The sequence below is a fragment of the Aureimonas pseudogalii genome, from assembly GCF_014196835.1.
Taxonomy (GTDB): domain Bacteria; phylum Pseudomonadota; class Alphaproteobacteria; order Rhizobiales; family Rhizobiaceae; genus Aureimonas; species Aureimonas pseudogalii.
The window spans coordinates 1-55,074 of the sequence record NZ_JACIEK010000016.1; the positions used below are offsets into that span (position 1 = coordinate 1).

Annotated in this window: 57 protein-coding genes (1 of these 57 only partly in view); 26 read left to right on the plus strand and 31 right to left on the minus strand. The window is 68.7% G+C overall.

Annotation, left to right across the window (positions count from 1 at the left end):
- Positions 1-216: 216 nt before the first annotated feature.
- A complete protein-coding gene (locus tag GGR04_RS24620) occupies positions 217-477 on the minus strand; it encodes an EAL domain-containing protein (protein ID WP_376769880.1) in 261 nt (86 codons plus the stop codon).
- A gap of 9 nt (positions 478-486) precedes the next feature.
- On the opposite strand from GGR04_RS24620, the gene GGR04_RS24080 reads away from it, so the two are divergent.
- Positions 487-669 (plus strand): hypothetical protein, encoded by a 183-nt coding sequence (locus tag GGR04_RS24080; RefSeq protein WP_246393440.1) that lies wholly within the window; start codon positions 487-489, stop codon positions 667-669.
- 21 nt (positions 670-690) lie between these two features.
- Here the strand turns inward: GGR04_RS24080 and GGR04_RS19915 are convergent, their stop codons facing one another.
- Positions 691-2,376 (minus strand): FAD-binding protein, encoded by a 1,686-nt coding sequence (locus GGR04_RS19915; RefSeq protein WP_183201795.1) that lies wholly within the window; start codon positions 2,374-2,376, stop codon positions 691-693.
- 387 nt (positions 2,377-2,763) lie between these two features.
- Between GGR04_RS19915 and GGR04_RS19920 the strand changes: the two genes are divergently transcribed.
- Positions 2,764-3,123 (plus strand): hypothetical protein, encoded by a 360-nt coding sequence (locus GGR04_RS19920; RefSeq protein WP_183201798.1) that lies wholly within the window; start codon positions 2,764-2,766, stop codon positions 3,121-3,123.
- Entirely contained in the window at positions 3,120-3,950 is an 831-nt protein-coding gene (locus GGR04_RS19925; RefSeq protein WP_183201799.1) for an IclR family transcriptional regulator, read from the plus strand. Before GGR04_RS19920 ends, GGR04_RS19925 begins: the two co-directional genes overlap by 4 nt.
- Before the next feature lie 57 nt (positions 3,951-4,007).
- Here the strand turns inward: GGR04_RS19925 and GGR04_RS19930 are convergent, their stop codons facing one another.
- From GGR04_RS19930 to GGR04_RS19950, 5 genes are all read right to left on the minus strand, one after another.
- Positions 4,008-5,900 (minus strand): bifunctional sugar phosphate isomerase/epimerase/4-hydroxyphenylpyruvate dioxygenase family protein, encoded by a 1,893-nt coding sequence (locus tag GGR04_RS19930; RefSeq protein WP_183201801.1) that lies wholly within the window; start codon positions 5,898-5,900, stop codon positions 4,008-4,010.
- A gap of 64 nt (positions 5,901-5,964) precedes the next feature.
- On the minus strand, positions 5,965-6,978 hold the full coding sequence (locus GGR04_RS19935) for a zinc-dependent alcohol dehydrogenase (RefSeq protein WP_183201803.1): 1,014 nt from the start codon (positions 6,976-6,978) through the stop codon (positions 5,965-5,967).
- 97 nt (positions 6,979-7,075) lie between these two features.
- Positions 7,076-7,783, minus strand: a complete 708-nt coding sequence (locus GGR04_RS19940; RefSeq protein WP_183201805.1) for a GntR family transcriptional regulator — start codon at positions 7,781-7,783, stop codon at positions 7,076-7,078.
- A gap of 122 nt (positions 7,784-7,905) precedes the next feature.
- Entirely contained in the window at positions 7,906-8,754 is an 849-nt protein-coding gene (locus GGR04_RS19945; RefSeq protein WP_183201807.1) for a sugar phosphate isomerase/epimerase family protein, read from the minus strand.
- A gap of 7 nt (positions 8,755-8,761) precedes the next feature.
- On the minus strand, positions 8,762-9,502 hold the full coding sequence (locus tag GGR04_RS19950; RefSeq protein WP_183201809.1) for an SDR family NAD(P)-dependent oxidoreductase: 741 nt from the start codon (positions 9,500-9,502) through the stop codon (positions 8,762-8,764).
- Positions 9,503-9,654: 152 nt separating this feature from the next.
- On the opposite strand from GGR04_RS19950, the gene GGR04_RS19955 reads away from it, so the two are divergent.
- Together GGR04_RS19955 and GGR04_RS19960 are read left to right on the plus strand one after the other, a co-directional pair.
- Positions 9,655-10,383 (plus strand): hypothetical protein, encoded by a 729-nt coding sequence (locus GGR04_RS19955; protein ID WP_183201813.1) that lies wholly within the window; start codon positions 9,655-9,657, stop codon positions 10,381-10,383.
- Complete coding sequence (locus GGR04_RS19960) at positions 10,380-11,285, plus strand: NAD-dependent epimerase/dehydratase family protein (RefSeq protein ID WP_183201815.1); 906 nt, start codon at positions 10,380-10,382, stop codon at positions 11,283-11,285. The genes GGR04_RS19955 and GGR04_RS19960 overlap by 4 nt, the downstream gene beginning before the upstream one ends.
- A 60-nt stretch (positions 11,286-11,345) precedes the next feature.
- Here GGR04_RS19960 and GGR04_RS19965 read toward each other — a convergent pair whose 3' ends face one another.
- Positions 11,346-12,008 carry a TetR/AcrR family transcriptional regulator gene (locus tag GGR04_RS19965; RefSeq protein WP_183201818.1) on the minus strand — a complete coding sequence of 221 codons (663 nt, stop codon included), beginning with the start codon at positions 12,006-12,008 and terminating at the stop codon, positions 11,346-11,348.
- Positions 12,009-12,215: 207 nt separating this feature from the next.
- Here GGR04_RS19965 and GGR04_RS19970 point away from each other — a divergent pair, with 207 nt between their 5' ends.
- The 8 genes from GGR04_RS19970 to GGR04_RS20005 all read left to right on the plus strand — a co-directional run bounded on the left by GGR04_RS19970 (position 12,216) and on the right by GGR04_RS20005 (position 18,836).
- Positions 12,216-13,046 carry a transporter substrate-binding domain-containing protein gene (locus GGR04_RS19970; protein WP_183201820.1) on the plus strand — a complete coding sequence of 277 codons (831 nt, stop codon included), beginning with the start codon at positions 12,216-12,218 and terminating at the stop codon, positions 13,044-13,046.
- Positions 13,047-13,383: 337 nt separating this feature from the next.
- Positions 13,384-13,818 carry a type II 3-dehydroquinate dehydratase gene (gene aroQ, locus GGR04_RS19975; protein WP_183201823.1) on the plus strand — a complete coding sequence of 145 codons (435 nt, stop codon included), beginning with the start codon at positions 13,384-13,386 and terminating at the stop codon, positions 13,816-13,818.
- Positions 13,815-14,876 carry a Gfo/Idh/MocA family protein gene (locus GGR04_RS19980; RefSeq protein ID WP_210291895.1) on the plus strand — a complete coding sequence of 354 codons (1,062 nt, stop codon included), beginning with the start codon at positions 13,815-13,817 and terminating at the stop codon, positions 14,874-14,876. The genes aroQ and GGR04_RS19980 overlap by 4 nt, the downstream gene beginning before the upstream one ends.
- Positions 14,873-15,700, plus strand: coding sequence for a sugar phosphate isomerase/epimerase family protein (locus GGR04_RS19985; protein ID WP_183201824.1), 828 nt, complete (start codon positions 14,873-14,875; stop codon positions 15,698-15,700). The genes GGR04_RS19980 and GGR04_RS19985 overlap by 4 nt, the downstream gene beginning before the upstream one ends.
- On the plus strand, positions 15,697-16,524 hold the full coding sequence (locus GGR04_RS19990) for an aldo/keto reductase (protein ID WP_183201825.1): 828 nt from the start codon (positions 15,697-15,699) through the stop codon (positions 16,522-16,524). The genes GGR04_RS19985 and GGR04_RS19990 overlap by 4 nt, the downstream gene beginning before the upstream one ends.
- A gap of 76 nt (positions 16,525-16,600) precedes the next feature.
- Positions 16,601-17,263, plus strand: coding sequence for an amino acid ABC transporter permease (locus GGR04_RS19995; RefSeq protein ID WP_183201826.1), 663 nt, complete (start codon positions 16,601-16,603; stop codon positions 17,261-17,263).
- A gap of 10 nt (positions 17,264-17,273) precedes the next feature.
- Positions 17,274-17,918, plus strand: coding sequence for an amino acid ABC transporter permease (locus GGR04_RS20000; RefSeq protein WP_183201828.1), 645 nt, complete (start codon positions 17,274-17,276; stop codon positions 17,916-17,918).
- Positions 17,919-18,065: 147 nt separating this feature from the next.
- A complete protein-coding gene (locus GGR04_RS20005) occupies positions 18,066-18,836 on the plus strand; it encodes an amino acid ABC transporter ATP-binding protein (protein WP_281383141.1) in 771 nt (256 codons plus the stop codon).
- 116 nt (positions 18,837-18,952) lie between these two features.
- Here the strand turns inward: GGR04_RS20005 and GGR04_RS20010 are convergent, their stop codons facing one another.
- The 7 genes from GGR04_RS20010 to pcaDC are packed head-to-tail and all read right to left on the minus strand — an operon-like array spanning position 18,953 to position 25,127.
- On the minus strand, positions 18,953-19,987 hold the full coding sequence (locus GGR04_RS20010) for a 3-carboxy-cis,cis-muconate cycloisomerase (RefSeq protein WP_183201830.1): 1,035 nt from the start codon (positions 19,985-19,987) through the stop codon (positions 18,953-18,955).
- Between the two features lie 5 nt (positions 19,988-19,992).
- Complete coding sequence (pcaF, locus tag GGR04_RS20015) at positions 19,993-21,195, minus strand: 3-oxoadipyl-CoA thiolase (protein WP_183201831.1); 1,203 nt, start codon at positions 21,193-21,195, stop codon at positions 19,993-19,995.
- A gap of 1 nt (position 21,196) precedes the next feature.
- Positions 21,197-21,868, minus strand: a complete 672-nt coding sequence (locus GGR04_RS20020) for a 3-oxoacid CoA-transferase subunit B (RefSeq protein ID WP_183201832.1) — start codon at positions 21,866-21,868, stop codon at positions 21,197-21,199.
- Entirely contained in the window at positions 21,865-22,599 is a 735-nt protein-coding gene (locus GGR04_RS20025; protein ID WP_183201835.1) for a 3-oxoacid CoA-transferase subunit A, read from the minus strand. The genes GGR04_RS20020 and GGR04_RS20025 overlap by 4 nt, the downstream gene beginning before the upstream one ends.
- A 7-nt stretch (positions 22,600-22,606) precedes the next feature.
- Complete coding sequence (gene pcaG, locus GGR04_RS20030) at positions 22,607-23,230, minus strand: protocatechuate 3,4-dioxygenase subunit alpha (RefSeq protein ID WP_183201836.1); 624 nt, start codon at positions 23,228-23,230, stop codon at positions 22,607-22,609.
- Positions 23,230-23,952, minus strand: coding sequence for a protocatechuate 3,4-dioxygenase subunit beta (gene pcaH / locus GGR04_RS20035; RefSeq protein ID WP_183201839.1), 723 nt, complete (start codon positions 23,950-23,952; stop codon positions 23,230-23,232). The genes pcaG and pcaH overlap by 1 nt, the downstream gene beginning before the upstream one ends.
- Positions 23,949-25,127, minus strand: coding sequence for a bifunctional 3-oxoadipate enol-lactonase/4-carboxymuconolactone decarboxylase PcaDC (pcaDC, locus tag GGR04_RS20040; RefSeq protein ID WP_183201841.1), 1,179 nt, complete (start codon positions 25,125-25,127; stop codon positions 23,949-23,951). Before pcaDC ends, pcaH begins: the two co-directional genes overlap by 4 nt.
- A gap of 126 nt (positions 25,128-25,253) precedes the next feature.
- Between pcaDC and pcaQ the strand changes: the two genes are divergently transcribed.
- Positions 25,254-26,162 carry a pca operon transcription factor PcaQ gene (gene pcaQ / locus GGR04_RS20045; RefSeq protein WP_246393442.1) on the plus strand — a complete coding sequence of 303 codons (909 nt, stop codon included), beginning with the start codon at positions 25,254-25,256 and terminating at the stop codon, positions 26,160-26,162.
- Positions 26,163-26,213: 51 nt separating this feature from the next.
- Here the strand turns inward: pcaQ and GGR04_RS20050 are convergent, their stop codons facing one another.
- The 3 genes from GGR04_RS20050 to GGR04_RS20060 are packed head-to-tail and all read right to left on the minus strand — an operon-like array spanning position 26,214 to position 27,688.
- On the minus strand, positions 26,214-26,789 hold the full coding sequence (locus GGR04_RS20050) for a hypothetical protein (RefSeq protein ID WP_183201845.1): 576 nt from the start codon (positions 26,787-26,789) through the stop codon (positions 26,214-26,216).
- Between the two features lie 3 nt (positions 26,790-26,792).
- Positions 26,793-27,182 (minus strand): hypothetical protein, encoded by a 390-nt coding sequence (locus GGR04_RS20055; RefSeq protein ID WP_183201847.1) that lies wholly within the window; start codon positions 27,180-27,182, stop codon positions 26,793-26,795.
- Positions 27,179-27,688 carry a hypothetical protein gene (locus tag GGR04_RS20060; RefSeq protein ID WP_183201848.1) on the minus strand — a complete coding sequence of 170 codons (510 nt, stop codon included), beginning with the start codon at positions 27,686-27,688 and terminating at the stop codon, positions 27,179-27,181. Before GGR04_RS20060 ends, GGR04_RS20055 begins: the two co-directional genes overlap by 4 nt.
- 225 nt (positions 27,689-27,913) lie before the next feature.
- Between GGR04_RS20060 and GGR04_RS20065 the strand changes: the two genes are divergently transcribed.
- On the plus strand, positions 27,914-28,216 hold the full coding sequence (locus tag GGR04_RS20065; RefSeq protein ID WP_183201851.1) for a hypothetical protein: 303 nt from the start codon (positions 27,914-27,916) through the stop codon (positions 28,214-28,216).
- Complete coding sequence (locus tag GGR04_RS20070; protein ID WP_183201854.1) at positions 28,216-29,079, plus strand: hypothetical protein; 864 nt, start codon at positions 28,216-28,218, stop codon at positions 29,077-29,079. Before GGR04_RS20065 ends, GGR04_RS20070 begins: the two co-directional genes overlap by 1 nt.
- Positions 29,080-29,109: 30 nt before the next feature.
- Here GGR04_RS20070 and GGR04_RS20075 read toward each other — a convergent pair whose 3' ends face one another.
- From GGR04_RS20075 to GGR04_RS20115, 9 genes are all read right to left on the minus strand, one after another.
- Positions 29,110-29,538, minus strand: coding sequence for a hypothetical protein (locus GGR04_RS20075; protein WP_183201857.1), 429 nt, complete (start codon positions 29,536-29,538; stop codon positions 29,110-29,112).
- A 3-nt stretch (positions 29,539-29,541) separates the two neighbouring features.
- Positions 29,542-30,273, minus strand: a complete 732-nt coding sequence (locus GGR04_RS20080; RefSeq protein WP_183201859.1) for a Tsi3 family protein — start codon at positions 30,271-30,273, stop codon at positions 29,542-29,544.
- Between the two features lie 40 nt (positions 30,274-30,313).
- Positions 30,314-30,643: a hypothetical protein gene (locus GGR04_RS20085; RefSeq protein ID WP_183201861.1), complete on the minus strand. Its 330-nt coding sequence runs from the start codon at positions 30,641-30,643 to the stop codon at positions 30,314-30,316.
- Between the two features lie 136 nt (positions 30,644-30,779).
- Positions 30,780-31,340, minus strand: coding sequence for a hypothetical protein (locus GGR04_RS20090; RefSeq protein WP_183201863.1), 561 nt, complete (start codon positions 31,338-31,340; stop codon positions 30,780-30,782).
- An 83-nt stretch (positions 31,341-31,423) separates the two neighbouring features.
- On the minus strand, positions 31,424-33,577 hold the full coding sequence (locus tag GGR04_RS20095; RefSeq protein WP_246393445.1) for a M48 family metallopeptidase: 2,154 nt from the start codon (positions 33,575-33,577) through the stop codon (positions 31,424-31,426).
- A gap of 129 nt (positions 33,578-33,706) precedes the next feature.
- On the minus strand, positions 33,707-34,762 hold the full coding sequence (locus GGR04_RS20100; protein ID WP_183201865.1) for an acyltransferase family protein: 1,056 nt from the start codon (positions 34,760-34,762) through the stop codon (positions 33,707-33,709).
- 171 nt (positions 34,763-34,933) lie between these two features.
- Positions 34,934-35,710 carry a carbohydrate ABC transporter permease gene (locus GGR04_RS20105; protein ID WP_246393461.1) on the minus strand — a complete coding sequence of 259 codons (777 nt, stop codon included), beginning with the start codon at positions 35,708-35,710 and terminating at the stop codon, positions 34,934-34,936.
- Positions 35,711-35,792: 82 nt separating this feature from the next.
- The gene (locus GGR04_RS20110) at positions 35,793-36,746 is read right to left on the minus strand and encodes a carbohydrate ABC transporter permease (RefSeq protein ID WP_183201868.1); all 954 of its coding nucleotides are present in this window, start codon (positions 36,744-36,746) and stop codon (positions 35,793-35,795) included.
- A gap of 112 nt (positions 36,747-36,858) precedes the next feature.
- Positions 36,859-38,154 (minus strand): extracellular solute-binding protein, encoded by a 1,296-nt coding sequence (locus GGR04_RS20115; RefSeq protein WP_183201870.1) that lies wholly within the window; start codon positions 38,152-38,154, stop codon positions 36,859-36,861.
- A 198-nt stretch (positions 38,155-38,352) separates the two neighbouring features.
- On the opposite strand from GGR04_RS20115, the gene GGR04_RS20120 reads away from it, so the two are divergent.
- The 8 genes from GGR04_RS20120 to GGR04_RS20155 all read left to right on the plus strand — a co-directional run bounded on the left by GGR04_RS20120 (position 38,353) and on the right by GGR04_RS20155 (position 47,070).
- On the plus strand, positions 38,353-39,561 hold the full coding sequence (locus tag GGR04_RS20120) for an ROK family transcriptional regulator (RefSeq protein ID WP_183201871.1): 1,209 nt from the start codon (positions 38,353-38,355) through the stop codon (positions 39,559-39,561).
- Positions 39,562-39,589: 28 nt separating this feature from the next.
- The gene (locus GGR04_RS20125; protein ID WP_183201879.1) at positions 39,590-40,687 is read left to right on the plus strand and encodes a Gfo/Idh/MocA family protein; all 1,098 of its coding nucleotides are present in this window, start codon (positions 39,590-39,592) and stop codon (positions 40,685-40,687) included.
- A gap of 26 nt (positions 40,688-40,713) precedes the next feature.
- Positions 40,714-41,355, plus strand: coding sequence for a ThuA domain-containing protein (locus GGR04_RS20130; RefSeq protein WP_183201881.1), 642 nt, complete (start codon positions 40,714-40,716; stop codon positions 41,353-41,355).
- A gap of 1,013 nt (positions 41,356-42,368) precedes the next feature.
- On the plus strand, positions 42,369-43,040 hold the full coding sequence (locus tag GGR04_RS20135; RefSeq protein WP_183201883.1) for a hypothetical protein: 672 nt from the start codon (positions 42,369-42,371) through the stop codon (positions 43,038-43,040).
- A gap of 92 nt (positions 43,041-43,132) precedes the next feature.
- On the plus strand, positions 43,133-43,660 hold the full coding sequence (locus tag GGR04_RS20140) for a hypothetical protein (RefSeq protein WP_183201885.1): 528 nt from the start codon (positions 43,133-43,135) through the stop codon (positions 43,658-43,660).
- A 40-nt stretch (positions 43,661-43,700) separates the two neighbouring features.
- Positions 43,701-44,120 (plus strand): curli assembly protein CsgF, encoded by a 420-nt coding sequence (locus GGR04_RS20145; RefSeq protein WP_183201887.1) that lies wholly within the window; start codon positions 43,701-43,703, stop codon positions 44,118-44,120.
- 183 nt (positions 44,121-44,303) lie between these two features.
- Positions 44,304-45,287, plus strand: coding sequence for a CsgG/HfaB family protein (locus GGR04_RS20150; protein WP_312857495.1), 984 nt, complete (start codon positions 44,304-44,306; stop codon positions 45,285-45,287).
- Positions 45,288-46,509: 1,222 nt separating this feature from the next.
- Positions 46,510-47,070, plus strand: a complete 561-nt coding sequence (locus GGR04_RS20155; protein ID WP_183201893.1) for a hypothetical protein — start codon at positions 46,510-46,512, stop codon at positions 47,068-47,070.
- Between the two features lie 447 nt (positions 47,071-47,517).
- Here the strand turns inward: GGR04_RS20155 and GGR04_RS20160 are convergent, their stop codons facing one another.
- The 3 genes from GGR04_RS20160 to GGR04_RS20170 all read right to left on the minus strand — a co-directional run bounded on the left by GGR04_RS20160 (position 47,518) and on the right by GGR04_RS20170 (position 49,239).
- Positions 47,518-48,117: a TetR/AcrR family transcriptional regulator gene (locus GGR04_RS20160; RefSeq protein WP_183201928.1), complete on the minus strand. Its 600-nt coding sequence runs from the start codon at positions 48,115-48,117 to the stop codon at positions 47,518-47,520.
- A complete protein-coding gene (locus GGR04_RS20165) occupies positions 48,114-48,578 on the minus strand; it encodes a nuclear transport factor 2 family protein (protein WP_183201895.1) in 465 nt (154 codons plus the stop codon). Before GGR04_RS20165 ends, GGR04_RS20160 begins: the two co-directional genes overlap by 4 nt.
- Positions 48,579-48,783: 205 nt before the next feature.
- Positions 48,784-49,239, minus strand: a complete 456-nt coding sequence (locus GGR04_RS20170; RefSeq protein ID WP_183201897.1) for a hypothetical protein — start codon at positions 49,237-49,239, stop codon at positions 48,784-48,786.
- Here GGR04_RS20170 and GGR04_RS20175 point away from each other — a divergent pair.
- On the plus strand, positions 49,238-49,756 hold the full coding sequence (locus GGR04_RS20175; RefSeq protein ID WP_183201899.1) for a hypothetical protein: 519 nt from the start codon (positions 49,238-49,240) through the stop codon (positions 49,754-49,756). The two genes, GGR04_RS20170 and GGR04_RS20175, sit on opposite strands and share 2 nt — an antisense overlap.
- Positions 49,757-49,943: 187 nt before the next feature.
- Complete coding sequence (locus tag GGR04_RS20180) at positions 49,944-52,034, plus strand: putative bifunctional diguanylate cyclase/phosphodiesterase (RefSeq protein ID WP_183201901.1); 2,091 nt, start codon at positions 49,944-49,946, stop codon at positions 52,032-52,034.
- A gap of 173 nt (positions 52,035-52,207) precedes the next feature.
- Here the strand turns inward: GGR04_RS20180 and GGR04_RS20185 are convergent, their stop codons facing one another.
- A protein-coding gene (locus GGR04_RS20185; RefSeq protein ID WP_183201903.1) for an acyl-[ACP]--phospholipid O-acyltransferase crosses the window boundary here: on the minus strand, positions 52,208-55,074 show its 3' portion. Its footprint extends 505 nt past the window's final position; the window shows 2,867 of its 3,372 coding nt (coding positions 506-3,372); its start codon lies beyond the right edge, outside the window; it ends in the stop codon at positions 52,208-52,210.

Below are 55,074 nucleotides of genomic sequence, written 5' to 3' on the forward strand. Positions count from 1 at the left end.
AGCCAGTCCATCAAGGTCGTGGCCGGTCGTTGGGGGTTCGTTCACATGAGCGACTTCACCAAGCGGTTTCGCCAGCGCTTCGGGCATGTTCCCAGCGAAACGCAGTGGAAGTCGAAGATCGCCGCCAGCCGCCCGCAGTGAGCGCGTCGCGGGCGCCGGAGCCGACATCAGCCGAGGATGGCGGGCGCGGGGCGCCCCGGCAGTTATCCCTGTAGATCATGGCAGCCGAGGTCGAGCCGGACCTTGCGCTGCTGCTCGGTCTCCACGCCCTCGCCCGTCATCGCAAGACCGTAGCCCCCGCAGAGCGCCACCACGGCCTCGACCACGGCAGTCGATGCGCTTCTCCGTCGACGTCGCCGACGAAGCCCGCTCGATCTCGATGCGGGTCAGCGGCAGCCGCCGCACCGGCGACAGCGAGGAGAACCCGGTTCCGAAATCGTCGAGCGCGATGCCGACGCCGAGCTCGCGCAGCCGCACGAGCGAGCGATGCGTGCCGTCGAGATCCGAGAGGACGGCGGTTTCGGTGATCTCGAACTCAGCCGCGCGGCCGGTAGCCTCGGCTTCCGCGCCGCCGTCCACTTCTCGGTGCAGGTCAAGCGCCCGTGCGGCTGCTCGCCGGCGCATCGGCGGGAGGCCCGGCATCGCTTGCTGATCCCCGGCAAGGCCTGACGCCTCGGCGCCGGCGGCACCTCAACCGAGGGGAAGGCCGGCCGCGCGGCGCGCGATGCGCCAGCCCATGACGATGGCCGGGCCGATCGTCGTCCCGGGGCCGGGATAGGTGCCGCGGAACATCGAGGCGGCGTCGTTGCCGCAGGCGTAGAGGCCGGGAATGGGACGGGCGTCGGCGGTGAGGACTTCGCCGTGCTCGCCGGTCTTCAACCCGCCGCTGCCCGCCAGATCGACGGGCACCACGCGCAGCGCGTAGAAGGGCGGACGCTCCATCGTGCCGAGGCAGGGATTGCCGCCCCGGCTCGCATCGCCGTTGAAGCGGTTGACCACCGAGCCGCCGCGGCCGTAGTCGCGATCCTCGCCGTTCAGCGCGAAGCGGTTGTTCGCGGCGATGCTGGCTTCGAGCCCGGCGGCGTCGATGCCCACGGCCCGCGCCAGTTCGGCGGGCGTGTCGGCGCGGGTCAGGTAGTTCCGTCGCAGGAGGCGCCGCAGGCCGCGGCCGCCGGGCATCACCAGTCCGAGGCCGTAGCGACGGATGAAGGGGTCGTCGACGATCAGCCAGGCTTCCGACAGGCCTGCCTCGATCATGCCCCGGCAGAAGTCGTGATAGCTGCCGGCTTCGTTGACGAAACGCCGGCCATCCCGGCCCACCGCGATCAGGCCGGGTTTGGCGCGGTCGAGGATGATGTGAGGCCAGACGGCGGCGGTCCCGTCCGCCTGTTTCAGAAGGGAGCAGGGCATCCACAGTCCGGCGCTGTCGCCGCCATCGTCCACGCTCGCATCGAGGCGCGCGGTGGCGGCCGCGATGCCGTCTCCGGTGTTGGCGGCGGGGGCCTGGCTGAGATCGGCGATCTCCGGCGGGAAAAGGCGCGCCCGCAGCTCCCTGTTCCAGCCGATGCCGCCCGTCGCCAGCACGACGCCGCGTCTGGCACGGACCCGTCGCTCGCCCCCCGGCGTGCGAACCACGGCCCCGACGACCTCGTGTCCTTCCAGGATGAAATCGGCGAGCGGGCTTTCGAACCAGACGGGCACTTGGCGTTGGCGCAGGCTGTAGAAGAGCTGCGCCACCAGCGCGTTGCCCATCAGCAGCCGCGTTCCGCGCTTGTGGGTGAGCCGGTCGCGAAGATAGGGCAGCACCACCTTCAGCGTGCCGCGAAGGTTGGCAAGGCTCGCGAGCGGCGACAGAAGCATGCCGAGTTCGGCCCGGCCGACCATCATGCCGCCGAGGCCCATGAACACGGCGCCGGGCGGGCGGATGCGGCGGAAGTCGCCGCCGAGCCGGCGTCCGTCGAACGGGACCGGCGCCAGCGCCCGGCCACCATAGGCTGCGCCCGGTGCGTCCAGATAGTCGGGATGGGCGGTCGCGGCGACGAAGCGCACGTCGGAATGGGCTTCGAGATCGCCGATCGCCGCATCGCCGGAGGCCAGGAAGGCGCAGCGAAGATCGTCGCCGCCGCGATTGCCCACCACGTGCCGCAGGAACGCGGCGGCCTCCTCGACGCGGTCGGGCACGCCGGCCCGGACCGACAAGGCGGTGCCGGGCACCCAGGCGGTTCCCCCGGACGTCGACGTGGTGCCGCCGACCATCTCCGTCTTCTCGCAAAGCAGCACCGACAGCCCGTTGATCGCGCCCGAAAGCGCCGCGCTCATGCCGCCGGCGCCGGCCCCGAACACCAAGAGATCGACCTCTTCGTCAAAAACGTCCATCGCCGGCCCGTCCGTTTCCATGCCACCGGAAAATGCCACAGACGTCTCCAAATGGAAGAGGTTTCCATTGTAGAATGATGTTCCATTCAACCGTGTATGGTGTTGACGTCTTGGATCTCGACGGTGGACACAGTTTGGACGATCGGTTGCCTCCATCCGGCCGAGCCGGACGTCGAGACCGCCGATGGAAGACGCGCCGGTCCGGGCGAACGGTCGTGAGCGAGATCGATTTGGGGCTGGAGCCAAGTCGGGGTCGCCGACCAGGAGCTCGACGGATCGAAGACCGCGCGCGACCGTTCGCGGCGAAGCGGAGCAGAGCATTCGGTTGCGGCGCGGTGGCGGCGGTGCCGACCATGGGATGGAAGCGGAAGGGGCGTGGGGCCAGTCATGAGGCGTGAGAAGGGATCTGCGAGCCGGGATGGCGCGGCGGCCGTCGCGATCGTCGACGCCGGCGTGATCGGCCGCCCGCATGTCGAGGTCCTCGCGCACCGGCCCGGCCTGCGCCTCGCTGCCATGGTGGACCCGAAGCCCGCGGCCGGGCGCCTCGCCAAGGCCGAGAGCCCCGCATCGACGCCCGAACGCGTCGGGTTGGCCGGTGAGACCGGCGTTCCCACTGCGGGCGGGCCGCTCCGCATCGACCTCGCTCGCGAGATCGATCGTCTGCGCCATGTCGTCGGCGAGATCGCCCGCGTGCCGACCACGATCGCCCAGACGCGCCGCGGATCGCCCGCACAGGCCACCGCGTGAGCAGCGTTCTCGAAAAGGCCCTCGCTCTCGTCGAACGGCTCGCGGAGCAACCCGGCGGACTGTCGATCTCGGCGCTCGCGGCGGCCACCGACCAGCCCGCCAGCGGCGTGCATCGCACGTTGCAGGAACTCGCCCGGCTCGGCTACGTGCGCCAGCACCAGACCGGCGGCGACTACGGCCTGACCATCAAGCTGCCGGCGATGGGACTGACGTTCCTCGGCCGCTCCGGCATCACCGACGTCGCCCAGCCGGTGCTCGCCGCGCTCGCCGCCGAATGCCGCGAGCTCGTGCGGCTCTCGGTGATCGACGGCGAGGATCTCGTCTGGGTGGCGGTGGCGCAGGGCGCGACCGGCGGTCTGCGCTACGATCCCGGCCAGGAACAGGGCGTCGTCGTCCATCTGGCGAGCTCTGCCGGCGGCAGAGCCTGGCTTTCCACCCTGAGCGACGAGGACGCGCTGCTCAAGGTCGGCGTGCAGGGGCTCGTGCGGCAGGCCGAGGGACAGGGATACAACGCGTCGCAAAGCCTTCCTCTGCTGCTGAAGCAACTGACGGAGGCCCGGTCGCGAGGCTACGCCACCGCCGTCGACAGCTACATCGCCGGCATGGCCGCGATGGCGGTGCCGGTGCGCGGCCCATTCGGCGGACCGGTCCTCGGCTGCCTCTCGATCGCCGGTCCCGCCGTGCGGATGACCGCGGAGAGGATGGACGAACTCGCGCCCCGCCTGCGGCAGGCCGCGGAAGATCTCGGCGCGGCGGCGGCGGGGTCGAGGATGCTGCGCGCGAACGCCCGGACGCCGGACGAGACGGCGCGGCGCGCGCGCCGATGAACGGGATCGGCCGAAACCGGCGCCATGCGGGAACGCCGCGCCGCGCCGGGGGCGAGCTCAATGGGCGGGAATGCCCGCCGGCGTCTGCCGGGTCTGCGTCGCCAGCCGGATCGGCGCGTTCGCCGCGCCGAGGCCTCGGTAGCCGCGGCGCTCCACGATCTCGATGAAGAAGCCCCCGTCGAGCGCCTTCAGATAGATCTGGAAATACTCGCCGCCCTCGTCCCGGTCGTAGAGAATGCCGGTCTGGCGCATGATCTCCAGCGTCTCGGGCGCGATGTCGAACCGGGCGTCGAGGTCGTCGTAGTAGTTCTGCGGAATGGGCAGCAGCGCCACCCCGTTCGAGGCCAGGGTGCGGACGGTCGCGAAGATGTCGAGACTGCGAAAGGCGACGTGCTGGACGCCGGGACCGACGAACTGCGAGACGAAGCGCGCCGAAAGAGTGCGCGTCGATTGCGAGCCGTTGAGAACGATGCGCAGGCTGGCATCCTCGTTCTCCAGCACCTGGCTGAGCACGAGGCCGCCGGGATCGGGCACCTCCAGCGGCGGCAGCGGCGTGAGGTCGAAGATCGAGCGGTAGAACAGCGTCCACGACAAGATGTCCTCGAAGCGCACGGTCTGCGCGACGTGGTCGACGGCCACCAGCCCCGCACTCCCGCTCTCGCCCCCGTTCGCCGTCAGCTCGAAATCCGCTGCCCATTGCGGGCCGAGCGCGTCTTCCTCCGGCACGAGATAAAGGAGGCTCCCGCCAACGCCGCGGATCGTGGCGAACTCACGCTCGCCCGGTCCCACCGGCTGGCGGAAGGGCGAGGCCAGCAACCCTTGCGAACGCGCGAAGGCCTCGTCGGCATCGGCCATGCGCAGGCCGAGTGCGCAGACATTCGTGCCGTGGACCACGTAGGACGAATGCGCGAACCCCTCCGTCTCCGTGTTGATCACGACGCGCAGATCCCCTTGCGCGTAGAGTTCGACGTCCTTGGTGCGGTGGCGGCCGGCATGGTGGAAGCCGATCGCCTCCAGAAGGGTGGCGAGGGACGGGCCGGACGCGGCGTCGGTCGCGAACTCGACGAAGGAGACGCCGCTCGTGCGGGCGGGCGGGGGCAGGGGGGTCGCCTCGGACGGCCCCTTCATCGCCCGGCCCTCGGCCTTGAGGCGGTCCATGACGTAGATCAGCGACCGGCGACCGTCCACGGCGGTCTGACGCGGCGAGCCGGCGCGGAACTGGTCGTTGAAGATCTCCAGCGAATAGTAGCCGTCGTAGCCCGTCGCCTCGACGGCGGCCATGAAGTCCGACACCGGCAGGTCGCCCTGGCCGGGCATGTTGCGGTAGTGCCGGCTCCAGGACAGGAGATCGAGGTCGAGCCGGGGCGCGTCCGCGATCTGGACGATGAAGATCTTCTCGCGCGGGATGGAGCGGATCGACTGCGAATCGATGCCGCGCGACAACGAATGGAAGCTGTCGAGGATCAGGCCGATGCGGGGATGATCGGCGCGCCGCACGATCTCCCAGGCGTCGCGGTGGTCGTTGACGAAGCGGCCCCAGGCCAGCGCCTCGTAGCCGACGCGCACGTTCGCCGCTGCTGCGATCTCGCCGAGTTCGGCCAGATCCTCGGCCGCCCGGTCGATGCCGCCGAGCGCCAGCGGCGAGAGCGAAGAGCAGATGAGGATGAGATCGGTGCCGAGCTCGTTCATCGTTTCGAACTTGCGCTTCGCCCGGTCGAACGCCCGGGTGCGCTGCGGCTCCGGCAGGCCCTCGAAATCGCGGAACGGCTGGAAGAGGGAAATCTCGAGCCCGGCGTCGCGCACCATGCGCCCGACGTCCCGCGCGCTCCGGTCGGAGGCCAGGAAGTCGTTCTCGAAGATTTCCACCGCGCCGAAGCCCGCCGCGGCGATGGCCGCGAGCTTCTCGGCGAGGTCGCCCGAGATCGAGACGGTGGCGATCGAGGTCTTCATGGGCAAACTCCATCGACGAGGAGGGGTGTGATGCGGCGTGTCGCGGCGAAAGAGGCGCGCCCGCTCACGCGACGGCGTCCGGGTTCTTGAGGATCAGCTTGGCCTTGGCGAACCGCCCCCGGTCGATGTCCTCGAAGGCGGCGGCGCCGTCCTCCAGCGGCCGTTCCTCGATCCAGTTCAGCGGCCCCAGGCGGTTCGACGCCAGAAGCGCGACGGTCTCGCGGAAGTCCGGCATGGAATAGCAGTAGGATCCGGCGAAGGCGATCTCGGCCAGCGTCAGGCGGCGCATGTCGACGCCCTCCGATCCCGGCATCAGGCCCATATGGACGATCGCGCCGCCGCGGCGCACCATTCGAAACGCGGCCTCGCGCGTCGCCCTCGCGCCGACGGCGTCGAAGACGAGATCGATCGATCCCGGCGCCGGGCCGTCCGGTCCGCCGGGATCGTAGGCGCGGATCGCGGCGTTCGCGGCTCGGGCGGTGTCGCGGCGTCCGGCGTGAACCTCGCCGAGGTGAACCACCCCCGCGCCCTGCAGCGCTGCGATCAGGGCCGTCGCGAGGCCGATCGCCCCGCCGCCCAGCACCGCGACCGCGAGGGCCGAGAGCGGGCGATGCGACAGCCGGGTTCCGATCCGCACGGCGTGATAGGCGACGGCGACCGGCTCGGCGAGGCAGGCCGCGGCGAAATCCAGCCCGTCTGGAATGGGCACGAGACTGCCGTCGGGCACCCGCACCTTGCGCGCGAAGCCGCCGCGATGGGGCGGCAGGCCGATGACGCCCTGTTCCTCGCAGAGTTGCGGCCGGCCGGAGAGACACGCGTCGCAGGTGCCGCAGGTGACGAGCGGGTTGACGGCGACGCGGGCGCCCGCCAGCGGCCCGGTCTCCACGACGCCGGCGATCTCGTGGCCCATGACGAGCGGCGGCACGCGGCGCGGATCGTCGCCGTGATAGCCGTGCAGGTCGGACCCGCAGATGCCGCAGGCGGCGACCCGGACGATCGACGAACCGGGCTCGGCGCGGGGCTCGTCGACGTCTCGCAGCTCCAGGTGGCGCTTGCCGAGATAGACCAGTGCCTTCATCCCGCCGACCTCTCTGCCAATCCCTCGACGCGCGCCGGCAAACTCGATCGGCGCACCGTCCGATCTCGGCTCCCGCGCCCTGCGAGCCCGGCGTCGGCTATTCCGGGAGCGGCCCGATATGGTCGAAGCGCAGGCCGCGGGTCGTTCGTCCGGGCGCGGGTGGAGCGAGGGCGAAGCCGTAACGCTCGGCCATCTTCACGATATGGGTTCCCAGCTCTTCCATCGCGCCGGCGAGATCCCCCGTCTCCAGCCGGCCGATGATGACGTAATGCTCCTCGTTCGCCTGCTCGCGCGTCGGCAGGGCCGAGCGATGGGCGCGCAGCGCGGCGACCTTGCCGCTGATCAGCCGGTAGGCGTTGACGAGGTAGGGGTTGCCGCAATGGTCGATCGCCGCCTCGTGAAATTCCGTATCGGCGCTGGCGCTGCGCATCATGTCGCCCGAGGCCAGCGCGTCGCGGATGCTGTCGGCGGCCAGACGCATCGCGGCGATGGTCTGCGCGCCGCTGCGCTCCATCGCGAGGCGCAGGGCGTCGAGTTCGATCATGCGGCGAAACTCGCAGATGTTCTCGGTGTCCTCGGGGGTCGGCAGGAACACGAAACTGCCGCGCTGCGGGCGGATGTCGATCAGCCCCTGCTGTTCCAGCGCCGCGAAGGCCTCGCGCACCGGGCTTCGGCTGACGCCCAGCGTGCTCGCCAGCTTGTCTTCCGACAGCGCGTCCCCGAGTTCGAATTCGCCGTCGAGGATCGCGCGGCGCAGACGCTCGGCCACCCGCAGCCCCAGGGAACCCCGTTGTCTCGAACTCAAAGCGCCGCGCCTCCTTCACATCGAGCCGCCCGCTCGCGGGTCGAACGGTTTTCCGGCCTGGAGCCGGGCGGTCATCCCGCGGATGCCGGCCGGTGCCAGACTATCGCCTCGGCCGGCCCCGCTCAACATCGACCGCTCGCGGCGCCGCCGCCGCCTGACCTCGGCGCATCGAGAAACCGCCGCGTCGCCGCCATGGCCTTTTCGGCGCGCGCCCCGAAGCTCAGCGCGGCGTCGCCCGCATGGGGCGTTTCCACGCTGATCGTGATGTCGGGCCCAAGAACCGACATCAGCTCATCGAGCCACAGCCCGCCTTCGCCCGGCATCAGGCGCCCGCCGCGCGCTTCCGCGATGCAGGCGGCGTCGCTTGCCGGCGGCTCGGCCGGCGCGTCGCAGAGCTGGAGATAGAGCACCCGGTCGCGGTCCAGCGTCCGGACGTCGTCCGGCCGGCCGCCGGAACGCGACAGGTGCAGCGCATCGATGAGGATGCCGACATTCGAGCGGCCGGCGGCCTCCACGAGCCGCTTGGCGTCGGCGAGCGTCGACATGGCGCGCCAGCGCGTCAGCTCGATGGCCAGGGTGACGGCATAGCCGGCGGCGACGTCGGCGATGCCGGCGAGCCGGTCCGCCGCGCGGGCGAGGTCCGCGTCGTCGCTGGTGATCTGCATCATCGGCATGCCGAGTTCGGCCGCCGTCTCGATCGCCGGCGCCCAGTGCCGGACGTCGGTGTCCGGCAGAAGGGTCAGAAGCTCGGCGTCGAACAGCGAGATGCCCTCGTTCGCGGTGGCGGCCTTGATCCGGCGGATCAGCGCGGCGTCGCCGAGGATGGGATGCGCGAGATCCACCCCGTTGGGCGCCACGAGGCGAAGGCTCGTGGCGTCGTATCCGGCGGCGGCGGCGACGCGGATCTGTTCCTCGGGCGGGCAGCCCTGGACGGTCAGGTAGGCGAGCGACAGGCGATGGGCGCGGTGCATCCGGGCCTCAATAGGTCGCGCGTCCGCCGGACACGTCGAACACGGCCCCGGTCGAGAACGAGCATTCCTCCGACGCCAGCCAGGCGACGAGCGAGGCGACCTCCGAGGCCTTGCCGAGGCGACCGACCGGGATCTTGGCGGTGACGAAGGCGCGGAACTCGGGCGTCAGCTGGTTCAGCATCTCCGTCTCGATCGCGGCGGGCGCGACGCAGTTCACCCGGATCTCGGTGTTCGCCAGCTCCCGGCCGACCGATTTCGTCAGGCCGATCACCCCGGCCTTCGACGCCGAATAGGCGACGGCATTGGGGTTGCCCTCCTTGCCGGCGATCGAGGCGATGTTGACGATGCGCCCGTAGCCCGTCTTCAGCATCTCGCGCACGCCGGCCTGGCAGCAGTGGAAGACCGCGTCGAGATTGAGCGCCATCACGAAGCGCCAGCCCTCGAAGGGATAGCTGGCGAAGGCTTCCACCGGCCCGTTGTGGCCGGCGCTGTTGACGAGGATGCCGAGCGGGCCGAACTCCTGGACGACCTCCGTCATCGCCGCGTCGACCGAGGCGCGGTCGGTGACGTCGACGCCGTAGCCGCGGGCCCGCGGCAGTCGGGCGGCGGCGTCGCGCGCGCGCGCGGCGTCGAGATCCCAGATCGCCACGGTGTGGCCCTGCGCCGCCAGTCGCTCGGCGATGGGGAACCCCAGACCACCGGCGCCTCCCGTGACGATGGCCACGCGCGCCTGTTCCGGTGTCGTCATGGTCTGCTTCCTCCCGCTTCGTCGGCGCTCGAGGGCGGACTTGACAACCGCTCGAACTAACATTCTAGTATTCTACGGTAAGGGTCGCCTTCGATCCTTGTCAAGCGACCGCCGGCCGCAAGGCGCCCCTCGCAACATTCGGAGAGTCGGGTTTGGGACTGAAGGGATCCGCGTTTCTGGCCATCTGGCACGACATCGCTGCAGGGGCGCATGGCGACTATGTCGAATGGCACACGCGCGAGCACATGCCCGAACGGCTCTCCATTCCCGGCTTTCGAACCGGCAAGCGCCTGCATGCGCCCGGCTCCGCGCGCCATGTGTTCGGCACGATCTATGCCGGCGACGGCGTCGATGTCTTCCAGTCCCCCGCCTATCTCGCACGCCTGAACGACCCCACCGCCTGGACCACCGCGGTCGCGCCGAGCTTCCGGAACTTCCTGCGCGTCGCCTGCGAGCGCATCGCCTTTGCCGGGCGAGGGGACGGCGGCAGCATGGCGACCCTTCGCTTCGACTTTTCCGGCGCCGAGCCGGAGGCGAGACTGCGGGCCGCGGCGTCCACGCTGGTTCGCGACGTGCTGGCGTTCCCTTCCGTCTGCTCGGTGCATCTGGGCGTCGCCCGCGCCAAGGTCTCCGGCGTCCGCACGCGCGAGACGGAGCTGCGCGAGGCCATGTCCGAGCGGGGCTTCGACGTGGTGCTTCTCGTGGAGGGCAGCGCCCGTCCCGGTCTGGAGGCGGCGATGCCGGGCATCTTCGAGCTCTGCGCGGCGACGGGCGCCCTCGGTGTTCCCGTCGCCGCGATCTACGAGACCGCCTACACGCTGACGGCGCAGGACATGGAAGCGCCCGACACGGCAGCATCCGGCATGGGGGCGCAGGGATGACGCGCATCCTCGTCACCGGCGGCGGCGGTTTTCTCGGCGGCTGGATCTCCAAGCTGCTCATCGAGGGCGGGCACGAGGTCCGCATCTTCGACCGCGGAAGCGAGCGCCGCGTGGTGCGGGAGGTCGTGGGCGGGGCGGCGGACGATCTGGACTGGGTCGAGGGCGACGTCATGGACGGCGCGGCTGTGACGCACGCGGCGGAGGGATGCGCTGCGATCGTCCATCTGGCCGCGCTTCTGACGCCGGCCTGCGCCGCCGACCCGGTGCGGGGCGCCGAGGTCAACCTGATCGGCACGCTGAACGTCTTCGAGGCCGCGAAGGCGCGGGGCATCCGGCGCATCGCCTATGCGAGCAGCGCCGCCGTGTTCGGTCCCGACGACGGCGAGCATCCCCGGCCGGTGACGATGTACGGCGCCTTCAAGCTCGCAGGCGAGGGCTGCGCGCGTGCCTACTGGCACGATGCGGGGATCGCCAGCGTCGGGCTGCGCCCCACGGTGGTCTACGGGCCGGGCCGCGAGATCGGGTTGACGGCCGGGCCGACGCTGGCCTGCCGCGAGGCGGTGGCGGGGCGCCCCTACGTCATCGGCTATACAGGGCGTCAGGATCTCGTCTTCGCCGGCGACGTCGCCGCCGCCTTCGCGGCCGCCGCTACGCGGAACCTGGAGGGCGCGCATGCCGTGTCGCTCGGCGGAAGCGTCGTGGACGTGCCCGACATCGTCGCCGCGATCGAGGCCGAGGTGCCGGGCGCCGTCATCGGCTTCGAGGGCCCGGCCGTTCCCATGGCGTCGAACATCGCAGGGGCGGGCGATGCGACGATCCTCGGCCTCGCGCCGCGAACCACGCTGCGCGATGGCATCGCGCGGACGGTGGCGCATTATCGCCGCGTGGCGGGGGAGGCCTGAATGTCGCGCCGTCATTCCATCGGCGTCGCTGCCGGCGACAGTCCTGCCATCCGGAGAAAGCTAGGGCGCGAGGTAGCGCAGGATCATTTCCGTCATCGTTTCCAGACGTTTCTCGACGGCCGCGTCGGCGAGGAGGTCTCGCCCGAAGAGGATCTTCAGCGTGTGGCGGTTGGACACGTAGGTGAAGCCGAGCGCGGAGATCGAGATGTAGAGGTCGAGCGCATCGACGTCGGCGCGAAATGTGCCGGAGGCGACGCCCCGAGCCAGGATGGCCTCGACCTTGGCGAGCACGGGGCGGTTCAGCCCGGACATGTCGCCGGCGGTGCGCAGATGCGAGGCGCCGTGCAGGTTCTCGGTGTTGATCATCCGCACGAAGGCGGGATGGTCGATGTAGTAGCGGAAGGTGAAGGCGACGAGGGTGGCGATCGCGCCGCAGGGGTCGTCGAGGTCGAGGTCCAGCCGGTCCTCGGCGTCGCGGATGCCGGCGTAGATGTCCTGCAGAGCGGCGCGGTAGAGATCCTCCTTGCTGTCGAAATAGTGGTAGACCATCGCCTTGTTGCTGCTCGCCCGGGCCGCGATCCGGTCCACCCGCGCGCCGCCGATGCCGTAGGTGGAGAATTCGAGAATGGCGGAGTCGAGCAGCGCCCGGCGACGTCGCAGCGGCGCACGCTCGCCCGCGTCGGGCCCGATGCCGATCCGGTTCTCGTCGTCGACCCGCGCCATGCTCGTTCCCTCGATGCCCGTCCCGTCGGCGGTCCGTCTTCGCCGGTCATGACGTTTTCGACAAGGCGTCACGGTGTCGTTGACTTCAACCAACCGGTTGGTTAGCTTTTTTACCAGCATCGCATGAGGATCGGCAAGGGAGGACTTGCCGCTCTTTCGACAACCGCCCCGTCGGGGGTGCATCGGTCACAGTCTGGGAGGACAAGCATGTTCAAGGTTTCATTGTCGCGCGTCGCGGCGCTCGCGCTCGTCGCAGGTCTCGGCTTCGCCGGCACCGTCTCGAACGCGGCGGCGCAGACGCTGGAGAAGATCAAGGAAGCCGGCGTCATGCGCGTCGGCGTCATGGGCGAGCAGGCGCCCTGGGGCTCGATCGACGCGAGCGGGCAGAACATCGGCTACGACGTTGACGTCGCCCAGCTGATGGCCAAGGAGCTCGGCGTGAAGGTCGAGTTCGTGGCGAACGCCGTCGCCGCCCGCATCCCGAACCTTCTGACCAACAAGGTCGACGTTCAGATGGCGGTGATGGGCATGTATCCCGACCGCGCCAAGGTCGTGCAGTTCTCCAAGCCCTATGCCGGCCTGAAGATCATTCTCCTGTCCAGCGCCAAGAACAAGATCGAGACGATCGAGGACGCGCGAAACCTGCGCATCGGCGTGCCGCGCGGCGCCGCGCAGGACAAGGCGATCACCGCGCTTCTCGGCGACTCCCCGAACATCCGGCGCTTCGACGACGACAGCTCCAACATCCAGGCGCTGGTCTCCGGCCAGGTCGACGCGATCGGCGGAAATACGACCTACAAGATCAATCTCGACCGCGCCGCGCCCGGCAACGACTTCGAGCAGAAGCTGGTCTTCAACGAGCAGTGGATGGGCGCCACGACCCGGCCGGGCGATGCCGAGATGAACGGCTGGCTCAACGCCTTCATCGACAAGATCAAGGCGAACGGCGAACTGCAGAAGATCAGCGAGAAGTGGCTGGACGCGCCGCTCCCGACCTTCCCCGAGAGCCTCGAAGGCGTGCCGTTCGCCGCCAAGTGATCTCGGCTCGGTCCCGCCGGCCGACCTAGCCGGCGGGACCGATGCCTTGAGACCCTCGGAAAAGCCGTCAGGGGTGCGGGATCGCCTCCGTCGATCGTGATCCTGCCGGTCGAAGACGGGGTGACCGGAAGTGCGGCGACGCTCGATGCGATCCCGCTGCCGGCTTCCGTCCATCAAGACTCCACCAAGAGACCGTCAGTGGAGAAGCGGCGCCGGCTCCCGGTCGATCGTCACTGCGCAGGCCGCGGTTGCCGCGTCCCCCCTGCCGGAACGGGCGGCCGCCGTCCGGCGCCGTCGTGCGATCGCCTTTCCCGCCTCCCGTCCTTCGAGAAGAGACATGCGCACCATCTTCGTTCTGAACGGCCCCAACCTCAATCTTCTGGGCGAGCGCGAGCCGGACATCTACGGCCACACGACGCTCGCCGACATTCGCCGGTGGTGCGAGAGCGACGCCGAGGAGCTGGGGCTCGCGATCGACTTCCGGCAGTCGAATTTCGAGGGTGAGATCATCGAGGCGATCCACGCGGCTCGCAAGGACGCGGCGGGGATCATCATCAACCCGGCCGCCTACACCTTCACCTCGATCGCCATTCTCGATGCTTTGAAGACCTTCAACGGACCCAAGATCGAGCTGCACATCTCCAACGTCCACCAGCGCGAGGAGATTTACCACAAGTCCCTCGTCTCGAAGACCGCCACCGCTGTCATGGCGGGCTTCGGCGCCTACGGCTACCGGCTGGCGCTGCGGGCCATGGCGGAGATGACCCGTTGACCGCGATCGCCGTTCTCGGCGCCGGGCTCATCGGCCGCGAACATGCCGAACTGGTAGCCTCGCACGCCTCCGCCTCGCTCGCGGCCATCGCCGATCCGTCGCCGCAGGCACAGGCTTTGGCGGCCCGCCTCTGCGTGCCCCACTATCGCGACTACGAGACGATGCTGGACGAGGTGCGCCCCGCGGGCGCGATCATCGCCCTGCCGAACCATCTTCATGCGCCGGCGGCGCTGGCCTGCATCGCGCGCGGCATCGCCTGCCTCGTCGAGAAGCCGGTGGCCGACGATCTCGCCGCGGCCCGGCGCCTGGCGGAGGCTGCCGAGAGAGCCGACGTCCCGGTCCTCGTCGGTCATCACCGCCGGCACAGTCCCGACATCCACGCCGCCAAGCGCGCGATCGAGGCGGGCGAGCTCGGCGCGGTCGTTGCGGTGAGCGGCATGACGCTGTTCGACAAGCCCGACGGCTATTTCGACGTCGAATGGCGTCGCTCGGTCGGCGGCGGCGTCCTTCTCATCAATCTCATCCACGACATCGACGTGCTGCGCCATCTCGTCGGCGAGATCGAATCCGTGCGCGCCTTCACATCCAACGCCCACCGGGGCCTCGCGGTCGAGGACACCGCGAGCATCGCGATCCGTTTCGTCAACGGGGCGCTCGGCACGTTCGTCATCTCCGACAACGCCGTCAGCCCCTGGGCCTGGGAATACACGTCGGGCCAGGCGCTCTATCACCCTTCGGAGCCCGGCCCCTATCTGTTCCTGTCCGGCCGCAAGGGCGCCCTGTCGGTCTCCGATCTCTATCTCTGGCGCCACGCCAAGGAGAGCGACCACTGGCAGGATCGTCTGGTTCGCGAGTCCCGCAGCGGCGACGGATCGCGCACCTACGTCAACCAGCTCGACCACTTCCTCGCCGTCGTGCAGCGGCAGGCCAAGCCCCTCGTCGACGCGCGCGATGGCATGGCGACGCTCGCCGTCACGCTCGCCGTCGATCGCGCCGCGCAAGAAGACCGCACCGTCACCCTCGCCGAAATGCTGGCGGAAGGCGCCGAGGCTGCATGACCCGAAAACTCGCTCTCTCCTTCCTCACCTGTCTCGGCGCCGCTCCCGAAGAGGCGGTTCGCGCCGCCGCTGCCGCGGGCTACGACCATGTGGGTCTGCGTATGCTGCCCGCCGCCCCCAACGGCCTGGCGTTCCCGCTGATGGACGATCCCGGCCGGGTGCGCGATCTCGCCGCCCTGATGAAGGACGAAGGCATCTCGGTCTTCGACATGGAGATCGTGCGCATCGGCCCGACCTTCGAAGTCGAGCCGCTCCGGCCCTTCCTCGACTGCACCGCGCGCCTCGGGGCCAAGACGATCCTCGTCGCCGGCGACGATCCGGACGAAGCCCGGCTGACCGCCTCCTACGTCGCCTTCTGCGAGGCCGCGGCCCGGTTCGGGCTCACCGCCGATCTCGAGTTCATGCCGCAGTCGGACCTGCGCGATCTCGCGGCGGCACTTCGGGTGCTGCGTGCCGCCGGGCAGCCGAACCAGGGCGTCATCGTCGATGCCCTGCACGTCTCGCGCGCCGGCGTCTCGCCCGCCGAGATCGCGGCGATCCCGCCCCAATGGCTGCATTACGCGCAGATCTGCGACGCGCCGGCGGCGGTTCCCACGGGCCGAGACGCGCTGAACTTCACGGCGCGCCACGATCGCCTGCTGCCGGGCGAGGGGGGCATCGATCTCGCCGCCATCTTCGCGGCGCTGCCGTCCGACCTCCCCGTCGCGGTGGAGATCCCGAACGACCGGCAGTCGGCGGGCCATTCGCCGGCGCAATGGGCAAAGCGGGCGCGGGATGCCAGCCTTGCCGTCTTGAGCGAGAAACGGGCGGAGCGGGTCGCATGAACATCCCCAGCAAGATCGTCCGCGGCGAAGCCATTCCCGCCCTCGGCCTCGGCACGTTCGAGCTCACGGGGCCGGACGGAGAGACCGCGATCCGCGCCGCCATCGACCTCGGATACCGCCAGATCGACACGGCCATCCGCTACGGCAACGAGCTGGAGGTCGGCCGGGCGATCCGCGCGTCCGGCGTGCCACGGGGCGACTTCTTCGTCACCACCAAGATCTGGTTCGACTCGCTCGATCCCGACGTGGTGCCGCGGCGGGTGGGCGAAAGCCTGGAGCGCCTCGCGCTCGACCAGGTGGACCTCCTTCTCGTGCACTGGCCGACGAAGGACGTGCCGCTCGGTGAGACGCTCGCCGCCTTCGAGGCGGAAAAGGCGAGGGGGCGCACGCGGCTGATCGGCGTCAGCAACTTCACCGTGGCCTTGCTCGACGAGGCGCTGGGTACGCACGGCGCCGATCTCTTCTGCAATCAGGTGGAGTACCACCCGTTCCTGTCGCAGGAGACGCTGCTGGCGCGGATGCGCCGCGCCGACATGCTGCTCAACGCCTATCAGCCGATCGCGCGCGGCAAGGTCTTCCAGTGCGAGCCGCTGAACGAGATCGGGCGCAAATACGGCAAGACGGCGGGCCAGGTGACGCTGCGCTGGCTGGTGCAGCAGGAGGGCGTCGGCGCCATTCCCCGCTCGTCGCGCCCCGAGAACATGCGTGCCAATCTCGACATCTTCGACTTCGAGCTCTTGGCGCAGGACATGGCGGCGATCCATGGGCTGGCGCGGGGCGAACGCTACTCGAGCTTCGACTGGCAGCCCGAATGGGACGACTGAGGCATTTTTTCGTGAAAGCCGTGTCGGCTTTCACGTCCGGACGACGCGGCAACCATGGTAAACCGGGAGGACGACCATGACACTCGATTTCAGCGTGGTGACCGACGCCTGGTACAGCCTGCTGATGGGCGTGCTCGGCACGTTGTTCCTCGCCGCCTCCGGCATGGTCATCGCCATGGTCGTGGGGGTGCTCGGCGTCGTCGTGCTGCGCGCGCAGATGCGCATTCCCAGCCTCTTGATCAACGCCTTCGTCGAGATCATCCGCAACACGCCGTTCCTCGTCCAGATATTCTTCATCTTCTTCGCCCTGCCGCTCGCCGGCATCCGGCTGAACCCGACGATGACGGCGGTGATCGCCCTCGGGCTGAACGGCGGCGCCTACGCGATCGAGATCATCCGCGGCGGCGTGGAGAGCGTGCCGCAGGGCCAGACCGAGGCGGGGCTGGCGCTCGGCCTGCACAAGGGCGAGGTCTTCCGCCTCATCGTGCTGACGCCGGCGCTTCGCGCGATCTATCCCTCGCTGACAAGCCAGTTCATCCTGCTGACGCTGACCACGGCGATCTGCACCTCGATCTCCGCCTACGAGCTCACCTCCGTCGGCCAGCGGATCGAGGCGGAGACGTTCCGCAGCTTCGAGGTCTACTTCACGCTGACCGGCATCTATCTCGTGATCTCCCTGATGACGATGTGGCTTCTGGCGGCCATCGGCCGCTGGGCCTTCAGCTATCCGCAGCGCTGAGGAGACGGCGATGGGCTATCTCGAGTTCTCCTATCTGTTTCAGGGCCTGCTGTGGACGGTGGTGCTGACGGCCATCGGCTTTTCCGGCGGCATCGTCTTCGGTGCGATCGTGGCGCTGATGCGCGTGTCGAAATCGCCGTGGCTGCGCATTCCCGCGATCGGCTGGATCGGCCTGTTCCAGGGCACGCCGCTGCTGATGCAGCTCTTCGTCGCCTATTTCGGCCTGCCGCTGCTCGGCTTCGACCTGCCGGCCTGGGCCGCCGTCGCCATCGCGCTGACCGCGCATGCCTCCGCCTTTCTCGGCGAGATCTGGCGCGGCGCCATCCAGGCTGTGCCGAAGGGGCAGAGCGAGGCCGCCCATGCGCTGGGTCTGCACACGCGCAGTCGGATGATCGACGTGATCGCGCCGCAGGCCTTCAAGCTGTCGCTGCCGGCCACCGTCGGCTTCCTCGTGCAGCTGCTCAAGGGAACGTCGCTTGCGGCCATCGTCGGCTTCATCGAGCTCGCCCGCGCCGGCACCATCGTCTCCAACCAGATCTACCGCCCGATCCTCGTGTTCGGCGTCGTCGGGGCGATGTATTTCGCGATGTGCTGGCCCCTGTCGTTCTACGGCCGGCGGCTGGAGCGGCGCATGTCGGCGGGCTCGGCGCGATGACGGCCGACCCTAGCGACGCGAGAGGCGTCCGGTCGCTCCTTCGGGGAACGCAAAGGGCGGCGACCCGACGGCAGGCTTCGCAGAGTTTCGGCGGGATGCCCCGGCATCCCCGGCCGATCGTATGACGGGAGAACGGACATGACGCAGATGCCAACCACGGATCGCGCGACGCCCGGCGCCGCCGGACCGATGATCGAGATGCGGCAGGTCGAGAAATACTACGGCGCCTTCCATGCGCTGAAGTCGATCGACCTCACCGTCACCAAGGGCGAGAAGATCGTGCTGTGTGGCCCGTCGGGGTCGGGCAAGTCGACGCTCATCCGCTGCATCAACCATCTCGAGACCATCAAGAGCGGCGAGATCGTCGTGGCGGGCCACCGGCTGAACGACAGCCAGAAGGCCGTGGACGCGGTGCGCCAGACGGTCGGCATGGTGTTCCAGCAGTTCAACCTGTTTCCGCACCGCACGGTTCTGGAAAACTGCATCCTGGCGCCGATGCGCGTGCGCAAGTTGTCGCGCGCGGACGCCGAGGCGACGGCGCGCAAGTACCTGGAGCGGGTGCGGATCGGCGATCAGGCGAACAAGTATCCGGCGCAGCTCTCGGGCGGCCAGCAGCAGCGCGTCGCCATCGCCCGCGCCCTGTGCATGGAGCCCAAGGCCATGCTCTTCGACGAGCCGACCTCCGCCCTCGACCCCGAGATGGTGAAGGAGGTGCTCGACACCATGGTGTCGCTCGCCCAGGACGGCATGACGATGATCTGCGTCACCCACGAGATGGGCTTCGCCCATCAGGTCGCCGATCGCGTGATCTTCATGGCCGATGGCCGCATTCTCGAAGAGAACGTTCCCTCGATCTTTTTCAAGTCGCCGCAGCACGAGCGCACTCGCGCGTTCCTCGGCGAGATCCTGCATCACTGAGGCCGGGCGAACGCATCTTGCGACGACGGGAAATGCCTCGACGTCGGCGCGCCCTGCTGGCGTCGGCGGAGAAAGGGTCTCAATCGGCCGAATGGCCGCCTGCCGAGGCGCCCATATCAGGCGGGGCAGCCGATCACCGCGCCGTCGAGAAGGGCGGCGGCGTGCCGAAGCGCCGCGCCCACCGCCTCCGCCATGGGGGGCAGCACCATCCATTCGAGCGTCCAGGCCGCCCCCGAGCGCTCGTTCTCGTGGATCATGGACTGGTGGAGCGTGCCCATCATTCCGGCGTTGAAGCGGGCGAGCGCCACGAGCACCTCGGCGCCGACCGGATTCTGCTTGTGCGCCATGGCGGACGAGCCGCCGCTTCCCGTGAGCGTCACGGTGCCGATCCCCGTCTGTGCCATCAGCGCCAGGTCCTGGCCGAGCTTGCCGAGCGTTCCCGTGACGAGCGCAAGGGCCTGCGCGACGTCGAGGATGCGCGTGCGGTCGGACTGCCAGGGTTCGGCGTCGGCAAGGCCGAGATGCCGTGCGAGCGCCGCGCGCACCGCGCCGGCCTTGCCGCCGAAGCTCGACCCGTCGCCGATCGGCCCGCCCAGCTGGATCGCGAGGCCCTCTCGCAGCGCCGCGAGCCGGGCCGCATGCCCATCGAGCGGCGACGCCCACGTCCGCAGCTTGGCGGCGACCGTGAAGGGGAGGGCGGCCTGCATGCGCGTCTGCGCCATCAGCGCATGGTCGCCTTGATCGGCCGACATCTCGTCGAGGCGCGCGCGGAGGCCCGCCAGACGCGCCTCGACGAGCGGGATCAGCGTCGCCAGTCTCAGCATCAGGGCGGTGTCGATCGCATCCTGGCTGGTGGCACCCAGATGAACCCTGGCGCGGTGCGGCTCGTCCACGGCCTCGCGCAGCTGCCGCACCAGATCGGGCACGACGACGCCGTCGCGCGCGAGACCGGCCGCGAGAGCGGCGAGATCGGGACGGAAGCTCGCCAGCGCCGTCGCGATCGCCGCCGCCGCGTCCCTCTCGATCAGGCCGGCCTCCGCCTCGGCATCTGCGAGGGCGATCTCGAAGCGCACGAGCGCCTCGATCTCGGCCTGCGGCGCGAACAGTGCGGCGATCTCGGCGTCGCCGGCGAGCGAGGACAGAAGCGGCATCCCGATCACGCGCGCTCCAACGCGATGGCGATGCCCTGGCCGACGCCGATGCACATGGTGGCGAGCGCCCGTCGCTGACCCGTCAAGGCGAGTTCCAGCGCTGCCGTGCCCGCGATGCGCGCGCCGGACATGCCGAGCGGGTGGCCGAGGGCGATGGCGCCGCCGTTCGGGTTCACGCGCGCGTCGTCGTCGGCGATGCCGAGATCGCGCAGCGTCGCGAGCCCTTGGGATGCGAAGGCCTCGTTCAGCTCGATCACGTCGAAATCGCCTTGCGTCAGCCTCAGCCGCGCCATCAACTTCTTCGAGGCCGGCGCCGGGCCGAAGCCCATGATGCGGGGCGCAACGCCTGCGGTGGCGCCGCCGAGGATGCGGGCGATCGGCGTCAGGCCGTGGCGGTGGGCGGCCGCTTCCGACGCCACGATCAGCGCCGCCGCGCCGTCGTTGACGCCCGACGCGTTGCCGGCGGTCACTGTGCCGCCCTTACGGAACGGCGTCGGGAGCTTGGCCAGCGCCTCGATCGTCGTCGCGCGCGGGTGCTCGTCCTGCGTGATCACCACCGGGTCACCCTTGCGCTGCGGGATCACCACCGGGACGATCTCCTTCGCCAGCCGGCCATTGCCTTGCGCGGCAGCTGCCTTGTTCTGCGAGCGGACCGCGAAGGCGTCCTGGTCCTCACGCGAGACGCCGAAATCCTCGGCGACGTTCTCGCCGGTCTCCGGCATGGAATCGACGCCGTATTGCGCCTTCATCAGCGGATTGACGAAGCGCCAGCCGATGGTCGTGTCGTGGATCTCGGCCTGCCGCGAGAACGCCGTTTCCGCCTTCGGCATGACGAAGGGCGCGCGCGACATGGACTCGACGCCGCCCGCGATCACCAGCTCCGCCTCGCCGGCCTTGATCGCGCGGGCCGCCGTGATGACCGCGTCCATACCGGATCCGCAGAGCCGGTTCATCGTGGTGCCCGGCACGGTCTCGGGAAGACCGGCGAGCAGCAGCGACATGCGCGCGACGTTGCGGTTGTCCTCGCCGGCCTGGTTGGCGCAGCCGAAGATCACCTCGTCCACTGCGGCGAAATCGACGGAGGGATGGCGCTCCATCAGCGCCTTCAGGGGGATCGCGCCGAGATCGTCGGCGCGCACCGACGACAGCGCGCCGCCGAAACGGCCGATGGGCGTGCGCAGGTAGGCGCAGATGTAGGCCTCAGTCATCTCAAAGCTCCGGAACGAGGAGATCGGCGACGGGACCGGGAACGAGGAGTTCGGCGCCCGTCACGGCTTGCAACTCTTCGACCGACAGGGACGGCAGCTTCTCGCGCAGCACGAAGCGACCGCCCTCGATGTCGATCACCGCAAGGCTCGTATAGACCCGGGTGACGCAGGCGACGCCCGTCAGCGGCAGCGAGCAGCGCTTCACGAGCTTGGGGCGGCCCTCCTTGGTCACGTGGTCGGTGATGACGGCGACGCGCTTGGCGCCGTGGACGAGGTCCATCGCGCCGCCCACCGCCGGAACGCCCTTCGGCCCCGTCGACCAGTTGGCGAGATCGCCGGTCTCGGCCACCTCGTAGGCGCCGAGGATCGCGACATCGAGATGGCCGCCGCGCACCATGGCGAAACTGTCGGCGTGGTGGAAGAAGGCGGTGCCGGGCTTCAGCGTGACGGCCTTCTTGCCGGCGTTGATGAGGTCCCAGTCTTCCTCGCCCAAAGCCGGTGCCTCGCCGAAGCCGAGGATGCCGTTCTCGGTGTGGAAGATCGCCTGCCGACCCGGTGGCTGGAAGCGCGCGACCATCTCGGGGAAGCCGATGCCGAGGTTCACGTAGGCGCCGTCGGCGATGTCCTGCGCGGCGCGCCAGGCGATCTGGGTGGCGGAAAGCTTGGCGCTCATGCGGCCCTCGGAGGATAGACGGCGTTGGCGCGGTTGAGGTCTTCTTCTTGAGCTGGGTTCGCCACCTCGACGAGCCCCTGCACGAAGATGCCGGGCGTGACGACCGCTTCCGGATCGAGGACGCCGGGTTCGACGATCTCGGTCACCTGGACGATCGTGGTCGCCGCGGCCATGGCCATCAGCGGATTGAAGTTGCGCGCCGCCTTGTTGAAGACGAGGTTGCCGAGGGTGTCGCCGCGATGGGCCTTGACCAGCGCGACGTCGGCCTTCAGCCAGAGTTCGCGCACGTAAGGGCGGCCGTCGAACGCCTCCACCGGCTTGCCCTTGGCGAGGTCGGTGCCGAAGCTCGTCGGCGTGTAGAAGGCCGGGATGCCGGCACCGCCGGCCCGGATGCGCTCGGCCAGCGTGCCCTGCGGCACCAGCTCCAGCTCGATCTCGCCCTTGAGATAGCGCTCGGTGAAGACGCGCGGATCGGCCGAGCGCGGGAAGGAGCAGACGAGCTTGCGCACCATGCCCTGCTCGATCAGCGCCGCGAGCCCGACATGGCCGTTGCCCGCGTTGTTGTTGACGACGGTGAGGTCCTTGGGCGAGCCGGTCGCGACGAAGCGGTCGATCAGCGCGTGGATCAGCTCGATCGGCGCGCCGGAGCCGCCGAAGCCGCCGATCATCACGGTCATGCCGTCCCGAATGCCGGATACCGCCTCGGCGAGGCTGGAGATCGTCTTGTCCATGCGGCCCTCACATATCCAGAAAGACGGTTTCGTCGTCGCCCTGCAGCCGGATGTCGAACCGGAAGACGGGGAGCCCGTCGCGCTCGCTCCGCCGGGCGATCAGCGTTCGGCGCCGGTGCGGCTCGGGAATGCGCAGGAGCAGCGGGTCCGCCTCGTTCGCCGCCTCGTCCTCGAAATAGACGCGGGTGTGGAGCCCGATATTGATGCCGCGCGCCACGATCCAGACGCTGATGTGCGGCGCCTGCATCCGGCCGTCGGGATAGGGCACTCGGCCCGGGCGGATCGTCTCGAAGCGGTACGAGCCGTCGGTCTCGGACACGGGCTGGCGGCCCCAACCGGCAAAGGCGGGGTCGGCGGCGCCGCGCGTCTCGGCCGGCGAATTGTGGAGCCCTTGGGCGTCGGCCTGCCAGATCTCGACCAGCGCGTCGCGCACCGGCGAGCCGGCGCCGTCGATCAGCGTGCCTTCCAGCAGGATCCGCTCGCCCTTCGTCTCCGGCCCGACCAGCACGAGGCCGAGATCGGCCTTCCAGACGCCGGTGATCTCGACCCAGTTGGGATTGGTGCCGATATGGACGTAAGGGCCCGCCGTCTGCGAGGCCGATTCCTTCAGGTAGTCGAGGTGCTGGACCATCAATTGCCCTCCATCCGGTTCTCGAACGGGGTCGAGCGGCGGCCGCGAAGCACGATGTCGAACTTGTAGGCGAGCGAGTCCATCGGGATCGTCGCGTTGCGGTCGAGCGCGGCGACGAGTTGCTCGATCGCCGCCCTATCGGGGATCGTCTTCACGATCGGGCACTGCCAGATCATCGGGTCGCCCTCGAAATACATCTGGGTGATCAGGCGCTGCGCGAAGGCATGGCCGAAGATCGAGAAGTGGATATGCGCCGGCCGCCAGTCGTTGACGCCGTTCGGCCAGGGGTAGGCGCCCGGCTTCACCGTGCGAAAGGCGTAGCGCCCGTCCTCGTCCGTGATGCAGCGCCCGCAGCCGCCGAAATTGGGATCGAGCGCGGCGAGATAGCTCTCCTTCTTGTGGCGGTAGCGGCCGCCGGCATTGGCCTGCCAGAACTCGACGAGGGCGCCCGGCACCGGGCGCGCCGCCTCGTCCAGCACCCGGCCGTAGACGACGATGCGCTGGCCGATCGCCTCCGTGCCGTCTTGGGAGAAGTTGCGGATGAGGTCGGCGTCGAGGGGGCCGAGAACGTCGTGCCCGAACACCGGACCGGTTTCCTCGGAGGCGGTGGTGGGAAGCGACAGGAGCGCGTTCTTCGGCGCCCGGAGGATGGAGGTCTTGTAGCTCGGCGTCAGCGCCGGCGGGTGCCATTGCCGATCGCGCTGAAAATAGGAACCGCTCATCGCGCCGCCTCCCCCTTCATCTGAGCCAAGGTCGCCTTGGCGATCTTGATGGCATGATTGGCCGCCGGCACGCCCGCATAGACCGCGACATGCATCAGCGCCTCCGCGATGTCGGCCGGGCTCGCCCCGGTTCGCACGGTCGCCCGCACGTGCATCGCCACCTCCTCGTCCTGCCCGAGCGCCGCGAGCAGCGCGATCGTGACGATCGAGCGCTCGCGCCGCGTGAAGTGATCGCCCGACCAGACCGTGCCCCAGGCGCCTTCGGTGATGAAGCGCTGGAAGGCGCGGTCGAAATCGGTGATCGCGGCGCCCGCGCGCTCGACATGGGCCTCGCCCAGAACCTCGCGGCGAACCGCCATGCCCGCGTCGTATCGCGCCGCCGGTGCCGCCATGGCGCCCGCGACATGCGCCGCGACGAGCTCGGCGACCTCAGTCGGGCGATCGATGCAGGGCAGGTGCCCCGCGCCGGCGATCTCCGCGAAACGGCCGCCGACGATGCCCTCCGCCGTTCGGCGCACGAGATCGGGCGGCGTCGACAGATCCTCCGATCCCGCGATCACCAGCGTCGGCGCGCGGATGGCCGGCAGCTCGGGCGTCAGATCGGCGTCGCGCAGGGCCGCACAGGTGCCGACATAGCCGGCGACGGAGGTGCGTTCCAGCATGGTGCGCCAGCCGGCGACGGTGGCAGGCTCGCTCGAACGGAAGGCGGCGCCGAACCAGCGCTCGACGATCGCCCCTCCGATGGCGCCGAGGCCGCCACCTTCTACCGCGGCAATGCGATCGTTCCAGCTCTCGCGGGTTCCGATCCGGGCCGCCGTGTCCATTAGGACGAGAGCCTCGACGCGCTCGGGATGGCGCGCGGCGAAGGCCTGCGCGATCAGCCCTCCGACCGAGAGCCCCACCGGCACGACGCGCGTCCAGCCGAGCGCGTCCAGAAGCCCGCAAAGATCCGCCAGATGACGCTCGATCGAGTAGGGGGCCGGCGTCGCCTCGCTCAGGCCGTGGCCGCGCAGGTCGTAGAAGAGAAGCTCGTGCGAGGCTCGCAGGCGCTCGGCAACCGCGTCCCAGATCCGCAGATCGCTGCCGAGCGAATTCAGGAACACCAGCCGCGGCCGCCCCGGCGTGCCGTGCATGCGATAGTGGAGGACGATCCCGTTGACGGAATGGAAGGGCATCGGCGCTTGCGAACTCCCAGGGTGCGGCGACGCGGAGTCTAGGAGGCTTGCCTTGCGAACGGAAATGACCGTTTATCCCGTCATCATAACCGCTGAGTTATACGAATGCTGCCCAACGGGATCCGGATGCGCCATCTCACCACGTTCGTGGAGGTGGCTCGACTGAAAAGCTTCGTGAAGGCGGCGGACCTGCTGGCGGTGACGCAGCCCGCGGTCTCCAAGACGGTACGCGAGCTCGAGGACCTCCTGGGCTCTCCCCTCATCGACCGTTCGCGCCGCGCGGTCGCGCTGACGCCCGACGGCGAGATCTTCCTGCGCCATGCCGAGGCGAGCCTCGTGTCGCTGCGGCGCGGCGTCGGCGCGCTTCTCGACGCACGGCTTCCGCAGGCGCCTCCGCTGCGGATCGGCGCGCTGCCCACCGTCTCCGCCCGCCTGCTGCCGCCCGTGCTCCGCGCCTTCATGGCGGCTAGGCTCGGCGCGGTGCCGCGCATCGTCACCGGGCCGAACGCTTACCTCCTCTCGCAGCTGCGGCGCGGCGATCTCGACATCGTCCTCGGGCGCATGGGCGACACCGCGGAGATGGCCGACTTCGCCTTCGAGCGGCTCTATTCCGAGCGGATCGCCTTCGTGGTGCGCCCGGACCACCCGTTGCGCCGCAAGACGCCGCTGGATCTCGCGGGGATCGGCGCCTACGAGGCGCTGATGCCGCCGCCGGGGTCGGCGATCCGGCCGGTGGTGGACCAACTCGTGCTCGCGCTGGGGCTGGCCCGGCCGCAGGCGGTGCTGGAAACCGTGTCGCCTTCCTTCGGCCGGGCCTATGTGCGAAGCAGCGATGCGATCTGGGTGATTTCCGAAGGCGTCGTGGAGCAGGACATCGCCGATGGCATTCTCGCGATCCTGCCGGTGGACACGTCGCTGACGCTCGGGCCCGTGGGCATCACGATGCGACCGGATCGATCGGTGGATCTCGCCAGCGAGACCTTCCTCGCAGAGCTGCGAACCGCCTCATCCCGGCTTCGCGGCGACGGCGACTGACGCGTGGCCTTCCGGGTCTGCGTGGGCAGCCGCGATGGTCCGGCGCTGACGTCAGCGACCGAGGTCGTAGATCGCCGTCGCGACCACCTGGGGACGGTCCCGCCGGGCATCGGGCGCATCGGCCCGGCTGACGAGAAGCGTCAGCTTCGGCTCCTTGCGCGAGCGAAACAGCGTCGACACGATCCCGGTCGAGCGTTCCTCCTCGACGCGGCTCCAGTTCGCCGTGAAGCTCGCCGACCCGACCACCGCCTCGGCCGCCGGCTGCAGATCCTCGCCGCCCCCGCCCGTGACGTGGCACATGGGCAGATCGACGGAGACCACGAGCGCATAGCCGGTCTCGCCGCCGGCTCCGATGCGCCAGTATCGATTGCCCCGCCGCAGGGGTTCCGGCGGCAGAAGGGCCTCGGGCAGGGCCTCGGCCTCCGACACACGCCCGCTGAGATCGATCGCGGCGAGGAACGGCGCAGGATCGTCGATCCAGCTCTGGGGGTCGAGGATCCACGTCTCGCAACCGCGCAACGCGCCTTCCATGCCGGTGCGCAACGGATCGACGGGCGTCGGCCCCTCGGCGACGGCCGGCGGGACGGCGGCAAGCAGCGCCGCGGCTGCAAAGACGAAAAGACGCATCGGTCACCCTTCGATCGGAGGAGGTGCCCGGTCGCATCTCGACACGGCAGGGGCCGTCCTCAGGAATAGGCCGCGTGCCGGCGGGGGAACCGAGGCGACGAGAAAGAGCAGGACGATGCAAAGCCGGCCGCCGAGGGAGCCGCGACGTTCGGACGTCGCATTGCCCCCGGTGAGGATTTCCAACGCCATCGGAGCGAGCGCTGCGGGAACGCGCAGATCGATGCCGCCGAGCGCCACCATCCAGGGTGACGCGACGCTCGCGAGATGCCGGGCGCTGGAATGAGCGGGAATGCCGGCGGCCCCGAGAGCCGAGAGGGCCACGGCGCCGTCCGGCAGGCCGTAGGCCCAACCGATCACGGCGAAGCGATCCGGCACCACGGCGGCTCCGTTCATCGATTGGCCAATCCGCGCGCGGCGCGCTCGGTTCGGATTGCGTCGGCCTCGCGCCCGATCTGATCGCGTAGATCCGCCAGACCCTTTCGCGTGGCGGCATGCACGGCCCCATCGAGCGAAGGATCCGGGTAGCGATCGTCCCAGTCGAGGACGGCATCGATCGTGCGCTGGAGCTCGGGAATGTTCCCAAAGGCCCAGTCGTTCACCTCGGGGCCGATCGTCTCGAAAAGCGACGAGAACAGCGCCGGCTCGCCCGTCGGGTCCTGGGTCGGATCGGCGGTCAAGCGCGAGCGCCAGCGCAGTTGCCCGGCATAGAACCAGAACGTCGCCTCCTCGCCCTTGCCGGACTGGAGAAGCGCCGGCGCTCTCATCATGAGTTCGCTCGGATGGCTCCGTCCCATCGTCTCGGCGCCGGCGGGAAAGGCATGATCCCTAGCGTGTGACGGGATCGCCACCGCGAGAAGAAGCGTTGCGAGGAGGCCGGCGAGACCGGTGCGAGGGACCATGCGAGCCAGCGACCTCTCGTTCGATGTGGAACCGGCGCGTTCCGGTGCTTCCAGAAATGGTCGCCCGGGCACAAATTCAAGCAAGTCTTGCAACCGGCAATCGGCATGGCGCTTCGCCGGCGCTTGGAACGGTGGCCGTCCCACGCTAGAGCGTGGGCGCTCGAAGGATGCGCCGCTCTTGCGGCGCGTCCCGTTCGCTCGGTTCGAGACCGGAGGTTTGCCGTCATGCCCATCCTCGTTCGCGTCGTGCTGGCGCTCGTCGCCGCCGCCATCGTGGGAGGTGGCTTCATGATGTTCGACCGCACGCGCGGGGCCGAATGGACGGTGTCGCCGACTGAGATCGCCGCGGCGCAGGCGGACGGCAAGGCCGGGGTCGAAACCGATCGCGGCTCGGTCACGGTGCTGCCGATCCGATCGGAGACCGCCGACGCGCTGCCGTTCAAATGGGCGCTCGCCGGCATCGGTGCCGGCGCCGTTTGCTTTGCCGCGACACGCCGGCGAACCTCGCGCCGAGGGAAGGCCTCGTGATGCGCTGGACCACCGCAGCCCTCGCCCTGGTCGGCGTGCTCGCCGCGATCCTGCCGGGACGGGCGATGGCCGACCCGGCGGGTGACGAACGCTATCTTCGCCTCGAAGACGCCGAGCGCGTCTACGCGGGCATGGCCGAGTTCGCGCGCATGCAGGGGCCCTTGATCGAGGTCTCGGACCGCCGCGAGCTGCCGGCACTGGCGGAGCGCGGCACGGCGCTGGCGGCGCAGACGTTCGCGGTGGCTGGTGCGCGCGATGCCATGCTCGAAAGGCTCCGCAAAACCCCCGGCGAGGTGCCGGTGGCCTTCGATGCGATCGTTGCCCGGATGCGCGCCGTGGAGGCGGAGTTCGCCTCCCGCTCGCTCGAGGCGCTGCAGGCCGGCGAGGCGGACGCGGTGGCGCATTACGAGGCGCGACCGGATCGTGCGTCCATCGATGCGGTCGGCGATGCCATGGCGGCTCCCGATCTCGCGCGCGAAACCGCGGTGACGGGCCTGCGCGTCAAGTGGATCTACGAGACCCTGCTGACGGGGAACATGGACGAGATGCGCGCCATGACGCCCGCCTTGGTCGAGACGGGGATCCGCGAGGTGCTGGATCGCACGCGCGCCCCCGACGATCCCGAATACGGGGCGCCGCCGCTTCGCAAGGAACTGGTGCGCGAGCAGGCGCGCATGGTCAAGCGCATGGTCCTCTCGCATCTGCCCGAAGCCGACGTCGCGGCGCTCGCGGCCTTCTACGCCAGCGATGTCGGCCGAGCCAAACGTCGCGCGTTGGTCGAGGCCTTCGGCGCCCGCAACGACGAGGATGGCGCCCGCTTCATCCGGCAACTCCTCGAACGGGAACGCAGCCGGACACCGTAGGGAGAGGGGAGGCGGGTCGCCGGCTCGCCGTCACCGCGCCGGCCCCTCGCGCTCGACGAGGCTTGCGCGGCGCAGCGCGAGGCTCGCGAGCGCCGCGGGAACGGCGAGGCCGAAACTGAGGAGGGGAACGAGGAGGGCGTCGCCCCGTAGGAGCGCGAAAGCCAAGCCGAGGCCGGCCCCGCCGACGCTGAGCAACAGGGCCGAGGTCCAGAGCCGCACGGCGCGGGCCGTGAAGCGCGCGAGATCGCCGACCCACCATGCCATGGGCAGCATCAGCAGCCAGGAGAGGAAGCCGGCGCTCGGGGCGTGATGGGGGCCATCGACGAGGGCGGTGATCACGCCGAGCGTGCCGAAGAGCGCCGCCACCGCCGCGAGGATCACGGCCGCGTTCGACCGTCGGTCGCGGCGCAGCCGCTGCCAGTACTCGGCGTCGGTTCGCCGGGAGGCGCTCCGTTTCATCCGCTACGTCCCGCATTCCACCGCGCCGAGGAGCGCCCACGCCTCTACAAAGTCCGGCTCGATGCCGGCTTCCGCCTCGCCGTGCCATTCGAGCGCCAGCACGCCCGACGTCGACGGGCGTTCGGCGCGCATCGTGATGGCGTCGCCCCCCGACCCGCCGCCCTCGCGGGAGACGGCGTAGCGCACGAGGTCGCCGCCGACGCGAACCTGCCGATCGAGCCCGGGCGAGGCCTCGACGCCGGGACGAAGCGAGACCGTCATCTCCCAAGGCTGTCGCAGATCTCGCCAGCCCTCGGGTCGCACGAGAAGACGGTTTTCGGTCTGCCGAACGTCGAAGCCGGCGATGTCGGCGACGAGCCGGCAGGGGCCGGGCGGCGCGATCGTGAGCCGCAGGGTCGTGTCCGGAAACACGAACTCGACGAAGGCGTCGTCCTCGCTCCACCGGATCACGCGGTGCGAGGAGCGCGAGCCGAAATAGGGACCGTCGATCGGATTGCCGCTGAGCGCGTGATGGACGCCCGGTCCCTCGACCCGGTACTCGAACCAGCGACGCGGCGCATCGGTGAGGAAGCCGCGCTCCGACCAGTCCATCACCGACGCGGTGAAGCGCCCGTCCGGCGAGGCTCGGGTCTCACCGGTTCCGACCGGCATCACATGGAGGGCACGCACGAGCGCGGCGACGATGAGAAGCACCGCGAGGCCGGCGAAACCGAGAATTCGTCGCCGGGAGTTCACGAGGAGAACGCCCTGTCGGCGGATCTGCCGTTCGCAACGGTCATCTCGGTGGCCGGTCGAGGCGCGGCACGGTCGCCGGGCCCTCGTCCCACGTCTGCGGGAAGGGGCGCACGGGAACCTCGCCGCCCCGTGGGATCGCGCCGAGATGGCGGTGGACGCAGCCGTAGTCGAGGTCTTCCGGCGCGTAGCGCAACTCGCCCTCGCCGAGCGTCGAACCATCCTCGGCTTCGGCGCGAAGCCGCAGAACCAGAGTGCCGTCGGCCTCCTCGTGCGCCGACCCGATCGAGCCGTCGTCCGCTCGAAGCGGGGTGCACGGGATCGACAGGCTGGCGAGCACGAGACCTGCGGTGGCCCACCCGACGCGGTTCACGAGCGCGTCTCGACGAAAGGCCGCGGATCCCGGGCGCGGGACCACCAACCGCGAAGACGCGGAGCCGCACGGCCCGCCCGCCCTTGCGTCACGTCCCTCGCGTCGTCGGCGAAGCCGCGATGATCCGGCATTCCCGTCATCGCGAGCGCTCCGTCAGAGCCCTCAGCATCTGCACGAATTGCGCTCGCGGGCAGGCCGCGCCGAACTCGTGCAGCACGTCGCCCCCGTCGAAGAGTGCCACGCTGCAGAGCGCATCCGTCGGCCCGGGCGCGTCGATCGGTGCCGGATCCCGCGTCGCCCAGACGGCGTTCGCGGCTGCGATGGCCGCATCTATCTCGCTTGCCGTCAGGTCTCGGCTCGCGTCGTGTTCGATGACGGTCGTCGGCTTGCCATGACGCGTCGCATCGGAAAGGCGCGTGGTCGCCCGGCGGAGGGTGCGAGCGTCCAGATCGACGATGATCCACGTCGCCGTCGGCGACAGGGCGTTTCCGGTGGCGACGAGCGCGCCTCGCCGGGGAAGGTCGCCGGGAAGGGCAAACTGCGCACCGGCGCGATCCGTGCGGAAGGGAGAGACGAGCTTGTGCGGTGCGTAGGCAATGCGCGGCTCGGCGGCGGCGACGCCCGTCCCGGTCGACGAGGCCAGCCAACCGAGGGCGAGCGCCAGCGCGAGCGGACGGACTCGCCCCTCGCGTCTCACGACGGCGGGTCTTGGCGCCGCGCCTCGAAAGGGCGGAGCAGCCCGCCCGAGGAGGCGCGAAGGAGGGGCGCGCTCGCTGGTCCTCATTCCTTCGGCGCCACAAGCTCCCGGCGCGCATAGGCCGCGTGCAGGTATCGCCCGATCAGCTCGGAGAAGGCGTCGACCTTCATGCCCTTCACGCCGAAGGCATCGATCGTCACGGTCCGTCGCCGGCGGTTGACCTTGCTGTAGAACCAGAAGCCGCGCCGCGCGGGAAGCGGAGCCTCCTCGTGCAGCACCAGCTGCAGGGCGAAACGCTGGTTGGCGTAGACCTGATACTGCTCGACGTCCGTCCAGGGAATGGGATCGAGGAACCGCGAGGTTTCCAAGTGCTCGGGCGTCAGAACAAAAAGCGGTGCGCGGCTTCGGCGATGCGAGACGATGGCGATCGCCGCGAAGCCCAGGAAGCCCGTGGCGCCGACGGCGGCGAGGATGGCCTGCGCCCACTCGTCGTGACCGAAGCCGATCTGCGCCGCGGCCGCGACGGCCCCGATCCCGATGATGGCGAAGAAACCGCTGGCGATGCCCATGACCCAGATCATCGGCTTGGCGTTGTCGTAGAGAACGAGCGCCTCGCTGCCGACCGCCGCGGCCGCCGTCTCGAGGCTCTCGCGATACTCGGCATGGGCGCCGCGCGCCCGTGTCAGGAAGTCGAGACTGAGCGCGCGGCAGATCGCGTCCCAGTCGGCGAAGGCCTTGCGCCCGAAGGAGGGCACGCCGGGCTCCGGGCGCCGCGTGGCGTGCGCCAGAACGGGCTCGTCGATGGCGACGCCGAGCGCCTCGATCCGCTGGCTGGTGGGCGGATGGCTGTCGGTCGGGTGGGGCTGCCGGTCCTCGAGATGAGCCGCGGGATCGGGAAAGCCTTCCTCCGCCGTCAGCCGGGCCGTGGCGGCGACGAGGTCGTCTTCGCCGGTCTCCGGTGCCTGGAAGGCGCGTTGCAGGACGAAGGAGACCGCCGGCTCGATGATCGAGCTGCGGATCAGCGCCGACGCGGCGCCCGCCGGCCGGCTGATCAGGCTGCCGTTGCGATCGGCCTCGAACTCGCGCAGGCGGCTCCAATGCGCCACGGCGACGTCGAACTGGCCGATCGCATGAAAGCCGAGGCGTGTGGCGGGTTGCACGACGATCGCGCCGCGGTTGGCTTGATGAAGCGCCTCGAGCGAGCGCCAGAGCGTGGCGTAGATCGGCGTGAACTTGCGGCTGTAGCGCGTGTCGTCGCCGGTGAAATGCGCCAGTTCGTGGCCGATGATGGCCGACACTTCGGCGGTGTCGAGGAGTTCGAGGGCGGGCGCGGGCAGATACAGCGTCCGGCCTTCGAGAAGGCGACCCTCCGGCTCGATGCGAACGGCCCCTTCGGTGACGTAGAACCCTTCCGTCAGACCGACGATGATCGTGTCGGGGAGCGGAGCACCCTGGCGGGCGGCGATCTCGCGTGTGAAGCGCCACAGGCCGGGCGCCTCGTCCTCGCCGACGACGCGGGCCAGCACATCGATCGGCTGCGGCGTGAAGAGATCGAAGACGCGGCGCAGGCTGACCACGGCCATCACCGCACCATAGGCCGCAAGCGCCGCCAGCACGATGCCGGCGCCGGCGAGCTTGATGCCGTTGCCGGAAACCCGCTCCCAGAACCACAGGCTCATCGCCTCGAACGACGTCGCGCAGAAGAGCGCGACCCCGAAACCGAGGACCACTGCGGCCATGAGGACGGGCAGCACCACCCGCAGACGTCCGAAGCTCTCGATCAGCTGGTCGCGCGAGCGCCGCGCCCGCCACCCCGCGACGCGGGCCGCCAGAAGGCCCGAGCCGGTGCCGGCGACGACGAGGAGGCTGGCGCCGATGGTGGCCCAGGCCAGAGGAACGCGCGCCCGCGCGACCGTCAGATCGGTCTCGAGGCTCGCCAGCGCCGTCTCGATCCGCGCGGTGGTCTCGGAGGCCTTGAGCACGGTGACGTCGGTGCCGTCTCCGGGGAAGCGAAGCAAGGCCTCCGGGTCTTCCGCTCCGAACTGGCGCACCTTGCCCAGCCTCTGCCGGAGCCCGTCGACGGAGGCCGTCTCGATCTCCACCATCGAGGCCGCGCGCTGCGCCTGCCACGTGCCGAGGCCCGTCAGCGCCAGCGGCAGGACGAACAGCCACAGAGCGAGACCGAACGGCGGCGAACGACGCCAGAACGGCGAAGGCGGTGACTGCGTGAAGGCCATGAACCACTCCGGTCGTTCGCCCGATCGGTCCCTCGACCGAGCTTCTTTCCATCAAGTCCTCTTCAAAGCAGACCTTATCAACTTTGGCGATTGCCGTTCTGCCATCGGGCGACCGGGGGCTTCATCAGGCTACGAGACGCGCGCCTGCCGGACTTGCGGACTTGCGGACTTGGCGTTCGGGCGTAGCAGCCAGGTCAGCGGTCGCTCGACGATGCGATGAGCGAAGAGGCCGCCGATGCAGCAGGCGAGCGTCGCAGCGGCGACGAAGAGAAGCGCGAAGGGGCCCGTGGCGGTCGGCATCAGCTTGCGCCAGACGATCTGCGCCACCGGCAATGTCAGGACGTGGGTGAGGTAGAGCGCGTAGGACGCATCGCCCAAGGCCTGCAGGCGAGGCAGATGCAAGGGGCCGCGCGCGCGCTCGCGGAACACGAGCCCGGCGACGAGAAGCGCCGATGGCATGCCGCCCGAGGCCACCCGCCATTCCGCCGGCAGGACGAGCGGAAGCCAGAGGAGAAGCGCCGCGCCGAGGAGGGCGACGAGCGTCGAGACGCGTGCGCCGATCACGCGTCCTTTCGTGTAGAGCCGCCCGATCGCGAGGCCCATGGCGAATTCGAGGATGATCGGGTCGCAGTAGAAGCCGGCGATGCCGCCGGGATCGGCGGCCAGCCCGAGCGTCGCGAGCGAGACGAGGACAGCGGTCACCGCAACGAACTGGTGGCGCGCGGGTAGAAGGAGAGCGAGGCCGAAGAGCGCGTAGAACGCCATCTCGTAGTTCAGCGTCCAGCCGATGACGAGGAGCGGGTTGTAGAGCCCGATCGTCGGGTGCGGCCAGGGAACGAAGGCGAGCGACGCGACGAGGTGGTCGATGGAGAGGACGGTCGTGCCGAGGAGGTCGGGCCGCAGGGCCGCGACGTTGGCGAGAACGAGCGTCAGCAGCCAGTAGAGCGGCACGACGCGCACGAGGCGCTTCATCGCGAAGCGCCGCGGCGAGGCGCCCGACGCCCCGCGTGTCGTCGTCCAGATGATGAAGCCGGAGATGACGAAGAAGAGGTCGACGCCCATCTGGCCGGCGTCGAAGCGCGGCAACGCCGCACTCTCTCCCAGCCGTCCCGCCCCGTCCGTCGCGTGGAAAACCACCACCATCAGAGCGGCGACCGCGCGAAGGATCTGCAGGTTGAAGATCATGGCGAAGGCCCTGCCTCGTCTCCGGCCACGACCGCCCGGCAGGTCGGCGAGGGTTTGAAAGTCGCTCCGAGACTGCCACCGATCGGTTAAGCCCTTGCCAATCGGTGGCGGTTTCGCCCGTTCGAGCCGACGTGGAAGCGAGATCCGGTCGTCGGCCTTCGTGCCCCTTTCTCAGCCTTTCACCGCGCCGGCGGTGAGGCCGGCCACGATGTGCTTCTGGGCCGCGAAGAAGACGATGATCGTCGGCAGGATCGTCAGCGTGATGAAGGCGAGCACGAGCTGCCAATTGGTGGAGAACTCGCCCTGGTAGATCATGATGCCGAGCGGCCAGGGAAACTTGTCCTGACTGTTCAGTATGATCAGCGGCATGATGTAGTTGTTCCAGCTGTTGACGAAGGCGACGATGCCGACGGTGGCGAGGATCGGGCGCGACAGCGGCAGCGTCACGTACCAGAAGAAGCGGATGTAGCCGCTGCCGTCGACGAAGGCGGCCTCGAAAAGCTCGCTCGGCACGTTCTTGAAGAAGTTGCGCAGGAGCAGGATGCTCATGCCCAGCCCGAACGCCACCTGCGGCAGCACCACGCCGAGATAGCTGTCGAGAAGCCCGAGGTCGCGGATGCGGATGAAGAGCGGCAGGATCGCCGTCGCGATCGGGAACATCAGCCCGACGAGGAAATAGTTCATGAGGAAGCTCGCCCCGAAGAACTTGATGTGGGCGAGCGTGAAGGCGGCCATGGAGGCCGCGGCGAGGGTCAGCGCGACGGTCAGCGTCGCGATGAACAGCGAGTTGCCGAGCATCTGCCAGTAGCGCCGGCTCGACAGGATGTCCCAGTAGTTCGCCCATTCCCAGGTGGTGGGCAGGCCGAACGGATTGACCCGCAGGTCGCCCAGCGACTTGAAGCCGCCGATCGCCGTGGTCAAGAGCGGCACCAGCACCACCGCCGCCATGATGAAGAGGCTGGCATAGATGTAGAGCCCGGCGACGAAACCCGGCCGGCGCCGGCTGTCCGAATAGGAGGGTTCGGCTTTGTCAGTCATGGCGCATGAAGATCCGTCGATAGCCGAAGGCGATGGTGACGCAGATCACGAAGAGCACGACGCCGATGGCGCTGCCGAACCCGACCTTCATCCGCGTCACGCCGTAGGTGTAGAGGAAGGTGACCATGGTCTGCGTCGAGTTCGACGGCCCGCCGCCGGTGAGCGGCATGATCATGTCGAAGAGCTGCAGCGAGCCGACGATCGAGAAGAAGACCGAGAGGCGGATCGTCGGCGAGAGCAGCGGCAGGGTGATGTTGCGGAACTTCTGCCAGCCCGTCGCGCCGTCGATGTCGGCCGCCTCGTAGAGCGACTTGTCGATCGACTGGAGCCCGGCGATGAACAGCATCATGTGGAAGCCGAAATACTTCCAGATGACCACCGCGAGCACGGCGTAGATGGCGAGGTTCCGGTCGGCGAGGACATAGGGCGTCTCGATGCCGACGAGGTTCGCGACCGAGGCGACGAGCCCGTAGTCGCCGTCGTAGATGAAGCGCCAGATGAGGCCGGCCGCGACGTCGGCGAGGACGTAGGGCAGGAAGAACACCAGCCGGAAGGCCGTGACGCCGGGCATGCGATGCGCGACGAGGGTCGCCAGCCACAGCGCGAGCGGCAGCTGGATTGCCAGCGAGACGAGGATGATGAGGCCGTTGTTGGCGAGAGCGGTGCGGAAGGCGCCGTTCTTGAACAGAACCTCGAAATTGCGCAGCCCGACGAAGGTCTCGGGGTCGCCGTAGCCGCTCCAGTCGAACAGGCTGTACCACGCCGCCTCGCCCATCGGCAGGATGACGAAGAGGGTGAAGAGCAGGAAGGCAGGGGGAAGGAACAGGACGAGCACCGGCAGCACGCCGCCGATGTTGCGGTGGCGCACCGGCGCCTTGCGCGGCCGGGCCGGTTTCGCGCTCGCCGTCGAAGGGCTTCGAGCGTCGAGAGCTGTCACATCCGCCATGGCCGTCTCGTTCCTCGCGACATCGCGTTCGGTCATTGGGGTGGAATGGGGCGGACCGGGAGGCCCGCCCGAGGGGGTGGAATAGGGCGGACCGGAAGGCCCGCCCGGTTCCTCACTGGAGTTCGAAGGCGTCCTGGATCTCCTGCATCGCGGCGTCCGGCTCCATCTGGCCGGAGACCATCTCCACCGTGACGTCGTTCACGACGCGCCCGACGGAGGGGCCGAGATCCTGGTCGAGAAAGAGCTGGTGATAGGGCGAGGCCGTGAGGTCGGCCGCGAAGCCCTTCACGATCGGATCCTTCAACCCTTCGTCCGCGCCCGCCGCCGCGGGGATCAGCATGCCGGTTTCGGCCATCCGTCGCTCCGCTTCTGGGCCGGTGAACCAGCGCACGAAGTCGATCGCTTCCGGCTTGGCATTGCGCGACACCGCCCAGCAGTTCACGCCGCCGAAGGTTTCCGTGCCCTTCGCGGTGCCGCCCGCGACAACGGGGAAGCGGAACGTGCCGATCTCCTCGCGCGGGATGCCCTTGCCATCGGCCGCCGCGGCGGACTGGCGGCCGGCGGAATCGTCGAAGGTGAGCAGCATCGCCGCCCGTCCGTCGCCGAAGAGCGCCAGCGTGTCCTGCCAGCGTGTGCCGAGATAGCCGGGCTGGAAGGGCTCCATGGCGCCGAGCTCGCGCAGCTTGGTCGAGGCCTCGATGAAGGGCGCGGCCGCGAAGCCGCCGTTCTCGCCGGCCTTGGCCGCCGTGAAGGCCTCTTCGCCGCCGATCCGAAGCGCCAGATACGACCAGTAGAAATGGAGCGGCCACTTGTCGCCGCCGCCGCCCGCGATCGGCGTGATGCCGGCGGCCTTCAGCTTCGCCACCGCGCCGGTGAAGTCGTCCCAGGTCTTGATCGCATCGCCGTCGACGCCGGCCTTGGCGAAGAGCGCCTTGTTGTAGAAGAAGCCGACGACGCTCATCTTGAGCGGCACGCAGAGGGTCTTGCCGTCGATCGTGACGCCCGCGACGGAGGCGGGAACGTAGGCGTTGGCCCAGGCGCCGCCATCGGCCTGCATCTTCTCGGTGAGATCCTGCACCGCTCCGGCCTCGGCCTGCGCCTTCAGGACGCCGCCGGACCAGCTGTAGAACAGATCCGGCGCGTCGTCGGACTGGAGCAGCGTCGGCAGCTTCGCCTTGAAGGCCTCGTTCTCGAGGAACTGCAGGTCGATCGTGATGCCGGGATGGGCCGTCTGGTATTCGTCGGCGAGATCGCGCCAGAGCTTGGCGTAGTTCGGGTTCGCCTCGACATGCAGCAGGCGCACGGTCGTGTCGGCGAGGGCGGGGTCGGCGGAAACCGCAAGGCCCGCCGCCAGAAGGCAGCGGGCCAGGATTCCACGCGAGCGTCGCGTTGGGTTGGACTGCGTCATCGGAACCTCCCAGCAGGCTATTTTTATCGCCTTGCGGATTAAATACGGCGGCGTTTGCCTCCTCTGTCAAGACGGCTTTCATGTTGCAGCGCCGAAGACGTCGGTCTTCCGGGTCGTAAGGCGTCTTTACGGCAGCCATTGACAGCGGGTGCTCGAGTCTCCTTATTTCCGCTGTCCGAAATTAAGACGGCTGTGATCATGAAGACGGGTGATCCCGAACTGATGCGCGTGATCAACCGCTTCCACATCCTCGACGTCATCCGGCGGTACGGGCCGATCTCGCGCGTCGAGATCGCCCAGCGCGGCGAGCTGTCCTCCACCACCGTGTCCGCGATCACCGGCGCGCTCGTCGAGGACGGCATCATCCAGCCCGTCCCGGTCGGCGGCATCCACGAGCCGGCGCGCGGCCGGCCCCGCGTCATGCTGGAACTGAACGCGGCCGCCGCGCGCGTCGTCGGCCTGCGCATCGGTCCACACCAGATCGCGGTCGCCGTCACCGATTTTCGCGGCGACGTCCTCGCCCATCTCGACGTTCCCATCCGCGTGCGCCGGCAGTCCGTCGCCACCGTCGCCGATCTCGCCGAGGACGTGGTGCGCCGCGCCGTGGTCGACGCCGGCCTGACGCTGAAGGAGATCGACAGCGTCTGCGCCACCATGCCCGGCATCGTCGAATACGGCATGGGTCGCGTGCGCGTCAGCCCGATCTTCGCCGAGCGCGACGTGTGCTTCGGCGAGGCGCTGGTCTCGCGCCTCGCCGTTCCCGTCGTGGTCGAAAGTGAGGCGAACGCGCTGGCCCTGTCGGAACACTGGTTCGGCGGCTCGCGCGATCTCGGCGATCTCGCCGTCCTCTCGCTCGAACAGGCGATCGGTCTCGGCATCCTGCACGGCGGCCAGCTCTTTCGCGGCGCGCACGGCCTCAGCCACGACATCGGGCGCATGGTGGTCGGCACGCGGCCCGACGGCTCGCTCCTGCGCCTCATCGACGTCGCCTGCGAACAGGCCGTGCTCGACGGGTTGGGCGCCGACCCCTCGATCCGCGACGCCGCCCATGCCGGCCTCGGCCTGCGCCATGCGGTGGAGCGGCTGGCCCGCGCCGATGCCGGGGTGCTGGACCTCGTGGAGCAGGCCGGACGCGCCGTCGGCATCGCGCTCGCCAACGTCGTCGCGCTGTTCTCGCCGCCGCGCGTCCTTCTCGCGGGCTCGCTGCTGCATCTCGGCGCGCCGTTCACCGCGGCCGTCGCGCGAAGCTTCGCCGAGACCGTCGCCGAACCGCTCGGCGAGGTGACCGAGATCCTCGTCGATCCGCCGCGCGACGCCCGCCGCCTCGGCCAGGGCGCCGCCGCCATCGCGCTGTGCGAGCTCTACGGCTCGCCCTGGAGCACCACGGGCCCGGCGCGTCCGGCCTGACCACCCCCCGATCTCTGGAGGATCATCCATGAAACCCGTCGGCATCGGCATCATCGGCTGCGGCAACATCAGCGCCGCCTATCTGAAGGCCGCCAGGAGCTTTCCCATCCTCGACATCCGCGCCTTGAGCGATGCGCGGCCGGAGGCGGCCGAGGCGCGCGCCGCCGAGTTCGGCGGCGTCGCGCGATCCGTCGCCGAGATCCTCGCCGATCCCGAGATCGAGATCGTCCTCAACCTCACCATCCCCGCCGCCCATGTCGACGTCGGGCTGCAGATCATCGAGGCCGGCAAGCACGCCTATTCGGAAAAGCCGCTCGGCATCGACTACCGCGACGCCCGGCGCCTGAGCGATGCCGCGGCGGCGAAGGGGCTTCGCCTCGGCTCGGCGCCCGACACGTTTCTCGGCGGCGCGCATCAGGCGGCGCGGGCCTTCGTCGATGCCGGCCATCTCGGCCAGCCGATCGGCGGCACCGCCTTCTTCATGTGCCCCGGCCACGAGCGCTGGCACCCCGATCCCGGCTTCTACTACAAGCGCGGCGGCGGCCCGATGCTCGACATGGGCCCCTATTACATCACCGACCTCGTCAACCTCCTCGGCCCCGTCGCCCGCGTCGCCGGCCTCTCGCCGGAGCCGCGCCGCGCGCGCACCATCGCGAGCGAGCCGAAGAAGGGCGAGACGATCGAGGTGGAGGTGCCGACCCACGTCGCCGGCGCGATCCAGTTCGCGAACGGCGCGGTGGTCACCATGGCGATGAGCTTCGACGTCGCCGCGCACCGGCATCTGCCGCTGGAGATCTACGGCACGGAGGGCTCGCTCGTCGTGCCCGATCCCAATTATTTCGGCGGCGAGGTGTCGTTCCGGGCGAAGGGCGACACGGACTGGAGCCCGGTCGAGGTGACGCTGCCCTATGCCGACGGCAACCATCGCTCGCTGGGCCTCGCCGACATGGCCGCCGCCATCCGCGCGGATCGGCCCCACCGGGCGAGCGGAGAGCTCGCGCTGCACGTCCTGGAGGTGATGGAGGCCTTCGGCCGCTCCAGCGAGACCGGCCGCTTCGTCGAGATCGAAACCGCGCCGGGGCGTCCGGCGCCGCTCAGTGCCGACGCCCCGCTCGATCGTCTGTGATCCCCACCAATCCGAGGAGAAACGCCATGAAGGAAGCACTGATCGTCTGGGGCGGCTGGAGCGGCCACGAGCCGCAGCAATGCGCCGAGATCGTCGGGCAGATGCTGGAGGAGGAGGGCTTCAAGGTCTTCACCGAGAACACGACCGAGGCCTTCGCGGACCCCTCGATCCGCGAGCTTTCGCTGATCGTCCCGATCATCACCATGGCCAAGATCGAGAAGGAGGAGGTGTCCAACCTGCTCGAGGCGGTGAAGGGCGGCGTCGGGCTCGGCGGCTATCACGGCGGCACCGGCGACGCCTTCCGCGACCAGCCGGAATACCAGTTCATGGTCGGCGGCCAATGGGTCGCCCATCCCGGCGACATCATCGACTACCGCGTGGACGTGACGCGCGCCGACGATCCGGTGATGGCCGGCATCGAGAGCTTCGCCTACCGCTCCGAGCAGTACTACATGCACGTCGACCCCTCGAACGAGGTGCTGGCGACGACGCGTTTTGGCGGCGACCATGCCGAATGGATCGACGGCACGGTGATGCCGGTCGTCTGGAAGCGGCGCTACGGCCGCGGTCGCGTCTTCTATTCCTCGCTCGGCCATGTCGCCTCGGAGTTCCAGGTGCCGCAGATGCGTGCCATCCTCCAGCGCGGGCTGGTCTGGGCCGCGGCCTGACCGGGCCTTTCGAACCGCCGCCCCGGCCGGCGGCGGACTGGCCGCCGACCTGGCCCGCCGCCGCCGCCGCCGCCGCCGCCGGAGCGGATTTTCGGCGACGGTAACCGGGCAGGTCGATGACGAGACGGGCGAGGCGGAGCCTCGCCTCGTCCGCTGCGGTCCGCCAGCCGGGCTCCGTCGAAGATCGCCGATCGGGCTGCGAGATGGCGATCCGTCTCGGCAAGGGTGTATGGCGAGACGGGCGAAGCCCGCGACGGCCGTCCTTCTGCGGCGCGCCGCGGGTACTTCCGGGCGAAAACGTGCCGCCGATCCACCCGGTGCCGCGGCGCGCGGGACGACGATGGGGCCGCCGATCATCCTCTCCCCGACCCCCTTCCCGGATCGTCCCTCGCGTGTGCCGATGTCGAAGACCGGCACCCTCTGACCTGCGGAACACGATGACGGATCGGCTCGGGTCGCGGCGGCCTCCGGCCTTGCTTCGTCGTCTGCAATTTCGCTCGAGGCCGACAGGTGGGGCCGTGTCTGCTAGAGCGACAGGGCGAACGCGCGCCGCGCCCTGCCGCGCCCGCCGAAGCTCGATGTTGCCGCGACCATGAGGCAAGCGCTTCTCGTTTGAGGCAAGCTCGGCGGCATCCCGTTGAGGCCATGAAACCAGCCGAGCCGCCCGACGTCGTAAGCGTCACGCTGGATTGCGCCAGGCTCCTGACCTGCCCACCCGGCGCACCGCAAACCCCGTCCCTCGATGGTTCCGGCCATCTGCGAGGCTTGTCGTTGCGCGCTCGAACGGCAAGGGGCCGCAGGGTCCGGGGCGTCGGCAAGGTCGCGTCGGCGCTACGGATACAACTTTAAAAATAATCCATACTTACAATAAATATAACTTAGTATAGCTTCAGCTTACTGGCTGTTGTTAATAATTAATTAGGCATCAGATTGACGCCGAGGTAAGAAATGGGGCATCTATCGGTAGTTGAAACACGGCAGCCTTTGGCGCCCCACTCTCAAGGTCCCATCCCATGAAAATCTCCATCCTCGCCGGTCTCGTCGTCGCCATGTCCGTCTCGACCGCCTTCGCCGGCGGCAACGGCGCCTACATCACGCAGATCGGCCAGACTCATAAGGCCACCGTCACGCAGAGCGGCACCGGTCAGGCCACCTACATCAGCCAGTCTCACGTTAAGAATACTGCTACATCGACTCAGTCGGATGCTCGCAACTATGCCGATATTAAGCAGAACCAACAAGTTGGTGGCACCCTGAACAAGGTCACCTCGACGCAGAAGGGCCAAGATGCGCGTTTTGAGGCGCATCAGGAAGGCTCGAGCAACACGATCACATCGACGCAGGGCGGCCTGGATAACGTTGCTCGTATCGCTCAGGTCAATACGAAGCAGATCGTTACCAACACCCAGACCGGTAATGGCGGTGTGCTGGAAGCCTGGCAGATTGGCGGCAGCAACGAACTGACGAACAAGGACGAGGGCCAGTTGAATTCTACGTCCAGCATTCAGAACGGCACGGGGAACACGGCGACTGCGACATTCGGAGGTTCTTCTCGGGAGAGCAGGTCGGTTTTCCTTCAGCAGGGCAATAGCAACACGGCTTCCAGCACCCAGAATGCTGCCAATGATACCTCGTGGATCCTGCAGTTTGGTGATAATAACGATGGGACTGTGACGCAGAACTAATCACCGCTTGGTGCGTAAGTTACGTCAGCAGTCGGGGCGGCGGCAATCGCCGTCGCCCCGACTGTCGTCTTGAACCACGGAAAGGCCTATCGATGTCGTTTGGTCGTGCGCTCTCAGTTGCTTTGATGTTCTTCGCTTTGCCGGCCGCTGCGCAGGCCCAGCAGTCTCAAGGAGTCGCAAACTCCCTTGGGGGTGAGGCCGCCATCCTGAATGCCCTGAAGGCTCGCGGCGCGGTGCAGGCGGGAGCGCCTCGATCCCAGACTGGTAATTTCGCGTGGATCTCTCAGACCGGCGACAATAATCGTTCGACGATCATACAGCGTGGTGAGGCGAATGTGGCGATCACTTCCATTCGGGGCTCCGGCAACGAAACGTTTCAGGAGCAGCTGGGTGCGCGGAACCGTTCCTCCATCACGGTTTCCGATGGCGACCATAACAGGGTTCAGACTCATCAGGTCGGGTCGGGGAACTACCTCGGACTGACGCTAAGAAACACTGATAATATGTCTCTGGAATATTCTCAGGTCGATAGTGGCATGAATGCCGCAGAGCAGAATATTGTGATTGACAGCAACGCGCAGACTCCTACAGCAATTGTCATTCAACAGACGAAGCGATAGAGAATTGCCGATCGGTAGTCGCTGGCGACAGGAATTGGACATGCGCATCGTTCTTATGGCGGCTCTCGCCGTGCTCTGCTCCGATGCAGCTTCCGCCGGGAACCTGAAATATCAGCCTCAGAACCCGTCCTTCGGGGGTAGTTCGCTGAACGGGTCCGTCCTGCTGGGGCAGGCGGGCGCGCAGAACAAATATGCCGCCGAAGAAAGCCAGCGCAGCAGTGCTTCGAGCCTGCTGAACCAGACGCCGGCCCAGCGGTTCGCCGCGACCTTTCAGCAGCGGCTGTTGTCGAGCGTCGCCGACAACATCACCGACTCCATTCTAGGGCCGAACGCTCGCGAGTCGGGGCGTTTCCAAATCGATGGAACGACCATTCAGTTCCAGCGTGAAGGTAACAACGTAAACCTTACGATCAATGATGGTGTCAACCAGACGTCAGTCATCGTTCCCGTAAGCTTCTGACCATCTTCGAATTGTAACGATGGGCCAGATAGGGTGACCCGAAGCGGGGATAACCTGATAGGTTGCTTCGAAGGTGCCAGGGAACTTGGATTGATGATGTCTCGTTTTCTTCGTGGAGCCAGTCTGCTCGCGCTCTGCCTCGTCATGTCCGGTTGTGCGACCGATGGCGAAGGGGTGAGCCTCGTGGCGATTGCTCCGAAGGTCAGCAACCTGACCCAGGTCGGACTCAAGCTGCGCGATCTTCCGCCGCCGGCTCAGTCCGTCGATATCGCGATCTACGCGTTTCCGGATTTGACCGGCCAGTACAAGGAAAGCGACACCTCCACCGAGTATTCCCGCGCGGTGACGCAGGGCGCCGGCGCGTTTCTCGTCGATGCTCTGCAGCAGGCGGGCAACGGGCGCTGGTTCAACGTGGTGGAACGGGCGGGCCTGCAGAACCTGCTGCAGGAACGCCAGATCATCGCGACGACGTTGCAGCAATACGATCCGAAGGCCACCGGGCTGCCGCCGCTGCGTTTTGCCGGCATCATCCTGGAAGGCGGGATCGTCGGCTACGACACCAACACCTCGACCGGCGGTGCAGGCGCCAAGTTCCTCGGTGTCGGCGGCGACGCCAAGTATCGCAAGGACGTCATCACGGTCAGCCTGCGCGCCATCTCCGTGCAGACCGGCCTCGTCCTCGACAGCGTGACGACGACGAAGACGATCTATTCCATCGCCCTGCAGGGCGGTGCCTATCGCTACGTCGCGCTCAACGAACTCCTCGAGATCGAGGCGGGTGTCACCCGCAACGAGCCGACCACGATCGGCGTGCGCGAGGCGGTCGAGGTCGGCGTGATGGCACTGATCGTCGATGGTGTCCGCAAGGATCTCTGGCAGTTCCAGGACCGGGCGGCGGGCGAGCGGGTCGTGCAGGCCTTCATCGCCAAGGAAGGACGAGGCTCGCGCCTCGCGCCGTCGCAGGTGGCGGCCGTGAACCCCGTGGTGGCACAGGCGCCGAGCGCTCGCAAACCGACCGCCTCCCAGCAGGCCGCGACGGATCGCGTGCTGGCCGCGAGCAACGAGACGGCCGCGGACACCGCAGCTGCCCGTCGCCGCGCCAACACCGTCGCCGGTGCCGACGAGAACGCGCCCGTGCGCAGAGGCCCGACGGCCGGAAACCTCTGATAGAAGGGTCGATCGACCTCGAACGCTTGCCATCGGGCCGTCGTCCCGATCCATGCGGACGTCATTCGAGACGACTTCGGTATCGGTGACGCCCGGCGTTCAGATGGTCGGAGACGACCCGGACGCCTTTTGCAAGTCTGCGACATTTCAAGCCATGGATGGCCGTCGCGCCGATACCCGATCGGCGCGACGGCACCATCGACGGGAACTCGCGGGTTGGCGGCGGATCGCCTCTGCCTCCCACACCGCTCCCGGGGAGGTCCGGGTGACGGTTCCCGGTCTCGTCCGCCCCTGCGGGTCTGCGAGGCAAGGGCGTACGGGCGCCGGGATACCCCGGGATACCCCATCGAGCGACCCGTTTTCACGGCATCGCGCGCACGGGTCCGTCGGCGGCCGAGGGCCGCTGGCGCACGATCGTTTGGAAGCCGAGTTCCCGTCGGTGGCATCCGCGGACGGTTGTTTCGGCAGCGAGACGCCGCAGGAAGGGCCGCTGCCTGGGGCACGGTGCCTGGGATCCGGAACCGGACGAGGGGATCCGAGATCCGAGGGCTGGTGTCTCGACGACGACGGTCGCGCGGCCCCGCACATCGCTCTGTCGGCCGATGCGGTCGCACGCGCCGCCGTCGCCATGGTCCATGATCACCGTCAACGACCGTCGAGCGCGGCCCTTGCCACCAGCGTCGAGCCCATCGTTCGAGATTTCGGTCTCGCGTCGTCTCTCGAAGACGTCGATGACGTTGCAGCGTCTGCTGCGGTGACGCGCGCTCCTCCGCCGCTGCGGCGAACGCCGCATGCGCCGCCGCGCCTGCCGCAGTCCACTGGACCTTACGCCGGCAAGGGAGCGTCTCGGCGTGACGCCATGATCCCATCGGCCGTCAGGCGAACCGCCGCGCCGACCTCTTGAGTGAGGGCAACCCCGGCCGTCCGTCACGATCGACGAAGTAGCCCGCAACCTTCGAACGAGAACCGACCCTCCCTACGGCACGCTCCCCATCGCGCGGTCGGGCGACATCGTCGGCGGGTGGTGCGAGGCGCGCCACCTTCCACTGCCCGTCGTTCGGCCTTGCGGAGACAAGGCGGACTGTGTTGGCGGGTCGCCGCGACATCTCGCTTCGCTCACCGAGTCCGACGGACAAGGATCAGCTTTACGAGCGATTCAAATTTATTGACAAATCGATATGACGTTACTGTGTCACTCACCGGTTTTCAGTGCGATTTCTCGATGGTCCGTAAAATTCAAGCATTTCTCGCGAGGTTGAATTTATGTGCCTTGCGTAGGGTTCCTATCAGACCGGGGAGCCTTCACATGAAAAACTCAGCACTCTTTCTCTCGATGATGATTGCATCCGTGACCTCTGCCACCGCATCCATGGCATCGGAGGTTCATATCTCGCAGGTCGGCCAGTACGAGAGCGTGAGAGCCGCCGTCATCTCTCAGGTCGGCAACCGGCAGGCGAAGGCCGGCGCCAGAGCCTCGATGATCGACGACTATTCCGCTCGCGCCTATCAGGTGGCCTCGAACGACGAGCCGTCGAGTTCGGATCCGGCATCCGATCGCAACGTCATCTCGATGACGCGGATCGGCACCGGACATACCGCGACGTTGCGGCAGGAAGGACAGTCGAACATCATCCTGCTGACGCAGACCGGCACGAACCAGTCGGTCGAAGGGTTTCAGTCAGGCTCCGAAAACTTCGCCGAAATCTCGCAGGGGCAGAGCGACAATCATGCGTCCTTCACCCAATCTGGAACCGGCAACCACGCCGTCATCGTCCAGAACTGACCGGGCCGGCTGACACGCGGGGGAGCGCTTCCCCTTCGCGGTCGACGATGGCTCGCGGAGGCAAGGGCGACGGCCGCCGATCGGTCTTCGAGCGGGTTGGACGAGGAGGCTTGCGCCGTGCCGCAGCTCCGCTGCCATGGCGACGAGCGGACGATTGGACGAGGTCCGAGACCGATCCGCGCGATCCCGCCCGCCAACTTGCCAGCATCACCGAGCGCGATGCCGTCGATCGGCAGGGCCGCGTTCGCGTCGTTTCCGCACGAGATCTGCGTCCACCGGGTCCGGGAACGAACGTCCCGTTCTCCGCATCGGCGCAAGCGCTCGCTCGCCGCGTTGCGTCGTCATTGCGTGAAAGATCAATCGGGAACCAACCTCGGCAGGGTGCGACAGGGGAAGCGCCGTGACGGCCGGAGCGGTCGCGGGCCCCTCGTTCCACGTTCGTCTGCGTCACGCCCCGTTCGGCTCGCGGCGGTGCCGGGCGATGGCGCCGAGCAAGGTGGCCTCGTGGCGGCGCAAGATCCTGGTGAAGGCCACGTCCCCGCGCAGGGCGCGCGCCAGGACGATGGCGCCCTGGATGCCGCAGACCGTCTCCTCCGCGAGTGGCCTCGCCTGCGAAGGCGGAACGTGGCCGGCTTCGAGGCAACGCGCCAATGCCGAAATCCAGCGGGCGAAATAGCCTCCGATCCTCGCCGAGAAGCGGTCGCCGGAGCTGCCGAGGCCGACCCAGCCGACGAGGCACACCCGCCCGCCGGATCGAAAATAGGTCGTCACCGTCTCGATCATCGTCGTGATCGCCCCCGCCGGGTCGTTGGGCTGCTCCAGGGGCGCGAAGACCGCCGCCGTGAACCAGCGGTCGATGTCGGCGAGAACGGCGTCCATCATCTCCTCCTTGCCGCCGGGAAAGAAGTTGTAGAGGCTGCCTTTGCCGAGGCCCGTCGCCTTCGACAGGATCGCCACGCTCGCGCCCTCGAAGCCATGTTCGCGGAAGGCTTCCGCGAGCGCGGGCAGCGCGTCGGCGCGTTCGGTGAGGATGCGCTTGGCGCTCAGAGGTCGAGATCGCCGAGCGAGGGGTGGTCGTCCGGGCGGCGGCCGAGCGGCCAGCGGAACTGGCGTTCTTCCTCGGTGATCGGGCGATCGTTGATCGAGGCGATCCGGCGCGCCATCAGGCCTGCATCGTCGAACTCCCAGTTCTCGTTGCCGTAGGATCGAAACCAGTTGCCGCTGTCGTCGCGCCACTCGTAGGCAAACCGCACGGCGATCCGCCGGCGATCGTGCGCCCACACCTCCTTGATGAGGCGATAGTCCAGTTCCCGCGACCATTTGCGCGTCAGGAAGGCGACGATCGCCTCGCGACCGCTCAGGAACTCGCCTCGGTTCCGCCAGACGCTGTCGGACGTATAGGCCAGCGACACCGTTTCGGGATTGCGGCTGTTCCAGGCATCCTCGGCCATGCGCGCCTTGAGCGTCGCGGTCTCGAAGGTGAAGGGGGGCACGGGTGGTCGAGACATGGCGGCGCCTGCGAAACAAGTTTGTACCTTTCGGTACAAGAGGGCCGACGCGACGTCAACGCGATCCTGCGGCTCATGCGGCAATGGCCGAGCCGGGAACTTCGGGCGAGGGGGCGTCCGGCCATGAAGCCCGACCCTCCCGTCCGGTATGACGAGCCTTTCGGCGCCGAATGCGCTTGGTGCGGGGGGCTCGCTCCCGAACGCTCTACCGGTCGGCGGCGACCCCGCGGTCGGACCTCTGGACGCGGGATGTCGGCGCCGATGGCGGCAATCCCAGATCGCCGAGGTTCTCCGTGCCGCCGGATTGCAGAGCCGCGCCCGCAGCGTCCGGCCGCGTCCGGCCGCGAGCGGTGTGGCCGCTCGCTCGCCAGGCCGAGGTCTCGCTGTCGTCGCGGTAGAGGAGGCCCGCGCCCTCGCTCGCGACCGGGCCGAAGACGCGAAGATCGATCTCTCCGTCCTCGTCAACCGGCACGATCGCACCGGCGCGTGCGAGGAGCGGTGGGTGGCCGAGCGAGGCGCCGATCGCCACTGCCTGGCCACCCGGATGGGGCGAGCCCTCGTTCCCATCGTGCACGCCGCCGGCATGCTCGGGCAGGTACAGGTTGTGCGTCGCCGCGCGCTCTTCCAGCACCGGGGCGACGAGACGGTCGAGGCTCGGCATGACCCTGTCGTGGACCATGCGGGTCGTGCGGGTCTGCGAGAAAGTCCCGACGGGGTGGCCGCATCGTCGGCTGGTTCTTGGCCGTGGCATCCACGGCATGTCGAGCGTGCCGCCGTCCGTCCAGGAGTTCGTCACCATGCGCGGCCGGAGCGCAGAGCTTGGCGAAGCGGCAGAAGAGTTCCGGCGGCGGCCATGGAAGCCGCCGACGTCATGGATGGTGCTGTCATCGCCGCCAAGGCTCATCTATTCCCATTGCGGCGAGCCCATCGTCACCTGCCCGGAACAGCTCGACGTCGGCAAGCCGGCGGGGAATCGCATCCTTCCGTTCGGTTCGCTCCGTCGGATGGCGCTTCCGACGTCGATCAACCGCGCGATCGCTTTTGGTCGGCCCGCGCGCGTTCAAGTTCGGCGTGACGTCGCAAGACAATCCAGACTTGCAATCGGCCTGCGGCGGCAAATGAATTCCGGCATGATTCGATGGGGATTCGTAAGTCTACAAGATATTAAACCAAGATGATTTCAAGTTTCGGAACAGCTAACCATTCTATTCAGTTTGCATAGTCGTCGCCCCGAATGGGTGCAGGCATCCAGTGCCGGGCGAGCGGCATTCAGGGTGCGAAATATAAGAAGCAGCGCCGCCAGGACGTGTGGATCTGCGTGAGTAATCTGTGCGTCAACGTTCGATCGAGCCAACGAAAGCCAGCATGAGCGAACCTTGTCGCCTGTCCGACCAGCCGAACTCGGCGTTGGAGCCGCTTTCGTTTCAGAAGATCTTCGACATGCTCCCCGTCGGAGCGATGACCTGTAATCTCGACACGTTCGAGATCGACTACGCCAATCCCTATTCCATCGAACTCCTGCATTCGATCCGGGAAACGCTCGGCATCGATCCCAACGAGATCGTCGGCACGTCCATCGACGTCTTCCACAAGAACCCGCTCCACCAACGCTCGCTTCTCTCCAAGTCCGAAAATCTTCCCCACAAGGCGCGGATCCGGTTCGGAGAGGAATGGCTGGACCTCCACATCCATCCGCTCCCCGATTCCACCGGGCGGATCAGCCGGGCATTGCTCGTCTGGGCCATCGCCACGGCGGAGGTCGCCAAGGCGCGCGAGGAGTACCGGCTTCTGCGCATGATCGACAACATGCCCGTCGCCGTGATGACGGTCGATCCGGTTTCCTTCGCCATCACCTATCTGAACGAGACCTCCAAGCGCACGCTCGGGCAGATCGAAACCCTGCTGCCGATCAAGCCGAGCGAACTGCTCGGCGCCTCGATCGACGTTTTCCACAAGAACCCGGCGCACCAGCGCGGGCTGCTCTCCGATCCCGCCAATCTGCCGCATCGCGCCAAGATCAAGCTCGGTCCCGAAGTGCTGGATCTCCAGGTTTCGTCGGTGACGGCAACGGACGGCACCTATCTCGGGCCGATGCTGACATGGTCGGTCATCACCCAGCAGGTGGCGGCCGAGGCCCGCATCCACCAGCTCGCCCATTTCGACACGCTGACGGGCCTTGCCAACCGCAACACCTTCCGCGAGCATCTGGAAGCGAGCCTTCTGAAGCCCGCCGCCCAGGTCGCGCTCCTCTTCATCGATCTCGACGGCTTCAAGTTCGTCAACGATTCCAACGGACATCTCGTGGGCGACAAGCTGCTGCGACGCGTGGCGGATCGTCTGCGCCTGCACTGCGACGCCAGCAATGTCCTGGTGGGGCGCCTCGGCGGCGACGAGTTCGCCATCTCGATCGAAGGCGGCGACGTCGCGGAAGCCAGCCGCCTGTCCCAGGCCCTCATCCGCGAGATCGTCGAACCCTATCAGATCGAAGCCGATCGCCGCCTCTCGATCGGCGCCTCCATCGGCATCGCCGTGTCGCCCGATCACGGCACGACGTCCGAGATGCTTCTGTCGCGCGCCGACATGGCCCTCTACGCTGCCAAGGCCGCCGGCAAGAAGACCTTCCGCGTCTTCTCTCCCGATCTTGAGAAGCGCCTGCACGAGCGGGTTCGTCTCGAGGCCAAATTGCGCCAGGCCTTGGGCGCGATGGACGGGCTGTTCCTGTTCTATCAGCCGATCATCGACATCGCGACCGGGCACACGACGGCACGCGAGGCGCTCATCCGCTGGCATCACGGGGCACGCGGCTGGATCCCGCCGAGCGAGTTCATCCCGATGGCGGAGGACAGCGGCCTGATCGATCAGCTCGGCATCTGGGTTCTCGGTCAGGCCTGCCGCGAGGCCGCGACCTGGACGGACGGCGCCCGCGTCGCCGTCAACGTCTCGGCCAAGCAGCTCGGCAAGGGCGTTCTCGCCCATCACGTGCTCGAAGCCCTCGTGTCGAGCGGCCTCGAACCCGGACGGCTGGAGATCGAGGTCACCGAGAGCGCGCTCCTTTCCAACGAGCTCGACTGTCTTTCGGATCTGAGGCGGGTGCGCGATCTCGGCGTGCGCGTCGCGCTGGACGATTTCGGCACGGGCTTTTCCTCGCTCGCCCATCTCCGGTCGTTTCCCTTCGATAAGATCAAGATCGACGGGTCTTTCGTGCGCGACGCCGTGCACCGCGCCGACTGCGCCGCCATCGTCGGCGTTCTCGCGGATCTGGGAAACCGTCTCGGCGTCACCACCGTCGCCGAAGGGGTGGAGACGCAGGCCCATCTCGATCTCGTCACCGCCGAGGGCTGCACCGAGGTCCAGGGCTACCTCCTCGGCCGCCCCGTTCCCTCGCCAGCCGACGCGGAGGCCGTCGCGCGGCTGAACGCCCGCCCCTCGGCGGACGGCAAGGCCAAGGCCTCCTGACGACATTGCCCTTGCGGCGTCTCCGCGGCTCTGCTGCCACGGCCTAAGGGATCGCCGCCCGAGCGCCGTCCGCCTGTCCTCCCCCTCGATCGCGAGCGAGGGCAGGCTCCACTGATTGACCACGCGGGTCTCGGAAGCGGAGCCCCTGCGGGAGACGAGGCGTTGGCGCGAGCCTACGCTTCGACGTCGCTCGGCCGGTCGTCGTTCGACGGCGTCGAGAGCCCCGCGAGCAGCGCCGGCAGCGCGGCGTAGTCGAGCTTGCCGGTGCCGAGCAGCGGCAGGCGCTCGACGATGCGGACCTGCGAGGGCACCATCAGCTCGCTCGCCCCGCGCGAGCGGGCGAAGGCGGAGAAGTCGGCGCGGGTGGCGGCGGGGTGCTGCGTCAGCAGCACCAGCCGCTCGCCCTTGCGCGGGTCGGGCTCGGCGACGACGGCGGAGGGTGCGCCCGGCCACAAGTCGCCCGCCAGCGCCTCGACCGCGGCGAGCGAGATCATCTCGCCGCCGATCTTGGCGAAGCGCTTGGCCCGCCCCTCGATCCGGACGAAACCGTCGGCGTCGATCGAGACGATGTCGCCGGTGTCGTGCCAGCCGTCCGCCAGCCGTTCGAGATGGCCGGGTCGATCGCTCCTGAGATAGCCGAGCATGACGTTGCCGCCGCGCACATGGAGGCGCCCGCCCGTCTCCACGCCCTCGACCGGTTCCAGTCGATGCTCGATGCCCGGCAGAAGGCGCCCCACCGTGCCCGGCCGGTTGTGCATGGCGGTGTTCAGCGCCAGCACCGGCGAGGCCTCGGTCACGCCGTAGCCCTCGAAGAGGCGGATGCCGAACCGGTCCCCATAGGTCCGGCGCGTCGTGGCCTTCACCGGCTCGGCGCCGGCGAAGACGTAGCGAAGCGACCGAAGATCGTAGGGGTGCGCGGTGCGGGCATAGCCGGCAAGGAACGTGTCGGTGCCGAAGAGGATCGTGGCGTTCGCGGCGTAGATGAGCTCGGGCACGATCCGGTAGTGCAGCGGCGAGGGGTAGAGATAGACGGGAACGCCGGAGACGAGCGGCAGCAGCGTCGCGGCGCTGAGGCCGAAGGAATGGAACATCGGCAGGACGTTGAACACCTTGTCGTGGGCGCCGAAGTCGATGCTCGCGGCGATCTGCGCGATGTTGACGAGGATGTTGCGGTGGCTGAGCACCACGCCCTTCGGCGCGCCTTCCGAGCCGGAGGTGAAGAGGATCGCCGCCGGATCGTCCGCGTCCCGCTTCGCGAGCGGTCGGCTGCGGGCGAGGCGGCCGCGGAGCTTCTCGAGCGTGCCGAGGCTCGCGCGCACGTCCTCCAGCCAGACGAAGACATGGTCCGTGGAGAGCTCGTCCACCAGCGGCTGGAGCTTGGCCCGCTCGACGAAGGCGCGCGAGGAGAGGATGGTGCGGGTTTCGGCCGCGCGGCAGGCCGCGCGGATGTTGGCGGCCCCGGCGGTGAAGTTGATCATCGCCGGCACCTTTCCGGCCGAGACGAGGCCGAGGAAGGTCGCAACCGTGCCGTTGGCGTTCGGCAGCATGAGGCCGAGATGCGGCTCGTTCGGGAACATCAAGGCGAATCGCGCACTGAGAACGCGGGCGGCGGTGAGGAGCGTGCCGTAGGTCATGGCGCCGGTGACGGGATCCTCCAGCGCGAGGCGACCGAGGCCGTCGCGCCGGGCCTGGGCGGTGATCTTTTCGAGGATCGTCAGGTCGGTGCGCTCGGTGCGGAACACGAGGCCCGACATGACGCGGCCGAGCTGCGCGCCGGCCAGCGCGCGGCGGGCGCGCGCCGTGCCGCCCTCCGGCACGCCGATGCGCTCGGGCGGCAGGATGGTCACGCGCACCTTCGGAAAGAGGCTGCGGCGCACTTGGCCGTCGCCGAGCCGCGAGAAGTAGGACCGCTCCAGCCCCTCGATGCGGATCGGAACCACCGGCGCGCCGGTGCGCGCGGCCACCATCGCCGCCCCGTCGTAGAGCTTCATCAGGCTGCCCGTGACGGTGATGCGCCCTTCCGGAAAGATCACCAGCGGCTCGCCGGCCTCGGCTGCCTTGATCAGCGTGCGCGTCGAGATGGGGCGCGAGGGATCGAGCGGCAGGGCGCGCACGAAGCGCAGGAACGGCTTCACCCACGGGCGCGTCGCCGTCACGTGGTCGATCGCGAAGACGGGATCGCGCTCAGTGAGGGCGAGCGCCAGCGGCGCGTCGAGAAAGCTCGCATGGTTCAGCACGAGGATCGGGTTCGGTCCGGCCGCGTCGAGGTTTGCGAGGCCCTCGACCTCCATGCGATGGAAGATGCGGAAATACAGGGAGGCGGCATCGCGCACCGGGTTGGTGGGCAGCTTCCGAAGCATCAGCACGGCTGCGCCAAGGTTGAGGAGCGCCAGCGCGGCGAGGATGCCCGGCAGCGGAAGGCCCGCCGCCTGAACGAGGGCGAGCGCGATGCCGCCCGCCACCATGAAGCCGGCGCTCAGCGCGTTGGCGCCGGCCACCGTGCGCGCGCGGCTCGCAGCCGGGGCCCAGGCCTGGACGGCCGCGAAGGTCGGCACCACCAGAAAGGCACTGGCGAACGCCATGCCGGTGAAGTCGACCAGGGCGCGCGTGGTGCTCGGATCGCCCGACAGCGCGAAGGCGAGGTCGAGGCCGAACCCGGCCATGGCGAGGGCGGCCAAGGGAGCTGGCAGGAGCACGATGCGACCCCGGCAGATCCAGGCCGCGAGACCCGAGCCGATGGCGACGGCGACGGCGAAGAGCGCCAGAACGGCCGACACCATGGCTTCGCTGCCACCGAGCGTTCCCGTGACGATCACCGGCAGCAGCGACAGGAGCACGGCGCCGACCGCCCAGAACCAGGACACCATCAGCGAGGCCGCGAAGACGCGGCGATCCGTGCGCAGCCCCGAGACGAGGCCGGCGGTGGAGCGCAGCACGTTCGGCTCGATGCGAAGCTCCGGCGCGGCCGGGCCGGTGGCCGGGATGCGGCGCGCCGTGAGCCAGCCGGCCACCGCGAGCGCCAGCATCAGGGCGCCGGGCA

Excerpts from the sequence above, each read along its gene's own strand:
- GGR04_RS20140 (WP_183201885.1), top strand. The coding sequence starts at position 43,133 with ATGTCGTTTGGTCGTGCGCTCTCAGTTGCTTTGATGTTCTTCGCTTTG.
- GGR04_RS19935 (WP_183201803.1), bottom strand. The coding sequence starts at position 6,978 with ATGAAGGCACTGGTCTATCTCGGCAAGCGCCACCTGGAGCTGCGAGAC.
- GGR04_RS20070 (WP_183201854.1), top strand. The coding sequence starts at position 28,216 with ATGCGCTGGACCACCGCAGCCCTCGCCCTGGTCGGCGTGCTCGCCGCG.
- GGR04_RS19945 (WP_183201807.1), bottom strand. The coding sequence starts at position 8,754 with ATGCACCGCGCCCATCGCCTGTCGCTCGCCTACCTGACCGTCCAGGGC.
- GGR04_RS20130 (WP_183201881.1), top strand. The coding sequence starts at position 40,714 with ATGAAGGAAGCACTGATCGTCTGGGGCGGCTGGAGCGGCCACGAGCCG.
- GGR04_RS20145 (WP_183201887.1), top strand. The coding sequence starts at position 43,701 with ATGCGCATCGTTCTTATGGCGGCTCTCGCCGTGCTCTGCTCCGATGCA.
- pcaDC (WP_183201841.1), bottom strand. The coding sequence starts at position 25,127 with ATGCCCTTCCATTCCGTCAACGGGATCGTCCTCCACTATCGCATGCAC.
- GGR04_RS19960 (WP_183201815.1), top strand. The coding sequence starts at position 10,380 with ATGACGCGCATCCTCGTCACCGGCGGCGGCGGTTTTCTCGGCGGCTGG.
- GGR04_RS20115 (WP_183201870.1), bottom strand. The coding sequence starts at position 38,154 with ATGACGCAGTCCAACCCAACGCGACGCTCGCGTGGAATCCTGGCCCGC.
- aroQ (WP_183201823.1), top strand. The coding sequence starts at position 13,384 with ATGCGCACCATCTTCGTTCTGAACGGCCCCAACCTCAATCTTCTGGGC.
- GGR04_RS20110 (WP_183201868.1), bottom strand. The coding sequence starts at position 36,746 with ATGGCGGATGTGACAGCTCTCGACGCTCGAAGCCCTTCGACGGCGAGC.
- GGR04_RS24080 (WP_246393440.1), top strand. The coding sequence starts at position 487 with ATGCGTGCCGTCGAGATCCGAGAGGACGGCGGTTTCGGTGATCTCGAA.
- pcaQ (WP_246393442.1), top strand. The coding sequence starts at position 25,254 with ATGCGCCATCTCACCACGTTCGTGGAGGTGGCTCGACTGAAAAGCTTC.
- GGR04_RS20155 (WP_183201893.1), top strand. The coding sequence starts at position 46,510 with ATGGTCCGTAAAATTCAAGCATTTCTCGCGAGGTTGAATTTATGTGCC.
- GGR04_RS20180 (WP_183201901.1), top strand. The coding sequence starts at position 49,944 with ATGAGCGAACCTTGTCGCCTGTCCGACCAGCCGAACTCGGCGTTGGAG.
- GGR04_RS20120 (WP_183201871.1), top strand. The coding sequence starts at position 38,353 with ATGAAGACGGGTGATCCCGAACTGATGCGCGTGATCAACCGCTTCCAC.
- GGR04_RS20170 (WP_183201897.1), bottom strand. The coding sequence starts at position 49,239 with ATGCCGAGCCTCGACCGTCTCGTCGCCCCGGTGCTGGAAGAGCGCGCG.
- GGR04_RS19920 (WP_183201798.1), top strand. The coding sequence starts at position 2,764 with ATGAGGCGTGAGAAGGGATCTGCGAGCCGGGATGGCGCGGCGGCCGTC.
- GGR04_RS20010 (WP_183201830.1), bottom strand. The coding sequence starts at position 19,987 with ATGCCGCTTCTGTCCTCGCTCGCCGGCGACGCCGAGATCGCCGCACTG.
- GGR04_RS19970 (WP_183201820.1), top strand. The coding sequence starts at position 12,216 with ATGTTCAAGGTTTCATTGTCGCGCGTCGCGGCGCTCGCGCTCGTCGCA.
- GGR04_RS20095 (WP_246393445.1), bottom strand. The coding sequence starts at position 33,577 with ATGGCCTTCACGCAGTCACCGCCTTCGCCGTTCTGGCGTCGTTCGCCG.
- GGR04_RS19915 (WP_183201795.1), bottom strand. The coding sequence starts at position 2,376 with ATGGACGTTTTTGACGAAGAGGTCGATCTCTTGGTGTTCGGGGCCGGC.
- GGR04_RS19930 (WP_183201801.1), bottom strand. The coding sequence starts at position 5,900 with ATGAAGACCTCGATCGCCACCGTCTCGATCTCGGGCGACCTCGCCGAG.
- GGR04_RS19985 (WP_183201824.1), top strand. The coding sequence starts at position 14,873 with ATGACCCGAAAACTCGCTCTCTCCTTCCTCACCTGTCTCGGCGCCGCT.
- GGR04_RS20000 (WP_183201828.1), top strand. The coding sequence starts at position 17,274 with ATGGGCTATCTCGAGTTCTCCTATCTGTTTCAGGGCCTGCTGTGGACG.
- GGR04_RS20065 (WP_183201851.1), top strand. The coding sequence starts at position 27,914 with ATGCCCATCCTCGTTCGCGTCGTGCTGGCGCTCGTCGCCGCCGCCATC.
- GGR04_RS20135 (WP_183201883.1), top strand. The coding sequence starts at position 42,369 with ATGAAAATCTCCATCCTCGCCGGTCTCGTCGTCGCCATGTCCGTCTCG.
- GGR04_RS20175 (WP_183201899.1), top strand. The coding sequence starts at position 49,238 with ATGACCCTGTCGTGGACCATGCGGGTCGTGCGGGTCTGCGAGAAAGTC.
- GGR04_RS20075 (WP_183201857.1), bottom strand. The coding sequence starts at position 29,538 with ATGAAACGGAGCGCCTCCCGGCGAACCGACGCCGAGTACTGGCAGCGG.
- GGR04_RS20105 (WP_246393461.1), bottom strand. The coding sequence starts at position 35,710 with ATGGCGGCGGTGGTGCTGGTGCCGCTCTTGACCACGGCGATCGGCGGC.
- GGR04_RS20125 (WP_183201879.1), top strand. The coding sequence starts at position 39,590 with ATGAAACCCGTCGGCATCGGCATCATCGGCTGCGGCAACATCAGCGCC.
- GGR04_RS20025 (WP_183201835.1), bottom strand. The coding sequence starts at position 22,599 with ATGGACAAGACGATCTCCAGCCTCGCCGAGGCGGTATCCGGCATTCGG.
- GGR04_RS20165 (WP_183201895.1), bottom strand. The coding sequence starts at position 48,578 with ATGTCTCGACCACCCGTGCCCCCCTTCACCTTCGAGACCGCGACGCTC.
- GGR04_RS20055 (WP_183201847.1), bottom strand. The coding sequence starts at position 27,182 with ATGAACGGAGCCGCCGTGGTGCCGGATCGCTTCGCCGTGATCGGTTGG.
- GGR04_RS19965 (WP_183201818.1), bottom strand. The coding sequence starts at position 12,008 with ATGGCGCGGGTCGACGACGAGAACCGGATCGGCATCGGGCCCGACGCG.
- GGR04_RS20050 (WP_183201845.1), bottom strand. The coding sequence starts at position 26,789 with ATGCGTCTTTTCGTCTTTGCAGCCGCGGCGCTGCTTGCCGCCGTCCCG.
- GGR04_RS20100 (WP_183201865.1), bottom strand. The coding sequence starts at position 34,762 with ATGATCTTCAACCTGCAGATCCTTCGCGCGGTCGCCGCTCTGATGGTG.
- GGR04_RS19950 (WP_183201809.1), bottom strand. The coding sequence starts at position 9,502 with ATGACGACACCGGAACAGGCGCGCGTGGCCATCGTCACGGGAGGCGCC.
- GGR04_RS19995 (WP_183201826.1), top strand. The coding sequence starts at position 16,601 with ATGACACTCGATTTCAGCGTGGTGACCGACGCCTGGTACAGCCTGCTG.
- pcaF (WP_183201831.1), bottom strand. The coding sequence starts at position 21,195 with ATGACTGAGGCCTACATCTGCGCCTACCTGCGCACGCCCATCGGCCGT.
- GGR04_RS20005 (WP_281383141.1), top strand. The coding sequence starts at position 18,066 with ATGCCAACCACGGATCGCGCGACGCCCGGCGCCGCCGGACCGATGATC.
- GGR04_RS19990 (WP_183201825.1), top strand. The coding sequence starts at position 15,697 with ATGAACATCCCCAGCAAGATCGTCCGCGGCGAAGCCATTCCCGCCCTC.
- GGR04_RS20020 (WP_183201832.1), bottom strand. The coding sequence starts at position 21,868 with ATGAGCGCCAAGCTTTCCGCCACCCAGATCGCCTGGCGCGCCGCGCAG.
- GGR04_RS20060 (WP_183201848.1), bottom strand. The coding sequence starts at position 27,688 with ATGGTCCCTCGCACCGGTCTCGCCGGCCTCCTCGCAACGCTTCTTCTC.
- pcaH (WP_183201839.1), bottom strand. The coding sequence starts at position 23,952 with ATGAGCGGTTCCTATTTTCAGCGCGATCGGCAATGGCACCCGCCGGCG.
- pcaG (WP_183201836.1), bottom strand. The coding sequence starts at position 23,230 with ATGGTCCAGCACCTCGACTACCTGAAGGAATCGGCCTCGCAGACGGCG.